The sequence below is a fragment of the Mesorhizobium sp. M0802 genome (genome assembly GCF_040320115.1).
Classification (GTDB): Bacteria; Pseudomonadota; Alphaproteobacteria; order Rhizobiales; family Rhizobiaceae; genus Mesorhizobium.
Genome location: NZ_JAMYOY010000016.1, coordinates 1 through 57671, shown reverse-complemented (window position 1 = coordinate 57671; position 57671 = coordinate 1). Strand labels below are relative to the sequence as shown.

The 57671-nt window shown below is 60.7% G+C and carries 43 protein-coding genes and 1 pseudogene (1 of these 44 running past the window's edge); 25 read left to right on the top strand and 19 right to left on the bottom strand.

Translation table 11 applies throughout. From position 1 onward, the window contains the following. The 4 genes in view from rfbC to NKI10_RS21425 are tightly spaced (at most 25 nt apart) and all read left to right on the top strand, a layout consistent with a single transcriptional unit that may run on beyond the window. On the top strand, positions 1–214 hold the 3' end of the coding sequence (gene rfbC, locus NKI10_RS21440) for a dTDP-4-dehydrorhamnose 3,5-epimerase (protein ID WP_023684599.1). It extends 338 nt beyond the left edge of the window; the window shows 214 of its 552 coding nt (coding positions 339–552); its start codon lies beyond the left edge, outside the window; it ends in the stop codon at positions 212–214. Positions 215–239: 25 nt separating this feature from the next. Then, positions 240–1316 (top strand): dTDP-glucose 4,6-dehydratase, encoded by a 1077-nt coding sequence (rfbB, locus tag NKI10_RS21435; protein WP_352861829.1) that lies wholly within the window; start codon positions 240–242, stop codon positions 1314–1316. Next, entirely contained in the window at positions 1313–2290 is a 978-nt protein-coding gene (rfbD, locus tag NKI10_RS21430) for a dTDP-4-dehydrorhamnose reductase (protein WP_023705503.1), read from the top strand. The genes rfbB and rfbD overlap by 4 nt, the downstream gene beginning before the upstream one ends. Next, the gene (locus tag NKI10_RS21425) at positions 2287–7524 is read left to right on the top strand and encodes a glycoside hydrolase family 99-like domain-containing protein (protein WP_352537954.1); all 5238 of its coding nucleotides are present in this window, start codon (positions 2287–2289) and stop codon (positions 7522–7524) included. Before rfbD ends, NKI10_RS21425 begins: the two co-directional genes overlap by 4 nt. Positions 7525–7610: 86 nt before the next feature. Here NKI10_RS21425 and NKI10_RS21420 read toward each other — a convergent pair whose 3' ends face one another. From NKI10_RS21420 to NKI10_RS21375, 10 genes are all read right to left on the bottom strand, one after another. After that, the gene (locus NKI10_RS21420) at positions 7611–8345 is read right to left on the bottom strand and encodes a class I SAM-dependent methyltransferase (RefSeq protein WP_050587696.1); all 735 of its coding nucleotides are present in this window, start codon (positions 8343–8345) and stop codon (positions 7611–7613) included. Between the two features lie 263 nt (positions 8346–8608). Continuing rightward, complete coding sequence (locus tag NKI10_RS21415) at positions 8609–9397, bottom strand: sulfotransferase (RefSeq protein ID WP_156932393.1); 789 nt, start codon at positions 9395–9397, stop codon at positions 8609–8611. Positions 9398–9465: 68 nt separating this feature from the next. After that, the gene (locus NKI10_RS21410) at positions 9466–10323 is read right to left on the bottom strand and encodes a class I SAM-dependent methyltransferase (protein WP_352861826.1); all 858 of its coding nucleotides are present in this window, start codon (positions 10321–10323) and stop codon (positions 9466–9468) included. Between the two features lie 249 nt (positions 10324–10572). Next, complete coding sequence (locus tag NKI10_RS21405; protein WP_352861824.1) at positions 10573–12102, bottom strand: glucosyltransferase domain-containing protein; 1530 nt, start codon at positions 12100–12102, stop codon at positions 10573–10575. A 345-nt stretch (positions 12103–12447) separates the two neighbouring features. Further along, positions 12448–13398 carry a WxcM-like domain-containing protein gene (locus tag NKI10_RS21400; protein ID WP_352861823.1) on the bottom strand — a complete coding sequence of 317 codons (951 nt, stop codon included), beginning with the start codon at positions 13396–13398 and terminating at the stop codon, positions 12448–12450. Continuing rightward, positions 13395–14333 (bottom strand): glycosyltransferase family 2 protein, encoded by a 939-nt coding sequence (locus tag NKI10_RS21395; RefSeq protein ID WP_198020342.1) that lies wholly within the window; start codon positions 14331–14333, stop codon positions 13395–13397. The genes NKI10_RS21400 and NKI10_RS21395 overlap by 4 nt, the downstream gene beginning before the upstream one ends. Next, positions 14330–15460 (bottom strand): DegT/DnrJ/EryC1/StrS family aminotransferase, encoded by a 1131-nt coding sequence (locus tag NKI10_RS21390; protein WP_352861821.1) that lies wholly within the window; start codon positions 15458–15460, stop codon positions 14330–14332. The genes NKI10_RS21395 and NKI10_RS21390 overlap by 4 nt, the downstream gene beginning before the upstream one ends. A gap of 272 nt (positions 15461–15732) precedes the next feature. Continuing rightward, complete coding sequence (locus NKI10_RS21385) at positions 15733–16473, bottom strand: ABC transporter ATP-binding protein (RefSeq protein ID WP_352861819.1); 741 nt, start codon at positions 16471–16473, stop codon at positions 15733–15735. Between the two features lie 7 nt (positions 16474–16480). After that, positions 16481–17272: an ABC transporter permease gene (locus NKI10_RS21380; RefSeq protein WP_023705490.1), complete on the bottom strand. Its 792-nt coding sequence runs from the start codon at positions 17270–17272 to the stop codon at positions 16481–16483. 838 nt (positions 17273–18110) lie between these two features. Beyond that, a complete protein-coding gene (locus tag NKI10_RS21375; protein ID WP_352861817.1) occupies positions 18111–19034 on the bottom strand; it encodes a class I SAM-dependent methyltransferase in 924 nt (307 codons plus the stop codon). A 150-nt stretch (positions 19035–19184) separates the two neighbouring features. Between NKI10_RS21375 and NKI10_RS21370 the strand changes: the two genes are divergently transcribed. Together NKI10_RS21370 and NKI10_RS21365 are read left to right on the top strand one after the other, a co-directional pair. Continuing rightward, positions 19185–19943 (top strand): TylF/MycF/NovP-related O-methyltransferase, encoded by a 759-nt coding sequence (locus tag NKI10_RS21370; protein ID WP_023708419.1) that lies wholly within the window; start codon positions 19185–19187, stop codon positions 19941–19943. 14 nt (positions 19944–19957) lie between these two features. Beyond that, on the top strand, positions 19958–22636 hold the full coding sequence (locus NKI10_RS21365) for a class I SAM-dependent methyltransferase (protein ID WP_352861815.1): 2679 nt from the start codon (positions 19958–19960) through the stop codon (positions 22634–22636). 182 nt (positions 22637–22818) lie between these two features. Here NKI10_RS21365 and NKI10_RS21360 read toward each other — a convergent pair whose 3' ends face one another. The 3 genes from NKI10_RS21360 to NKI10_RS21350 are packed head-to-tail and all read right to left on the bottom strand — an operon-like array spanning position 22819 to position 23680. Beyond that, positions 22819–23148, bottom strand: coding sequence for a hypothetical protein (locus NKI10_RS21360; protein WP_245261128.1), 330 nt, complete (start codon positions 23146–23148; stop codon positions 22819–22821). Positions 23149–23204: 56 nt separating this feature from the next. Beyond that, positions 23205–23432: a hypothetical protein gene (locus NKI10_RS21355; RefSeq protein WP_352861813.1), complete on the bottom strand. Its 228-nt coding sequence runs from the start codon at positions 23430–23432 to the stop codon at positions 23205–23207. Continuing rightward, a complete protein-coding gene (locus tag NKI10_RS21350; RefSeq protein WP_352861811.1) occupies positions 23429–23680 on the bottom strand; it encodes a hypothetical protein in 252 nt (83 codons plus the stop codon). The genes NKI10_RS21355 and NKI10_RS21350 overlap by 4 nt, the downstream gene beginning before the upstream one ends. A 261-nt stretch (positions 23681–23941) precedes the next feature. Between NKI10_RS21350 and NKI10_RS21345 the strand changes: the two genes are divergently transcribed. The 5 genes from NKI10_RS21345 (at position 23942) to NKI10_RS21325 (ending at position 28842) form a co-directional block, all read left to right on the top strand. After that, positions 23942–24106, top strand: coding sequence for a hypothetical protein (locus tag NKI10_RS21345; RefSeq protein WP_023705484.1), 165 nt, complete (start codon positions 23942–23944; stop codon positions 24104–24106). 170 nt (positions 24107–24276) lie between these two features. Beyond that, the gene (locus NKI10_RS21340) at positions 24277–25032 is read left to right on the top strand and encodes a hypothetical protein (RefSeq protein WP_352861806.1); all 756 of its coding nucleotides are present in this window, start codon (positions 24277–24279) and stop codon (positions 25030–25032) included. A 193-nt stretch (positions 25033–25225) separates the two neighbouring features. Beyond that, positions 25226–27214 (top strand): SDR family NAD(P)-dependent oxidoreductase, encoded by a 1989-nt coding sequence (locus NKI10_RS21335; protein WP_352861795.1) that lies wholly within the window; start codon positions 25226–25228, stop codon positions 27212–27214. 138 nt (positions 27215–27352) lie between these two features. Beyond that, entirely contained in the window at positions 27353–28285 is a 933-nt protein-coding gene (locus NKI10_RS21330; RefSeq protein WP_023833065.1) for a glycosyltransferase family 2 protein, read from the top strand. Positions 28286–28302: 17 nt separating this feature from the next. Further along, the gene (locus NKI10_RS21325; protein ID WP_023742693.1) at positions 28303–28842 is read left to right on the top strand and encodes a sugar transferase; all 540 of its coding nucleotides are present in this window, start codon (positions 28303–28305) and stop codon (positions 28840–28842) included. Here the strand turns inward: NKI10_RS21325 and NKI10_RS21320 are convergent. Further along, positions 28830–29765 carry an NAD-dependent epimerase/dehydratase family protein gene (locus NKI10_RS21320; RefSeq protein WP_352861794.1) on the bottom strand — a complete coding sequence of 312 codons (936 nt, stop codon included), beginning with the start codon at positions 29763–29765 and terminating at the stop codon, positions 28830–28832. The two genes, NKI10_RS21325 and NKI10_RS21320, sit on opposite strands and share 13 nt — an antisense overlap. Continuing rightward, a complete protein-coding gene (locus NKI10_RS21315; protein WP_031246419.1) occupies positions 29762–31054 on the bottom strand; it encodes an O-antigen ligase family protein in 1293 nt (430 codons plus the stop codon). Before NKI10_RS21315 ends, NKI10_RS21320 begins: the two co-directional genes overlap by 4 nt. A 414-nt stretch (positions 31055–31468) precedes the next feature. Between NKI10_RS21315 and cysD the strand changes: the two genes are divergently transcribed. Genes cysD through cysQ form a run of 3 tightly spaced genes read left to right on the top strand, consistent with a single transcriptional unit; the run spans position 31469 to position 35113 of the window. Continuing rightward, a complete protein-coding gene (gene cysD / locus NKI10_RS21310) occupies positions 31469–32374 on the top strand; it encodes a sulfate adenylyltransferase subunit CysD (protein WP_023670717.1) in 906 nt (301 codons plus the stop codon). A gap of 2 nt (positions 32375–32376) precedes the next feature. Next, positions 32377–34314 (top strand): sulfate adenylyltransferase subunit CysN, encoded by a 1938-nt coding sequence (gene cysN / locus NKI10_RS21305; RefSeq protein WP_352861793.1) that lies wholly within the window; start codon positions 32377–32379, stop codon positions 34312–34314. 10 nt (positions 34315–34324) lie between these two features. Then, positions 34325–35113 (top strand): 3'(2'),5'-bisphosphate nucleotidase CysQ, encoded by a 789-nt coding sequence (gene cysQ, locus NKI10_RS21300; protein WP_352861927.1) that lies wholly within the window; start codon positions 34325–34327, stop codon positions 35111–35113. Position 35114: 1 nt separating this feature from the next. Here the strand turns inward: cysQ and NKI10_RS21295 are convergent, their stop codons facing one another. From NKI10_RS21295 to NKI10_RS21280, 4 genes are all read right to left on the bottom strand, one after another. Further along, entirely contained in the window at positions 35115–36257 is a 1143-nt protein-coding gene (locus NKI10_RS21295; protein WP_023698144.1) for a DegT/DnrJ/EryC1/StrS family aminotransferase, read from the bottom strand. Positions 36258–36554: 297 nt separating this feature from the next. Beyond that, the gene (locus NKI10_RS21290; protein ID WP_023708422.1) at positions 36555–37478 is read right to left on the bottom strand and encodes a carbohydrate kinase family protein; all 924 of its coding nucleotides are present in this window, start codon (positions 37476–37478) and stop codon (positions 36555–36557) included. After that, entirely contained in the window at positions 37475–37921 is a 447-nt protein-coding gene (locus NKI10_RS21285) for an RbsD/FucU family protein (RefSeq protein WP_023709843.1), read from the bottom strand. Before NKI10_RS21285 ends, NKI10_RS21290 begins: the two co-directional genes overlap by 4 nt. Beyond that, the gene (locus NKI10_RS21280; RefSeq protein WP_023709842.1) at positions 37922–39148 is read right to left on the bottom strand and encodes an ROK family transcriptional regulator; all 1227 of its coding nucleotides are present in this window, start codon (positions 39146–39148) and stop codon (positions 37922–37924) included. Between the two features lie 264 nt (positions 39149–39412). Between NKI10_RS21280 and NKI10_RS21275 the strand changes: the two genes are divergently transcribed. From NKI10_RS21275 to NKI10_RS21225, 11 genes and pseudogenes are all read left to right on the top strand, one after another. After that, complete coding sequence (locus NKI10_RS21275; RefSeq protein WP_502897563.1) at positions 39413–40390, top strand: sugar ABC transporter substrate-binding protein; 978 nt, start codon at positions 39413–39415, stop codon at positions 40388–40390. A 150-nt stretch (positions 40391–40540) separates the two neighbouring features. After that, positions 40541–41602, top strand: a complete 1062-nt coding sequence (locus NKI10_RS21270) for an ABC transporter permease (protein WP_023670725.1) — start codon at positions 40541–40543, stop codon at positions 41600–41602. Beyond that, a complete protein-coding gene (locus tag NKI10_RS21265) occupies positions 41599–42381 on the top strand; it encodes an ATP-binding cassette domain-containing protein (protein ID WP_023670726.1) in 783 nt (260 codons plus the stop codon). The genes NKI10_RS21270 and NKI10_RS21265 overlap by 4 nt, the downstream gene beginning before the upstream one ends. A 140-nt stretch (positions 42382–42521) precedes the next feature. Then, the gene (locus NKI10_RS21260; RefSeq protein WP_352861791.1) at positions 42522–44984 is read left to right on the top strand and encodes a glycogen/starch/alpha-glucan phosphorylase; all 2463 of its coding nucleotides are present in this window, start codon (positions 42522–42524) and stop codon (positions 44982–44984) included. Positions 44985–45055: 71 nt separating this feature from the next. After that, positions 45056–47269 carry a 1,4-alpha-glucan branching protein GlgB gene (gene glgB, locus NKI10_RS21255; protein ID WP_023819224.1) on the top strand — a complete coding sequence of 738 codons (2214 nt, stop codon included), beginning with the start codon at positions 45056–45058 and terminating at the stop codon, positions 47267–47269. An 83-nt stretch (positions 47270–47352) separates the two neighbouring features. Further along, positions 47353–48618, top strand: coding sequence for a glucose-1-phosphate adenylyltransferase (glgC, locus tag NKI10_RS21250; RefSeq protein WP_023715696.1), 1266 nt, complete (start codon positions 47353–47355; stop codon positions 48616–48618). A 19-nt stretch (positions 48619–48637) separates the two neighbouring features. Further along, complete coding sequence (glgA, locus tag NKI10_RS21245; protein ID WP_023819223.1) at positions 48638–50083, top strand: glycogen synthase GlgA; 1446 nt, start codon at positions 48638–48640, stop codon at positions 50081–50083. A gap of 3 nt (positions 50084–50086) precedes the next feature. Beyond that, the gene (locus NKI10_RS21240; RefSeq protein ID WP_023752773.1) at positions 50087–51715 is read left to right on the top strand and encodes an alpha-D-glucose phosphate-specific phosphoglucomutase; all 1629 of its coding nucleotides are present in this window, start codon (positions 50087–50089) and stop codon (positions 51713–51715) included. A gap of 157 nt (positions 51716–51872) precedes the next feature. Further along, the gene (glgX, locus tag NKI10_RS21235) at positions 51873–53873 is read left to right on the top strand and encodes a glycogen debranching protein GlgX (protein WP_023821044.1); all 2001 of its coding nucleotides are present in this window, start codon (positions 51873–51875) and stop codon (positions 53871–53873) included. Beyond that, a complete protein-coding gene (gene bglA / locus NKI10_RS21230) occupies positions 53873–55522 on the top strand; it encodes a beta-galactosidase BglA (RefSeq protein ID WP_023702236.1) in 1650 nt (549 codons plus the stop codon). The genes glgX and bglA overlap by 1 nt, the downstream gene beginning before the upstream one ends. A 422-nt stretch (positions 55523–55944) precedes the next feature. Continuing rightward, positions 55945–57312, top strand: a pseudogene (locus NKI10_RS21225) (peptide ABC transporter substrate-binding protein); the annotation flags it as partial. Positions 57313–57671 lie beyond the last annotated feature (359 nt).

Genomic DNA, 57671 nt, shown 5'->3' with positions numbered 1-57671 from the left:
GCCGAAGGGTTTCGCGCACGGCTTCGTCACGCTCGTGCCGGACACCGAGGTTGTGTATAAGGTCACCGACACCTATTCGCCGGCGCACGACCGATCGATCCGTTTCGACGACCCCGACATCGGCATCGATTGGCCATCGCCCACCGGCGGCTTCGAGCTCTCGGCCAAGGACCTCAAGGCGCCGCCGCTCGCCACGGCCGAGGTGTTCGCATGACGCGCGACGATGTGAGGAGAGCGCCATGAATTTTCTGGTGACAGGCGGTGCCGGCTTCATCGGCTCGGCGGTGTGCCGGCATTTGTGCGCCAATCCGGCCTACCATGTGATCAATCTCGACAAGCTTACCTATGCCGGCAATCTCGCCTCGCTGCGCACCATCGAGAATGCGCACAACTACAAATTTGCGCAGGCCGACATCTGTGACGAGCGGGCGGTTCTCGACATCCTCCACCGCGACGAGATCGACGTCGTCATGAACCTCGCCGCCGAAAGCCATGTCGACCGCTCGATCGACGGACCGGGCGCCTTCATCGAGACCAACATCGTCGGCACCTACCGGGTGCTGAATTCGGCGCTTGAATATTGGCGTGGCCTTGGCGACGACAGGAAAGCCCGCTTCCGCTTCCACCATGTGTCGACCGACGAGGTGTTCGGCGATCTGCCTTTCGACGGCGGCATGTTCGTCGAGGAAACGCCTTACGCGCCGTCCTCGCCCTATTCTGCCTCCAAGGCGGCGTCGGACCATCTGGTGCGGGCCTGGCACGAGACCTACGGCCTGCCAGTCGTGCTCTCCAATTGCTCGAACAATTACGGGCCCTATCACTTCCCCGAAAAGCTGATCCCGCTGGTCATCCTCAACGCGCTCGACGAAAAGCCGCTGCCGGTCTACGGCGCCGGCGCCAATGTGCGCGACTGGCTGTTCGTCGAGGACCATGCGCGCGCGCTGGAGCTTGTCGCGACCAAGGGAATGCCGGGCGAAAGCTACAATGTCGGCGGCAATTCGGAGCGGACGAATTTGAGCGTCGTCGAGACGATCTGCGACCTGCTTGACATCAGGCGGCCTCGAAAAGGCGGCAAAAGCCATCGTGATCTGATCAATTTCGTCACCGACCGCCCCGGCCACGACCGCCGCTACGCGATCGACGCATCCAAAATCAGCCGTGACCTCGGCTGGACGCCTGCCGAGAGTTTCGACAGCGGCCTGGCAAGGACGGTCGACTGGTTCCTCGACAACAAATGGTGGTGGGGCCCGATCCGCGAACAGCGCTATGCCGGCGAGCGGCTGGGCCAGGTCCAAGACAGGAAGGGCGCGGCGTGAGGCTTGTCGTCACCGGACGCGAGGGCCAGGTCGCCACCAGTTTGCTGGAGGCGGGGCAAGGGCTGGCGGGCGTGGAGGTGGTCGCCGTGGGACGGCCGCAGCTCGATCTGGCGCGGCCCGACACGGTGTTCGAGGCGCTTGCGGCGGCGAGGCCCGATGTCATAGTCTCGGCCGCCGCTTACACCGTGGTGGACCAGGCCGAGGACGAGCCCGAACTGGCTTTTGCGGTGAACGCCGCGGGCGCCGGCAAGGTGGCCGAAGCGGCAGCGCGGCTTGGTGTCCCGGTCATTCATCTTTCGACCGACTATGTCTTCGACGGCACCAAGACCGGTGCTTATGATGAGGCGGACGCGACCGCGCCGCTCGGCGTCTACGGCGCGTCCAAGCTTGCGGGCGAACAGGCGGTGGCTGCAGCCAGCCCGCGCCACGTGATACTGCGCACCGGTTGGGTTTACAGCCCGTTCGGCAAGAATTTCGTCAAGACCATGCTCAGGCTGGCTAGCGACCGTGACGAGATCGCGGTGGTGGGCGACCAGTGGGGAAACCCGACTTCCGCGCTCGATATCGCCGACGCTATCCTCCGTGCAGCAGCGATCCTGCGTGGCCACACAGGCTTTGCGTCCTTCGGCATCTACCATCTGGCGGGAACCGGCGAGACTAACTGGAGTGGCTTTGCCCGCCACATCCTGGACACAAGCCGGGCGTTGGGTGGCCCGCGTGCGCAGGTGCGCGACATCGCGACCAGCGACTATCCTACCAAGGCGGGGCGCCCCGCCAATTCGCGGCTTTCGAGCGCGAAATTCGCAGCCACGTTCGGATGGACGGCGCCGGAGTGGCAATTATCCACAAATGCCTTGGTCGGCCGCCTTTTGGCGGGGGAGACAACGAGCGCGATCGAGGGGCATCGCCATGGACCTGTTGCCGGACCGCCTCGAAGCGATTTGGCGCCAATCAAGGACAGCCTCCAACGATGAATGAGCCAGCAACTTCGCGGAAAGGCAGCGATCCGAAAGCGGATACGGAGCCGACGAATATCCGCGGCCGGTCACTTCGCCGACTCTACGACAAACATGACGGCAAGGTGTCTGACAAGTGGTCGATTTACTTGAGTGAGTATGATCGATTTTTTTCGAGATATCGAAACAAACCGGTTCGGATCCTCGAAATTGGAATCCAGAACGGCGGCTCGCTTGAGATATGGGGAAAGTATTTTACAAAAGCGGAAATTATTCTGGGCTGTGATATCAACCAGAACTGCGGTCTCCTGCGTTTCGACGACGGGAAAATCGACGTTGTCATAGGTGATGCTAACGCCGAAGACGTTAAGCGCAGTATTGTCGATCGATCCGAGGCTTTCGACATCATCATAGACGACGGTTCGCACAGATCTTCCGACGTCATACGGACATTCACAGGCTATTTTCCTCATCTTTCAGATGGTGGGATATTCGTTGTCGAAGATCTGCATACCAGCTACTGGCAGGACTTCGAAGGTGGCCTCTATGATCCGCTTTCCTCGATGTCGTTCTTCAAGCGATTGCTTGATTTGATCAATCACGAGCACTGGGGACTGGACCATAGTCGAACGGATGCACTCGCGGCATTCGCGAATCGGTACGGGGTCGTATTCGATGATCCTTCGCTTGCGTCGATTCATTCCGTAGAGTTCCTGAACTCTCTTTGTATCGTAACCAAACGGCCGTCCCAGGAGAACGTCCTCGGGCGCCGCTACGTAGCAGGAGAGGTCGCGGCGGTTGAACAGAGCATCCTTCGTCTTGATGGCACGGCGCTGAACGCTGCCAGCCAGGCTGGAAATCCCTGGTCGTTGCGGTCGATGACGATGGAAGAGGAGATCACGAGCAAACGGGAACTGGGCGACCATCGCGAAGCGCAAATGCAGGCGCTCCTCGAGGAGGTCGCCAAGGCGCGCAGAGAGATCGAGAGCCGCTCCGACGAGATCGCAGGCGCAAGAGCCCAGCTCGCTGAAAGGTTAGAAGAGATCAACGCCTTGCAAGCGGAACTGTCGACGGCGCATGCGGCCGCCAGCACGCTCCTTGCCGATCGCGACAATGCTCGCTTCGAGGAAGTCCGGTTGCACGGTGTTCTCGATGCAGTCTACGCCAGCACCTCATGGCGACTGACCAGGCCATTGCGCGGAATTGCGAGCCGCGTCCGCGCGATCGGCAAGGCACCTATGACCGCTCGCCGCGTCTTGGCTCGCGGCGCGTACATTTGCTGGCACAAACTGCCGCTGTCTGTCGACGTTAAACGGAAGTTGAAAAGCGCGGTGTTTTCGACCTTTCCTTCGCTGTTTGGCGTTACGAATGCCTATCGCGCCTGGCGAAGCCTGGAGGCGCCCGACGCACCGATGGGCTACGTCGGGACGGCCTTGTACCGGCCGGCCAGTTCTGGCCCGGCCGTTGCACCCGAACCCGTCTACGTGCCGCGTCTCGAAGCTCCGCCGCTGCACCAAAAGCCGGTGCGCGTCATTGCGTTCTACCTGCCGCAGTTCCACCCGACGCCCGAAAACGATGAATGGTGGGGGCAAGGCTTCACCGAATGGACCAATGTCAGGCCCGCCCAACCGCAATTTTTTGGCCACCACCAGCCGCATGAACCGGATGCCCTCGGCTACTATGATCTGCGCGACACCGCCGTGCAGTACCGCCAGATCAACCTGGCAAAGCTCTATGGCGTGGAAGGCTTCTGCTTCTATTTTTATTGGTTCGGCGGCAAGAGGCTGTTGGAAAAGCCGCTCGAAAACTGGCTTGGGGACAAGAGCCTCGACATGCCGTTCTGCCTTTGCTGGGCCAACGAAAACTGGTCGCGCCGCTGGGACGGGCTGGACCAAGAGATCCTGATCGCCCAGGATCACTCTCCCCAGGATGATCTCGCTTTCATCGCCGAGGTCGCGCCTTATCTTCGCGACCCTCGTTACATCCGGATCGACGGCAAGCCGCTTCTGCTTGTCTATCGCCCAAGCCTGCTTCCGGCGGCAGCCGAGACGGCGCAACGCTGGCGGACATGGTGCCGGGAGAACGGCATAGGCGAGATTTTCCTCGCTTACACCCAGTCCTTCGAAGCCGTGTCTCCTGACCGTTACGGGTTCGATGCCGCTGTGGAATTTCCGCCAAACAATTCGGCGCCGCCAAATGTCACGCACACCGTTGCGCCGCTGCACGACGATTTTGCCACCACTGTCTATGACTGGTCTGTTTTTCCGCAGCGCAGCGAGAACTATCCACCCCGCAAATACAAGCTCTTCCGCTCGGTTTGTCCCGGCTGGGACAACACGGCGCGCCGCAAGCGCGGCGGCACCGTGTTCATCAACAACACCCCCGCGCTCTACCGAGGGTGGCTGGGCAACGCCATCGAGGACACGCTGGCCCATGTCAAGGAGCCATCCGAGCGGCTGGTCTTCGTCAACGCCTGGAACGAATGGGCGGAAGGCGCTCATCTGGAGCCCGATACCGTAAACGGCTACGCCTACCTGCAAGCGACCCGCGACGCTCTGGAGGCGGCGAGCGGGAAATGCAAACCCCGGATCGCAATCGTTTCCCACGACGCCCATCCGCATGGCGCACAATTGCTGGCGCTCAATTTGGCCAAGGGGTTCACACAGCTTGGTTTCGCGCCGGATCTCGTCGTGCTGGGTGATGGGCCGCTGCTCGGCCGTTTCGCCGACACAGCGACAGTGCATAGGATCAATGTGCCAGAGGGAGATGCCGCCGATGTGTTGTGTCGCCTGACCGCCATCAGGAACGCAGGCGCGGAAGTGGCGGTCGTGAACACCACCGTATCCGGCATGCTCGTCCCGCTGCTGAAACAGGCGGGGTTCCGCACGGTGTGCCTCGTCCACGAGCTGCCCGGGATATTAAAGTCCTACGGCCTTGCTGATGCCGCCGAGGCGATTGCCGAGGGCGCCGATACAGTCGTTTTCCCAGCAGAGATCGTGAAAGCCGGATTTGAAGAATTTGTTGGCCGGCCGGTCAGCCAGTCAGTCGTCAGACCGCAAGGCCTCTATTTGCGCATGCCGTACCACGCAGGGGACCGTCAACGGGTCCGCGAGGCGGTCCGCGCCAAATTGCAACTATCGACAAACACCAGCATCATCTTGTGCGCGGGCTACGCCGATCATCGGAAGGGCCTCGATCTTTTCGTTGACGTTTGCCTCACTCTGATGAGGTCCAATCCGGATGTGGTTGCGGTCTGGGTCGGCCACGTCGATCGCGCCTTTCACGCCAAACAGATGCAACGCGTGAGGGAAGCAGGGCTCGAGGATCGCTTCGTCTTTGTGGGCTTGGTAGAGAACCCGCAGGAATATTATTTCGCGGCGGATATTTACGCCCTGACTTCGCGTGAAGATCCGTTCCCGTCGGTGGTACTTGAGGCGCTTGATGCCACGGTCCCGGTCGTTGCCTTCGAAGGCGCAGGCGGCTTCCAGGACTTGCTGAAGCGTGATTGCGGAAGTCTTGTGCCTGCATTCGACACTGACGCCATGGCCAAGGCCATCAACGGTCTACTCGATGATCCGGACAATGCTCGAAATCTGGCAGGCGTGGGCCGTGATATTGTCCGCCAGGAATTCAGCTTCAGCCACTACCTGCACGACTTGCTGATTTACGCAGAAAGGCCATCGCCGCGGGTGTCGGTCATCGTGCCGAACTACAATTACGCCCGATATCTGGGTGCGCGCCTGAGCTCGATCGCCGATCAGACGATGCGGCCCTATGAGTTGATCGTGCTTGACGATGCTTCGACGGACGAAAGCGTCGAGGTCATCCAGCAATTTCTGGCCGATTGCGACATTTCGTGCAGGTTGGTCGTGAATGCGCAGAATTCGGGCTCGGTCTTCCGTCAATGGATGCGTGGGGTCGAAATGGCGCGGGGCGATTACGTTTGGATCGCCGAAGCCGACGACCTCGCCGATCCCGGCTTTCTGGCCGAGCTTATGCCAGCCTTCGAGCGCGACGAAGTCGTAATGAGCTACTGCCAGTCGCGCCAGATAGACGGCGCCGGCCGCGTCTTGTCCGAACACTATCTCGACTATGTGGCCGATATTGACCGGTCTCGCTGGACGAAACCCTATGTCGTGGATGGCCGCCAGGAGATCGCCGAGGCACTTTACCTCAAGAACACCATTCCAAACGTCAGCGGCGTTCTGTTTCGAAGGGAGGCGCTGCGCGAGGCTCTCAGCCAGCACCTTGATGAAATCGCTTCCTACAGGAATGCCGGCGACTGGGTCGCGTATCTGCGATTGCTGGAGAAGGGCGATATCGCGTTCCATCCGCACGCGCTCAACGCGCATCGCCGGCATCAATCAAGCGTGACCATCGGGAGTTTCAACGCCAGCCATCTGCAAGAGATCGCGCGCGTGCAATCCGAAACGATTGCCCGCTTCCATCTGGGAGCGGCAGCGCAAGAATCAGCAAGCGCATATGCCCAACGACTCTACGAGCAATTTGGCCTCGCGACAGGCGACAAGCCACGGTTCGAGTGGCATCAGGTTTCTGGGGAAACTCGGGCCAAGGCCGAAGAAACAAACAGCGCCGATATGATCAATTCTGAATCGAAGAGAAAGCTCGGCGAGTCAGTGGCGATCGTCGGCGCCGCTTGGGTCGAAAGCCCATACTATGACGATGCCGAGCCCTGGACCCATCTGTTTTGGGACGAGGACAAGAACTTTCGTCGTCTCTTCAACAAACTGGACCTGACGTCAGTTCTCGAATTGTCGTGCGGACATGGTCGGCACGCCGAACGAGTTGCTCAGATGACGGATCGCCTGACGCTGATGGACATTCACGAGGCCAACCTGGATTTCTGCCGAGACAGGCTGCGGGCGTATCCGTTTGTCCGATATCTCAAGGGGGACGGGGCCACCTTTGAGCCGGTGGAACAAGGAAGTGTGACCGCTATCTATTGTTATGACTCCATGGTGCATTTCAGCCCGGATATCGTTGAGAGCTATCTCAGGGATGCAGCACGAATACTGCGGCCCGGCGGAATGGGGCTTTTTCACCACTCTAACTATCCAGCGCCAATGAACCGGCACTACGGTCGGAATCCACTGGCGCGAAACCACATGACCAGGAAACTGTTCGAGACCTACGCCAAAAGTGCGGGGCTTGTCGTTCGCGAAAGCAATATCATTCACTGGGGCGGCGTGGACGAACTGGATTGCGTTACGCTCGTGGAGCGGCCGGACTAGACACCGTGAATGTCCAAATAGAATTTTTGAAACCTCACTCAGAAGAGCTGAAATTTATCGCCGCTGACGAGGTTCGCACCTCTAGATTAGAACGTGCGTGGCTTTCTCAGTATGTATACCTCCGTCATAGGGCCAAGGACCGCAATGCTATTGGACTGCATTCTCCGCACTTCAACGTCGAATCCGGTGTGTCGCTGGATCAGCAGGGGAAAATCGTAGCCATACCGCCAAGTGACCAATGATCCGCTCGGATCTTGCGGGTTGCCATGGTATTCGGGTTCGCCCACAATCCGGATGCCATCCTTCGATCGGAAGGCTACTTGTTCTGAGGCCGCCCATTCCGGGTATGTCGGTGTTGTGAAAATGCACACGCCACCGAAATCCAGAGTTCGGAAAATCTCCCTGAGGGCGGCAAATGGGTGGAATAGGTGCTCCATTACATCAAGATGGATGACTAGGTCGAAAGTTCGGTCAGGAAAGGTTTGAGCCTCCAGGTCCTCATTCCTGATGTGCTCAACCATCGAACCGAAAGGTTTGCTCGGATAATAGCCTGAAAACACCTTTTGCTTTGAATTGTACCAAAGCCATAGCGAAAGGCCGCGCCCTCCCGGCGCCGATTCGTGCACGCGGAGCGTCTTGAAAGCTTCTCTTGGGAAGAGCGAGAATACGACATCAGCTGCGGCCCGCTCGCGCGTCACGCAATCGTTCAGCGGGCAATTGACGGCGACAAGGGAGTCTCGGCAGCTGTAATAGTCGTCTGGGGATGTGAACGTCTTCCGCTCGGTGCAGATCGGGCAAGTCGCCTGAAACTCTATCGCCATTGATGTCCTCCGCTCAGCCTCAAACTTAGCCGAACTCTGTAGCCGTCACAAACCTACAGCCGCATTTCCTTCACGTGCGTCGGTCGGAAAGGCAAATCCATGCATCGAATTTCGCGCCGGAGCCATAGTGGACCAAGTTTGGAACTGATATGGCCAAACGCGGTCGGTTTACCCACGTATCGACTAGTCTAGATCAATGGGGTAACGCAGCGGGTGCGGTGCAGTCGAGGCCTTGACCGCCGAGGCCGTTGAGAAGGCGTCCCCTAGCTCGAGTGCTTTGTGTCAAAAACGTTCTGCAGGGTGACGCGGTCAAAGTTAACGCCAAGGAAGTCAAATAGTGGCCTAAGGCGATCAGGGTCATAGCGGTAGTCATCATAATGGACGTGAAAAATGTCTCGCGTCGACGATTCTGCTATGTCGCGAAGCAACTGATCGGCTTTAGTCAAATCCTCCTTTGAAACATCATGACCTGCCTTTTTGTTGCTGGCGATAGTGGCCTCCAGACCCCGCGTGTTGATAAGAAAGGCACAGCGAGGAAAGAAGCGCCGCATGAATTCCAGCTCGAACGCCAGTTCACCAGCAGTCAAGTGATAGCGAATTTCCTTGAAGCCTGTGACGCGAATATCTGGCGGCGGCTTCAAGATATTCCGAATGAAACTGGCGGCAAGATCGTGCCCGAATCGATCAAGATCCATGCCGGCGGCGCCAAACCATGGACTGGTGGGCTTTTCGCTATCGGCTGAGAACAGGTCCTGCGCAATCTTCACCGCCTCCCAGGACTTGATAAGACCGTGAAGAGCGCCCGCATTTTCACCTCTGATAAGCACACCCGGGATGGTGTTCACTATCCCCTGAAGCAGAGTTGAGCCTGATCGCCCATAGGTCACGATAAAGAGAAAATCAAAATTCATTAGCACCTCATAAGGAGCCATTAGCGCCGGCACCGGAACCGAGTACCGCTCGCCATTGCCGAAATCGTCCCCACACGGCGAATGGCAGCCGATCAAATCATAGTAGAAGCGATTACCGGAGAATCTCGGTCCGGCAGACAATTAATCCACTATCTCTCTCTCGTGCAGGTGGTTGATAAACCGCGATTTATCGTCACCTTAGCCCGCCGCTAACCGGAAGGCTGCATCAGCACCGACACTTGGAATGGATCGAGTATGGATCGGTCATGTCCTACAAGTGTCCAGCCATTCCCCCTCAAAAAATCGATTTCGCAAGAGATGTCACCATACGTTTCGCCTTCGACACCACCATGAGGAAGATAGGCAAATCCGTTAAGGTGGTGATTCGACTCCATCTCCGCAGCGATGGAGGTCTTTCGAATCCCATCGATGAACGGCCAGAATTCGATGGGCCGAATGGTGGCGACGAGCAGTCCGCCGGGCTTGATATGGTTTCGAAGCGCCGCAAGGCAGGTTTTGGCGGTTGCCGGCGCGAGATGAGTGAAGACCGAGAAGGCGAAAATCAAATCGAATCGTTGATCATTGACGGGTAGACCAGAAGGCATCCGCTCCGATTGAGCGAACTTGCCATGCATCCTCGCCTCTCGACATAGGTCCAGAGATTTATCCCACGCGTCAACACCCCATATGTGCGACGGGTCGCTATAGTAGTACATCATGCGCAAGATACGCCCGTAGCCACATCCGAAATCGAGGATGTCAGACCCTGCCAGCGGCTTTTTCACATGCCGAGTGTAGTTGTTTTCAAGTTGACGGGCAAAAGATGCTGTCTGCCGATACAGGTCGAGACCAGATGCTCCGGTCCAAGTCTTCTGCACGTCGTCGCTGGCCATTGCTGGCAGGAGACGCGACAAACCAGGATAGTGCTTGTTCGGCAAGGAAATCATAAAGAGGCCGAAGTCGTCCAGGCTCATTCGGCGTAGAAAAACGAGTGCCTCTTCAACCGTGCATCCGTTGGCCGCCGAGCTTTCCGCCGCATTCAAGTGTGGGACGGCAGTGGAAAACATGCGGCCTCGCGCTGTTCGTGAGGTCTCTCCGTTTGCGTGACCGTGTAGCACGCGTCGAATTGCAGTCAGCCAATCAACGACCAAAGGAATCACCGCTGAAAACTGAATCGAAGGGTCCCCGATCCACCGTTTCAAGAGCTGGCGACGTACGGGTCAAACCTGGACTAGTCGGGCGCATGTCAAGTCCGCAGCGACAAGTGCCAAACCACACTACAGGACTTTCGCGAGCAGGACCAATTGCGGCGCCCTTCAACGCTTGGCCATCCTTGTGAGGTCTTGCTGATGTGCGTAGCTAGGCGTCTGGCCGAGCCTTATCAGTGCGATGTCGTCCTTGATTTCTACACTGCCGGGAGCGGGCCACACCGGCATGGTTGAAAGACGGACGATTGTTTGGTCGACTTGATCCAGGGTCGGGCCTGTCAAATTAGAATAGCCCAGAAGTTCCATATAGGAAGCGATACGCCAAGGATTGCCACCGTCCCATTCGAAGAAGGAATAACCGACTGTCGAGCCTGGCGGCCTGGGATAGGTTGTCACAAATGGCTGGGCACCGAACACGCTTAAGGCGTAGCTGCGTTTTGCGTCGAAACCGGGCGTGGCCGACAACCTCTCGTAGAGGGCTCCCGCCAGAAGAGTATCGTGCTTGTCGACCAGATAGCTGGACGCCAGACGATAGTTCTGGATGACCTGGATCTGGAAGAGCGCCACCGCCAGCAAAATAGCCGAGGCGACACGAATCCTGTAATTCCCGCTCGTAACCGCCACATAAGAAAACAGCCACACCGCGATCGGAACCCCAACGAGACTTCTGACAGGCATGCTGCCCGCCGCGAGCAAATGAAGACAGAAGGGAACAAGCAACGAAACGAAGGCGGGTGCCGTCAACATCAGTCTTGTGCGGGGCGATTCCTCGAAAAGTACCCAGCCGCCCAGGATCAGCAAGAGAGGAATTGCCCACAACGCAACGCCATAGGTGCCCCGGTCCAGAGCGTAAGCCCCGCTCATCGCCTCCAATACGCGTCCAATGACCACAATCGGATGTTCAAACAGAAAACCCGGCTGGGAAAGCGAATCGAAATAGGCGTTACTGCCGGAGACGAACAATCTAAAAACGGCGTTGCCGGTGACGTAGAACAATATGGCGCCGGTCAGCAGAACACCGATCCGAAACAGGACTTTAGGCAGCGATTTTCCCGTGCCAGCCCTTGTCTGTAGAATTGAGATCGCGATGCCCAATACCAGAATTGCCGGCGCGAAACTCTGATAGATCGAGATCGCGAAGCCGCCTGCGGCTACTGCACCCAGGAAGGATGGGCTGAGTACAGAAACGTCACTCCTGACGATCAGCCAAAGCGCGAGCGCGGTGGCGAACAGACCAATCCCGACAGCGGCGATGTTCGAATAAAACTCGACGATGAAGAACCAGGTCGGGAAACCGCAGAAGATTGCAAAACATGCATACTCCGCGATGGAAAGCTCGCGCTTGTCGATGGCGTCCATGACGAGGAGATAGGCGGCTACGCAACCGGCACCAAAGACGGCCGGTGTCAGCAGCGGCATCACTGGGTGGGGGATGAGAAATCTCTCGATCAGATACGCGCCCCATCGCCCCTGAATGATCCAGATTGACGCATCAGTTCTGAACGCGGCGAGTTCTTCGTCGACGGAGAGCGAAAAGGAAGCCAGCTCAGAGAAATACATCGCGACAAAAATCGCGAAGAGATTGATTGCCTGCCGGATTGTGTTTGGGCGCGTCAGCATGATCTGCGGAGTATCCATCGAGAAATCAAGAAGTTGAGGATGGTCGTCGTGGCGAGGGTTACGAAGAATGCTACCGCCGTGTTTTGCAAGATTCTTTCGAGGACCTGAAGACTAACCAATCCGACTACGAACACGATTGCGATCGAGGCGCCGATTGCCAGTCTGTCAGCGAAGCCCGTACGGCCTCCGGGAAAGACACGATCTGGATAGAATACCATCGCAAAAACGAGGCCTGCCAGCCAGGCAAGCCCGTAGGAGAAACTTGAAGGGAACACTGTTAGGCCGGCGAAATATATGAGCGTGGTCAGCGCGGTGTTTAGGCCGCCGGCGACAAGAAAGCGGATAGCGTCTGCGCCCACACGATCAGCGGCCATCCTGCCCGACCGCATTGAGGAAATCTGAATAGTCCCGGATGTAATCGTCTGCATCATATTGGTGCGAGGCCATCACCAGCAGGGCCGTTTCTGGCTGAAATTTGTACTGAATCCCCCAAATTCCTGGCGGCAAATAGAGGCCGATCGAAGGTTCGGTCAATGACACCTCTTTCCTGTCACGTCCGTCATCCACGACGACCGAAAGGCGACCATGGGTTGCAATAAGGAACTGATGGCACTCGCGATGCGCATGCTCGCCTCTGACCTTGTCTGACGGCACGCCGTAGACCAGGAATGAGCGGACCGGCTTGAAGGGCAGATTCAAACCGAACTCTAGTGGAGCGAGCTCGCCGCGCAGGTCGCCAAAATGCGGTAGCCGCCAGAGTTCGCACCCGCCAATGCCAAGCGGCATTTTCTCGCCAGCTGTGCCGGGAAAGGTTTGGGTCACGATCGGCTCCACTCGCGGGCCGGTCTGGTACCCGATGATCGTGGCGGGATTCCCGACGACAACGGCATTGGCAGGGACGTTCTTGGTCACCACGGCGCCGGCGCCGACCATCGCCTGACGACCGATGGTTATGCCTGGGAGAATCGTCGCGTTGGCGCCGATTGATGCGCCATCCTCGACGGTCGTCAGCAGAAACGTTTCGGGATATTCCTTCGAACGAGGGAATCGATCATTGGTGAAAGTCGCATTCGGGCCGACGAATATGCGATTGCCCAGGCGAAGGCCGTCCCACAATTGAACACCGCACTTTATGGTCACCTCATCGCCGATGATCACGTCGTTCTCGATGAAAACATGATTGCAAATGTTGCAATTCGAGCCGATCACGGCGCCGGGAAGGACGTGGGCGAACGCCCAGATCCGTGTTCCATCGCCGACATGCGAACTTTCGCAAATGCCGCGCTCATGCACGAAAAATGGCTTGTCGGTCATTTGGCTGTTCCGTCAACGACGCGGCTGATGATTCTGAGAGGGCGTGACTTGGTGTTTTCAACTGCCCGCCAGAGATAGCAGCCAAGAATGCCCTGAACCAGGAGACTGGCCGAACCGAAGCCCGTGATCAGCAACACCAGCGTCGTGTAACCGGCGGGATCGATATTGCCAAGCAAGCGGGCAATCACGGTAACGGTGGCAAATATCAGGCTCAAGACGCAGCCCGCGAAGCCCACCCAGAGTGTGAGCATGATCGGAAAGTCAGAGAACGAAAAGACGCTGTCCATCATGTATCGGAACCGCCGTGCCATGCCCCAGGAGCTTGTTCCGTGCTCTCGTTCGCGCCGGCGATAGGGCACGAATTGCCGCCTGAAGCCCACCCAGAACAGCTGCACGACAAGCGAGCTGTTCGGCTCTTCGATCGACAGGATCGCTTCCAGCACCGGGCGATTGCAAGCGAAGATATCCACCCCGCCGCTCGGCATGCTGGGCAGGACCAGCCTGCGGTAGGCGGCCCAGAAAGCCCTCGAGAGAAATTTAGTCAGAGGCGGATCGCTACGTCCAGCTCGCTGCCCAAACACCACGTCCGCCTCATCCTTCTCCAGTTTCGAAAAGAATTCGAGGATCAGTTCCGGCGGCTCCTGCAGGTCGGCCGCCATGGCCGCAACGTGATTGCCCGATGCGTGTTCGAGGCCGGTGCGGATGGCGGTAAAAGAACCAAAATTCCGGCTATGGAAGATGATCTTGTAATCGTAGCCCGTGCTCTTCATTTCCTTGATCAGCAGAGGGCCGGATTCGTCAGGCGACCCGTCGACAACGAAGACGAACTCGATGTCGCCCTGATATCTGCAATGGAAATCGGCGACCGCCTGCAGAAGGGAAGGGATGTTCGCCTGATTTCGATAGATCGGGAAAACGATCGAGCGCGTTGTCACATTGCCTCCCATTCGCGGAGGGCCAGGCACACCTGCTCTATTTCGTCACTCGTCATGTCGGGATAGCAGGGGACGGAACAGAGGCGGCCGACGCTGTCCCTTGAAATGGCGAGATTTTCCATTCCTTTCATCGGCAGGTCCGCCCAGCCGACCTGGTCGCAATCCAGCACGGGATAGTGAATGTCGGTATCGACGCGGTGTTCTTTCATGTACGCTCTGAATGTATCTCGATCGTCGCAGAGCACGACGGCGAGGTGCGCGACAGCGCCGTCGCCACCCTCCAGGAATTGCAATCGATGCCCGGCGACCGATTTGTATCGGTCGAGAATGGCACGTCGCTGCCTGTTGCGGATATCCACATCGCCCAGCAAAACGTCCAGTATCGCCGCTTGAACCTCATCCATACGAGAGTTGCGGCCGTTGGGCACGCCGACATGATATTTTGAACTCCAGCCATATTGTTGCAGCTGCCGCACGTGTGCGGCGGCTGCCCCGTCGGAGGTGAGAACGGCGCCGCCGTCACCCATGGCCCCGAGATTCTTGGTTGGATAGAAGCTGAAAGTGGAGATATCGCCCAGCGAACCCGCAACGTCGCTTCCGATCCTTGCCCCGTGCGCCTGCGCGCAATCCTCCACGATTGGAATGTGCGAGAGACCAGCCTCGGCAAGTCCCGCCCTGATAGCCCGGACATCGACGACGCCGCCATAAAGGTGGGTAACGACGATTGCAGCAGTGTCTGCGTTGGCTGCTTTCAGCACCGACTGAAGGTGTACGAGCTGGCTGGTCGGTTCGATGTCGACGTAGTGCGGAATGAGGTCGTTGTGCCAGCAGGCACAGCTGGCATAGCCCCCGGCATTGGCCGGAAGGACAACTTCGCGCCCGCGCGCGCCGCCGCGCTTGAGGACCGCGGCCAATGCAAATTCGAGTGCGTCAGTACCGTTGGCCACGAGGACGCATTCCGAAACACCAATAAATCTGGAAAAATTTGCCGCAAATCGTTTGCCGACCGCGCCATCGAGCCACCATCCCGAACGCAACGTGCTCGCTACTTCACGCTCGATTTCGACTTGATAGCGCTGATACAGGCGCTTCAGGTCGTTCATCGGGACGGAGTTTTGTGTTGTCATGGTCAACTCAACTGCTCAAGCATGCTTCATTTAAGAATGTTCGCACGGCGGAACGTTTGGCAAGCTCAGTTGCCGCAGGCATGGTAAATCCAGAAGTCCGCTTGCGAGCGTGAAGGGGCGCCGAAAGAAGAGGCACAACTATTGGGATTCTGACGCCGCTGCAACCGGCTTCGCATCGGTAGCGCAGGATGCGCGCCATGTTCAACAGGGCCCACGAACAGCCCCGTCTTGGCGCAAGAAAGGCAGGCCAGCGTGATGGCCGTCGAGAGTGTCTAACGCTTGGCTGTCGTTGCAGCTCTCTTTACCGGCTCTGTCGTGAGCGATTCTATCCGCCCGCTCCTGAGCGTCAATTTCTTCGTACACACACTTTGGATAAGAGCCTCGCTGTGGCTCGCGAGGACGATGATGCCGGCCTTTTCCGCCAGTTCGTCCATGCGCCTTTTGGCCTTGTCCTGAAAAGCGGCGTCGCCGGCGCCGATCCACTCGTCCATCAACAGAATCTCGGGATCAAGCGCGGTCGCTGCCGAAAAGGCCAGTCGCGCGGCCATGCCCTGGCTGTAGGCCTTGAACGGCAAATCGATGAAGTCCCCCAATTCGCTGAAGGCAATGATGTCCTCCATTTTCTCTTCGATCTCGGCTTCCGTCCATCCGCTGATCAATCCACGCAGGACGATATTTCTGCGCCCGGTTGCCTCGCGGCGAAAGCCTATGTTGATGTTGAAAAGAGCGTCGACTTTGCCTTCTATCGCGACGCTTCCCCCGGATGGCTCGTAGATCCCGTAGAGCACCTTGAGAAGGGTGGTCTTGCCGGCTCCGTTCGGGCCAACCAAGCCTAACCGGTCGCCCGCCTTGAGTTCGAAACTGACGCCGTCGAGCGCCTGCACAAACTGCTTTCTACCCGAGCCTTCGATTCTGCCGCCAGGCCAGCCCACGCGCCGGTCCGGCGCGGAAAGCGTCAGCTTCTCGTGCAGCTTGTAAACAAGGCTAACGTTGTCCAGCTTGATAGAAACCATCGAAAACTCAGATGATGAAGACGACTTGCTTGCGATAACGACCAAGCAGTAGCAATGCAATCATCCATGTAGCCAATGACACGATGATCGTTACCGTGAAAGCATGGGTGGGAAACTCTCCAGTCATGATCGGCAAACGGACGATCTCCAGAAAATAGGTGAACGGATTCCATTCGTAGGCGTATGTTTGGACGGGGTCTTGACCGTTGTACACCCAGAAAACAGGCGTGAAGAACATGCCGACCCGTAGCAAATTACCAACAATGAACTGGCTGTCGGGAAAGAAAGCTCCAAGAAACGCGAAGACGGTGATAAGAGCAGGCGTGGCGAACAAGATCAGGAGCAATCCTGCCAGTGACCACAGCCATGGAGTGCCGATCGGGGAGCCGCTCAAGACGAGAATGAACACGCAACCCGCGATCGCATAGCCTGCTCTGATGACAGACTGCAATGCCAATCGCATCACATACACGAACAAAGGCAGCGTCGTGCCTTCGATGAAGCTCTCTTCGCGTTGAAAGAGCGCCACGCTCGTGGACATTACTTCCATCAGATAGAACCATACCAGAAGGCCTATCGCGACATACGCGGAATAACCGGCGGCATCCTTGCCGACAGGCTGGAACACGAAAACGAACGTGCCCACGAAAGCGACGTAGTTGACCAGAAGCCAAAGCGGGCCGAGCGTCGTGCGCCTGTGCTGATCGCCGATGTCCTCATGGGCAAGGGCGATCCAGACCCTGTGCAACTTCATAGCCTTGCTGATGTCGTCGACGGCGCCGTTAAATACTGCAATCATCGCTGATGGTATCGCATTTTCTGTTTCTGGGCTTCATGGCTTTCCCATGGCTGTAATGGAGCCGCCAAGGATCTCTTCACACTGATTGCGACACACATATGGCAACGCGCTGCGTCGTAGTGAAGCTGCCATCGATTCGCAAAGCGAACATTCGGGATATGCAGTACGATCTCCCGTTCATTGCCAACCAGGCGGAGTTCGCCGCCGATCCAAAGTACATCACGATGTCGGGTCCGCGGTCGCTCATCCGACGAGAGTCGCAGACTGCGGGGGCAAATCGACGAACTGGTTGATGACACATGCTTGAGGCCCACCGTTGCAGAAAGCCAGGCGCTGGTCAGCGCGCTGCGCGTCCCTATCAGGCATTCGCAATCCGTTTGACCTGCCGGACGGCAGGGGAAAAGTGCCACTCGGTCTGTCCAATGTCGAGGCTGAGGACTGGCAGACCTGCCGGTTTCCGAGGATGACGAAGGGCCCAGGGCCTACACCGAGATCGTTCGCGAATAGGGCTAAGGGTTGGTCGCGTGCAATAATGGATGACAGGCGCGATGCTGTTCGCGTCATGCGGCCGGCGTTTCCTGGTTGCCGCTCCACAAGTGTGCAGGGCTCGACGGCATCCACACCAGCAGCGGCGGTTATACCTGACATGTCGGGCGCACGGGGGGCTGGGGGTACGGGCGGAAAGGTTGCTTGTAACCTGTGCTGACTTTTCCGGCTTGGCGCTCCATCGTACACAGTGGGATGGATCGGAGCGGTACGTGCGGCGTTTCAATAATTTCGTCCATAGACACCCCGGCAAGTTGCTTCATCGTCGGCTCCAACAGCGCTCATCGCGACTTTAACGTGCGAAGCGACGTTTGATGCGATCGACCACCGCTCGTACTGGGGCGGATGCGCGCCAGGTCGTGCTGGACGTCATGGCGGCGACACGGGCTTCCGCGTCGCGGCTCGCCTTTTGCATGCGCTCAATCTCCTTGACCAGCTGCGAATTGTCCGAGCGCAGGCCCTCCAATTCGGCATGGATTTTGGGCGAGTGCACCTTGGCTATGTGAGACCATAGCTGCCGTTGCGATAGGTCCAGGAAAGTCTTGCGGTCCAATGCGTGAGGCTGGAGCCGATCCCGGACTGCAGACGCGAGCCTGCCGAGGCCAAGTACGGCCACGGTGTCAGGAAGGAATACCGTCTCGTGCGTGATGCCGAGATGGTCGAGAAAGCGCTCCGCATTGAGAATCGCGTCCGCGATCAGGTTGGCGTCGTGGAAGGCAACGACACAGTCCTGCTCCATGAGCGGCAAAACGCCGACAAAGTCCGAAAAACAGGCCGTGTCCGTGTGCTCTCCGTCGATCAGAGCGAGCGTAGCCCTGGGATCGACCGCCTCGGGACTTACGTCGGAGACGTCGCTGTCAATCGTGGTAAGTTTGGCCATTGCGGCGGGAGGAATCCAATCCGACAGCACGGCGATCATTCGGGCCGCTGAGTTTTCAGGGTAGTGAAAAACCTGTGAACGTTCGTCAGGCTGCGCCGTGGGCCGCGCATCAACCGATATCGCTGCCTCGCAGGCCGGATCAATCAGGTGCGGGAAGAGGCTTCCGCCGATATGCGAGCCGACCTCAAGGTACACATAGTGGCCGAATACCGATCGAGCGAAGTTCTGGACACGAAGGAAACTCTTGCGGTCACTGAGGGTGCTCTCGGTCTTGACCTGGAAAACGGCAATATCCAGCGTCTCGATCATGCCCATCGCTTGTTCGGCGGTTGGCATTGGGGTGGCTCCTTGGGCAATTGGTTGCGACTTGCTTGCGCGGCACTTTGGAAAGGCCGTCGCGAATTGATGGTCGTTCCGTTGCACTTTGGCCGGATATCCGCAACAGCTTATTTCGATATGGAATCGTGATGTACTGAAAGGTCGATTGTGAACCGCCTCTATACAGATCTCCTGATCAAGATCATTGCCAATACCATCTACGGCTCCGGTTCGCAGGTGATTGATCCGACGAAAGTCGGAGAGGCGACGCCCTTCAATCGCGAGGATCGCCTCCTGGGTCGCGATTGGCCGGCGATTGCTCATTCTATGGCGGGTGTGAAACGTTTGGCGAATGTGCGTGACCTCGTCCAGCGAGCCATTGATGAGAACGTGCCTGGGGATTTCATTGAGACTGGCGTCTGGCGTGGTGGCTGCTGCATCCTCATGAGGGGAGTGCTGGCCGCCAATGAGGTCAAGGACAGGAAGGTTTACGTAGCCGACTCATTCGACGGTTTGCCACCGCCAGACGCCGAGAATTTTCCAGCTGACCGGGGAGGCAGGCTGCACGAATATCGCCAGTTGGCGATTGATCAGGCACAGGTTGAATCCAACTTTGCCGCCTACGACCTTTTGGATGACCAGGTGATCTTCGTCAAAGGCCTATTCGGTGAGACCTTGCCCAGCCTGAGGGCCGGTCCATTCGCCCTGATCCGGCTGGACGGCGATATGTATGAGTCGACGACGGACAGCCTTGAAGCGCTTTATCCGAGGCTGTCGCCCGGCGGTTTCGCGATCATAGATGACCTTGCGGTTCCGCCATGCCGGCAGGCAGTCGAGGATTACCGCGCTCGTAACCGCATCAAAGCGGAAATCCATGAGATAGACTGGACCGGCGGTTGGTGGCAGAAGCCTATTGCCGGCAACTGACCCACGGAAGCGCTATGAAACAGAACTACGTGTCCGTCGTTGTTGTCGCTTACGACATCGCCCGAGAACTGCCCCGAACCTTGCTTTCGCTCGCATCGCGCTATCAGCAACGCGTGACGACGGACGACTACGAGGTCATTGTCGTCGACAACGGATCATCACCTGCGGTTGGTGGGAGCCTGGTCGCGGAATATGGGCCGAACTTTCGCCTGCTGCGCATCGATGACGCGTCACCCTCGCCTGCGGCTGCCGTCAACCTCGGGATAAAGGAGGCGAGGGGAGACAAGATCGGCGTGATGATCGACGGCGCACGGATGGCGACGCCCGGGTTGGTGCATTTCGCTCGCATCGGGTTGGACATGGCTCCGACAGCAGTCGTGGCCGCGCCTGGCTGGTATCTTGGAAGCGACATCCAGGGGAACGCGTCCGAGAATGGCTATACCCGGGCCATCGAGGATTCGCTTTTGCGATCGATCAGATGGCCAGAAGATGGGTATCGATTGTTCGAGATCGGGACGATGGATGAGTCGTCGGTCGATCCGTGGTTCTCGCCGATAGCCGAAGCGAATGTCCTCTTCATGAGCCGGAAGGGTTGGCAGGCGATCGGCGGCATGGATGAGCGCTTCAGCTGTCCGGGGGGCGGCCTGGTCAACCTCGATACGCTCGAACGTGCGATGACGCTGTCGCAAGCACAGCTCATCCTCACTCTGGGAGAGGCTACATTTCACCAACTGCATGGCGGGGTGTCCACCAACGCAAGCGTCGACCAGCAGCGCAAGAACTGGATCGTCTGGAAGGCTGAAAGGGATGCGTTGAGGGGGGCAGGCGAGTTTACCCTTCACACCCCCTCGGCATTCGTGGGTTCGCTGCCTTCATCGCTTCTGCCGCACCTTGCCCGGGCGACAATTGCAAACCCATTCAGGGTCGCTCCAGCCACCGCCGCAGGCTTCAGGGCGCATTTGAGGCCGCCAGAAGAACGCGTGCCGGCGAACCAGACAGCGGCGACGCTGGTCGAGTTGGCCAAGGGTCAGTTTCAGTTGGGGCACTATCAGACGGCGGCAGACATCCTTCGCATGGCAAGCACGCATGCACCCGCCGAGCTTGCTGCGTCGCGACTTCTTTCTTCTGCCGGCATTCTTGCCCGACACGATCCAGTTCGAAACGCCGCCTATTTTACTGGGATCGGTGATGCGTACTTTGCCATCGGCGACAACGAAAGGGCTGAAGTCCAATACCGCAAAGCATTGGACCTCAACCCGGATACTGTGGGGGCCCATGTCGGCCTGGCCAGCACACGGATGGCCGGGCCTTTCTATTACGACTGGCTGGAGCGTCTTTACTCGGAGCTGGAACCCACTGTCGTGGTAGAGATAGGCGTCTGTGACGGCGTATCGCTCTCCAAGATCAAGCCTCCGGCTCTTGCAATCGGGATCGATCCCAATCCACGCGCCACGATGGCACTCAGCGCAGAAACGCACATTTTTCCAGAGACGAGTGACACCTTTTTTGATCGCGGCGGAGCGGATGCATTGCTAGCCGGCCGCCCGTTGGGTGTAGGGTTCATTGACGGTCTTCACACGTTCGACCAGGCATTGCGCGATTTTGCGAACCTCGAACACTACTGCGACCCTGGCTCGGTTTTGCTCGTGCACGACACTGTTCCCCTGGACGACACGACGCAAAAGGTTCCGCCGACAACGCAATTCCACACCGGCGATGTCTGGAAAATGGTTCCGGCGCTCAAGGCGCTTCGCCCTGATCTCGACGTGTTTACCATTGCAACGCCTTGGACCGGGCTCACCGTGGTATCCGGCTTTGGCAAGCTTAGATACGATCCTTCGTGGATTGTCCAAGCGGGAGAACGTTTTGCAAACATAGAATACACCGAGATCGCGGCAAATCTTGGGGAAGCGCTTTGCCTGGTTGCAAACGAATGGGAGCCGGTGTTTGCGCGGCTCAGGACCAACCTCGTCCATAAAAGGAGGAGACAGCCACAATCAGAGCAACTGGCGGTGGCAAAGTCCGACGCCAAGGAGGCTACGATGGGCGGGTTCTTGCATCAGTACTTTTTGAACAACAGCGGCAAAGAGATCTACAAATGGCTGCACTATTTCGACGTTTACGAACGTCACTTCGAAAGGTTCAGAAATCGAAGGCCGGTCGTCGTTGAAGTCGGCGTCTATAAGGGAGGATCACTCGAGATGTGGCGAGCCTATTTCGGCGAGGGCGCGCGAATTGTTGGAATCGATATCGATCCTGCATGCAAGGCGCACGAGTCCGGAGGCGTGGAGGTCTTCGTTGGAAGCCAGGATGACGCTCAACTCCTCGATCGGATCGTCGAGAAGTATGGTTCCATCGACATCGTCATCGATGACGGCAGTCACATGATGGATCATGTCATCGCGACATTTGAGCATCTCTACCATCATGTGCAGCCGAACGGCGTTTACTTGGTCGAGGACACGCATACGAGCTATTGGGAGGACTATGGTGGCGGGCTCCGCAGGCCCGGGTCGTTCATGGAATTTGCCAAGGGAAAGCTCGACGAAATCAACGCTCATCACGCGCGCGGCGCAATGCCGGCGAACGCCTTCACCCATGCAACAGACTCGATCTGTGTCTATGACAGTATTGTCGTCTTTGAAAAACGGCCGCAGGGCAAACGTCAGTCTCTCATGACAGGACAGGGGTAGGTCGAGTTCCGGCCATGCTGGTGTTCCCTCGGTTCTCACGTCGCCACGTCAATTTATCGATTCTGGCTTCGCGTTTTCCAGGGTCACTTCCCGAGAGCGCAAGGTTAGAACTTCTCATACCACCGCCGAAGCCGCCAGTCCTCTGCTGATCGCCCAGATGAAGCGTTCGCGCGCGACCAAATTCAATCTCTCCTGCGAGCCCAAAGAAGGATTTTTCGGATGAACAGAGGGATCATGCGGTTGTAGAATCGCTTTATCTCGGTCACAAAATTTGCCAGGACTGAAACTTCTTTGTCAATTGCGCGCAGCATGGTTTGGCTGGTTTCAGCGATGGCAGCGCGCGAATTGGATTCGCCGAGCATGATCTGGCGACTTTTGGCAATTTCAAGTTCGATCGACCCGACCTGCTCGCCCAGTTTCGTTAAAGAGGCGGCATTACCCTTCAGAATTTCGGTATTTGATTGCAACATCATCAGAAGCGCAGTTGGCTCTGGCGAATCTGGGCCATCCATGCAGCTCCTTTACAATGTGAAACCATCGCCTGCGCTGATGCTAGATACCAATCTCTTCAATCCAAGAGGCGGTCGCGAGGAATCGCGTCAAAGTTCGGTGCCTCGTCGGTTTGCATGGCCTGACTATAGATTCGAAGATGTTCCTCTACGAAATGCGCATCTCCCGCCACCCTTCGAAAATACGCAGAAACCGCTGCGGCATGGCCTGCATCGAATCTGGAGATCGCATCCATTAGATTCTCGACTGTCATGGGTTTGGCCAAAACACCGACGCCAAGATTCATTCGGCGCCACGCCTGCATGTTTGCGGTGTTGAGCAACCCCGCAAAGCCGCGTGCGTCGCAGACGACAATCCCACTGCCGCCGCCTCGATTGCCATGCGGGCGGTCGCAAACACGATATCATAGCCAAGCAAATCCTGTTCGAGCTGATGCGAAAATCGGCCTGTGGCAGGCCCCAGTTCATCTAGCTCGATGCCATTTTTGGCGCAGGCCTGACGAACCGCCGCTTGGTGATCGAAGTTCTTCGTCAACAACAGCCCTCTTGCGGGCCGCGCAGGCAGTTGCGGGCGTTGTTTGAAGCGATTGAGATCAACCGCATTGTAGACGAGGCTTAGTTGGTCAGCGGGAATCCCCCTCGAAAGGCACTTAAGCCTACACGCTTCGTCTACGGCTATCCAATGGCGTATTTGAGGATGAAGAATAGGTGCTTCGACCTCATAGAAGGTACTTGTGGCATGAAAATACGGCAGGCACGTCCGGAAACCTGTCAGACAGCGTGTCAGGTGTTGGGCATGGACTACATCGGGCTTTTCGACGATTTCGGCAATCCGGTCTACAACATGATGCCCCCGCTGGCGCATTCTAAATGCCATATCGCCAAGAGTTGGGGCCAGCAGCATGGTATGATGCCCGCCACTGCGGAGCCCGTCAGCAAGCAATTCAACAACCGCTTCTGACCCGCTATTGCGGGATAGGGACAGATTGGTGATAAGAACCCGCAACGGCGTTCCTTGCTTGTTTCGCAACGCGCTTGCAAACGAGCGACAGGCACAAGAGCTATTGGAAGCGTCTTAGTTTGAAGCCGTTTTCCAAACAAGCTCTGCAAAATCTCGGAGGGAGCCATTGATTGTCTGAAAAGCTGGAAAATGTCTTGGTTCTCGCCCATCCGGGACATGAACTCAGGGTTTACCATTGGCTCGAGTGCGCACAACCCAGAGTCTACCTTCTGACAGACGGATCGGGCGGTCGCCAAACGGCGCGTACGCAGTACTCGCGCCACCTTGTGAAAGCTGCGGGCGCGACGCCGGGCGCAGTATTCGGCGATATTCCCGATGCCGTCTGGTACGAAGCTCTGCTGGCTGGAGAAACTGACTTCTTTGTTGATGTGCTGACGAAAATCGCCACCGATTTGGCAGGCGCGAAAAACGTTCAATTCGTGTCGGACGCGGTCGATGGCTACAACCCGATACATGACCTAGCCTATGCCTATGGACAGGCTCTCGCCGGAGCGCTGAAAAGGACAGCGAAAGTGGCACAGCACCTTTGCTCCGCAGCGGTTCCAAACGTGGCGGGACCTATTGGACTGGAAATTCAACTCGACCACGCTGCCCGAGCGAGAAAAATGGCCGCCGTCGAGAGCTATTCCCCGCTCGCCGATGAGGCCAATAGAATAGTCGAACGGGACCCCCAATGTTTCGACAGGGAACGTCTCATTTCCCAGCATTTTGATTGGGAGGGCTCATGGGCACCAGAATGGGAAGTGATTGGCAAAGAGCGGGTCGCCGCTGGCATCTACCGCAGATGCATTACTTATAAGGACAATGTACAGCCTATTGCCAAGCGCCTGAAGTTTGAAGGTACTCGCATCTTGCACGCGGGATGATCTAGCCGGAAGCAGCGCCTTAACCACACGCACATCCAAAAAACCGCTGGCGATGCCCTCAACTCCGCGCTATGCGATACAGGGCGGCGGGCGGAGGATTTGGCACATTAAGACACGTGGTCGGTGACGGATGACAGTCAATCTGGCGCCACTTTATGCATAAGTCCTTGCGCCTGGAGTTCAGTACTACCCAATGACATCCTATGTAGAGGTCGTGTCCGGACTTCGGCCGAAGATGCGGCGCGCCATTATAATGATCCAGGATCTGGTCATGGTCCTGGTCGCGGTGGCGCTGAGTCTGGGGCTTTCTCAGTCGAGACTTTCATTCGACGCGCTCTCCACGGCCGGCCTGGCGTGCTGGGCAAGTATTGTTTTTCTCAGCCATATGCTGTTTCGCTATTGCGGCCTCTACAACACCGTGTGGCGTTTCGCCTCCACGCCGGACTTCTTCAACATCCTGAAGAGCTGCGCCATCCTGACCGTCACGCTCTATGTCGTCTCGCTGGCGGTTCGATCGTTTCAGCCGGTGACCGGCCTCAACGAGCGCCAGTTCATCGTCTTTTTCCTCGTCTCCTTCACCATCATATCGGCGCCTCGGCTCTATTACCGGTTCCTGCGCGACGGGGCGAGCTGGCGAATCCTGAGCCGCAACGCAAACAATGCGGCGATCAAACAAGCGCTGTTCGTCGGCAGGCTTGGCGAAGCAGACGTCATCATCCGCTTCACACGCACGGCCGAGCCGGCCGAATATTCCATCGCCGGCATCATGGCCATCGAGAACGGCGCGCCTTTGGGCACGCAGATCCACGGCGTTCCGGTGGTGGCCGTGCGCCCCCGCCTGGTCGAGGTCCTCGAAGAATATGCAAGAGGCACCAAAAGCCTCGACATGCTGATTTTCGGCAAAGGCGCCGAGCGCGAGATCGAAGAATTTTCGGAACTGGTCCGTGTCGCCCGTCACAGTGGTATCGCCGTCGTCCAATTCTCCGGCGTTTCGGAGCTCGGCCAAGGCGGAAAGCTGGTACTCGACGCTGTCGAGATGGAAACCATCCTGCGCCGCTCCACAGTTGCTTCCGATATTGAGCGGATCGGCGGCTTTATCGGTGGCAAGCGCGTCCTGGTCACCGGCGGCGCCGGCTCAATCGGTCGCATCCTGGTCAAGCGGTCGCTGGAACTTGGCGCCGAGGCGGTTCTGGTCGCCGATATCTCGGAGTTCGGTATTTTCCAGCTCGACCAGCAGGTTGACGAAAAGGACCATGTCCGGCTCAAGAGCCGCATCGTCGATGTCACAGACCGGCGCCAGATCACCCGCGTCGTCAGCGATTTCAAGCCCGACATCATCTTCCATGCCGCCGCGCTCAAACATGTGCCGCTGCTCGAGGAAAATTGGGAATCGGCGATCCAGACCAACGTTCTGGGCACCCTCGTCTGCGCCGAGGTTGCCGCCAAATGCGGGGTGCCGCAGTTCCTGTTGATTTCCAGCGATAAGGCGGTCGATCCGACCTCGGTGCTCGGTATGACGAAACGCGCCGCCGAGCAGATCGTCTCTTCGCTGCACGAAACGCACGCCACCGGGCCCAGCGGCCGTCGCTCCGGCACCAAGTTCATCGCCGTGCGGTTCGGCAACGTCTTCGGCTCCAATGGCTCGGTCGCCACCATCTTCCAGGCGCAGATCGAGGCCGGCGGTCCGGTCACCATCACCGATCGCCGCATGACCCGCTACTTCATGACGGTGGCCGAAGCCGTCGACCTCGTCATCATGTCGGCGGCCGACGCCGAGCGGCGCCAGGGCAAGGACGACTACGCCATCTACATGCTCGACATGGGCAAGCCGGTGCCGATCCTCGAAGTCGCTGAAACCATGATCCGCATGGCCGGCAAAAGCCCCTACACCGACATTCCGATCCGTTTCACCGGGATCAGGCCGGGCGAGAAGCTTCACGAGGTGCTGCATGGCGGCAATGAGGAGATCGTCGCGCTGGATATCCCCAAGATCTTCGGCCTCAGGACCGATGTCGTGGGATGGCCCAAGGTCCAGGCGGCGCTGACATTGCTGCAGGCGGCCATGCGCGATCAGGACAAGGCCTCGGCGCTCGCCGTCATGGCCGGCCTCTATCAGGCGGAAGAGCCGCCAAGCGACGCACGCCGGGAAACCGTTGCGAAAACAGTCGGGCAAGCTGGTTAGAGCAATTCCAGGAAAAGTGTGGAGCGGTTTTCCGTCCGGGATTGCGTCAAAACAAAGAGCCTGTCCTGATCGACCGGGATTGGCTATTGAAACCGATCCGATGGCCGTTCCCAGGCGTTTGCAGATGATTTTGAACCAGTGAGCAGACAAGATCAGCGCGTGGCCGTGCTGCTGGGCACGAAAGATGGCGCGGCTTTCCTTGACGAGCAGCTCGCGTCGCTGGCTGCGCAATCGCATCCTGTTGTCGACCTCTGGGTTTCCGACGACGGTTCGACAGACGGCACTTCGGCCATTATCGGCGCCTGGCAGAGCCGCTGGTCCAAGGGCCGGTTGACCCTGTCGAATGGTCCTCGCCAAGGCTTTGCCGCCAATTTCCGCGCGATGATCATCGATCCGCGCATCGAGGCCGACTACTACGCCTTCTGCGACCAGGACGACATCTGGGAGCCGGACAGGCTGGAGAGCGCCATTGCCTGGATGCAAGGGCACGACGCCGGAACGCCGCTGCTGTTTTGCTCCAGAACCGCGACCATGTCCGAAACCGGAGCAGCGCAAGGGTATTCGCCGCTGTTCCAGCATCCACCCGCATTTCGCAATGCGCTTGTGCAAAGCATTGCCGGCGGCAACACGATGATGATCAACCGCGCCGCGCGAAAGTTGCTGGCAAAGGCATCGGGAAGGACCGAGTTCGTCAGCCATGACTGGTGGACCTATCTGATCGTCACGGCTGCCGGCGGCATTGTCCGCTATGACCCGCGACCGCTGGTGCGCTACCGCCAGCATGAGGCAAACTTGGTCGGCGCCAACGTGTCGTGGAAGGCGAGGCTGTCGCGGCTGGGGCGCCTGTTCAGGGGCGAGTTCGCCGTCTGGACCGATCACAATCTGAGCGGCCTGGCGGTCAATCGCGACATCCTCTCGAGGGATGCCGCCGCCTGTCTCGGCCTGTTCATCAGGGCACGAAAGGGCGGTATTCTGCGACGCCTGCGCCTTCTCAGGAAAAGCGGCGTCTACCGGCAGACGCTGGCTGGGACGCTTGGGCTCTATCTGGCCTTCATCTGGCGGCGGATCTAGAGCATGCAGACACGGCCATGAGGGAACCCAAGCGAGCTTTCGACCTGGCGGTGGCGGCGCTGCTGCTGCCACTGGCCTCGCCTTTCGTCCTGCTTGCCATGCTGGCAATCAGGACGACGTCGCCTGGACCGGCACTCTTCTCTCAAACCCGTGTCGGCCAGCACGGGGTGCCGTTTGCCTGCCACAAGCTGCGCACGATGGTTGTGGGAACGCCGTCTCTGCCCTCGCATCAGGCGCCGGCAATGTCCGTCACTGCCGTCGGCAAGGTGCTGCGGAAATTCAAGATCGACGAGCTGCCGCAGCTCTGGAACGTGCTCAAGGGCGAGATGAGCCTGGTTGGGCCGCGTCCATGCCTGCCCACGCAAACCGAATTGATCGAACGCCGCAGGCAATTGGGTGTGCTTGCCGCACTTCCGGGCATTACCGGGCTGGCACAGATGAAAGGCATCGACATGTCGGATCCGAAACTCTGCGCCGAAACGGATGCCGAATATCTCAGGGGAGCCTCGATCGGACTCGACGTCAAAATCCTGCTTGGCACAATCTACCGGACCTGACGGGCCTGTCGTGCAAGTTCCTCAATCCGGCCGAGCGTGTCGGTTTCCGGCATCCAGCCTTCCGAGATCAGCAGTGACGGGTCGCAAATCTGTGTCGCCATGGAAGCGTCGTACGCTGCTTTTCTGCCAAGCAGTGTGGCGAACAGCCTGAATGGCCAGGCCGGCACAGGAACGAGCCGGGTCGGAACGTCGTATCCGTGCCTGAATGCAGTCAAGATTTCGAACATCGCAACGGGGGAAGCATCGCCCAGGACATAGGTCGGGCGCGGTGGCGCGGGACGAGTCAAAAGATGCGCCACGGCGCCAGCCACCGCGTCGCGCGATATCAGCGAACGAACTGCGGTGAAAGCGCCTGAGGGCAATGGTAAGGCAATGGCGGCAGCCCGCATCATTCCACGCAGGTTTCCCTTCATGCCTTCGCCATAGACCGGCGGCAGGCGCAGCGCGGTGGCATCGGAGGGCCTGGACGCATAGGCTTCCAGTGTCTTGATCTCGCCTTCGCGTTTCGAGCGCCCGTAGGCGCATTGCGGGGCAGGGAGCGTCGCCTCGCTGATCGTTCCGCTGAAACCGGGACCGGCTACTGCCCGGATCGACGACAGATAGATGAAGCGCCCGCTTGTCCGCGAGGCGGCCGCGCGCGCCAGCTGCGCGGTCAGTGTCGCGTTGGCTGCCATGAAGTCGGCTTCGCTCGCCTTGCGGTCATTATTGAGCGCCGCACAGTGGACGACATGGGTGATATCTCGCATCAGCGCCTGGTATGCCTGAGCCGGTGCGTCGAAGTCCGGCAACAAAACCGCATCGCTCACGGGATCGAGCCGTTCCGGGTGGCGCGATGCCATGCGCACCCCGAACCCGGCTTCGCGCAGCTGGTTGACGACCTGCCTGCCGATGAAACCCGTCGCGCCTGTGACCAGCACTTTCACGGCCGGCTTGCCTGGGGGGCCGGGGCCGGTGCCTGTTGTTCCGGCAGCATTTGTTGCCGGCCCGATGCAAGATATGTCCCGGACACCAGGAACACCATCAGTGTGGCATCGAGGATGTCGTGGCCGACCAGGATGCCGGTCAGGCCGCCGATGAGGTAGGTGATCGCAGTGACGACAATCATCGTGGCGCCGAACCGCTCGATCGCGTCCGTGCTGGTGCGCAGCACGATGGCCGCGTTTCTCGCGGCAACGAAGAACACAGCCGCGAGCGTTACGGCTCCAAGCAGCCCGGCCTCCACCAATGCAGTCAGGAAGCCATTGTGAAAATGGCTGAAGCCCGTGGACGGCATGTGGAACTGATTGTGGAATCCATCCTTTATCAGCTCACGGCTTGCAGCAATGCCGTGACCGAAAATCGGCATGTCGTGGAAGGCGCTCAGCCCAATCTGCCAAAGTGCGGCGCGCAAGCCGAGCGCGGTCGTGTGGTCGCCCTTCGTGGCGAGCGCATCCCAGTCGCTGAACAGGAAGGCCGCGCGCTCGGAAATGATGGGGAGACCGATGACAGCGATGACGATGCCGGTCGCCCCCGCAATCAGCAAAAGCCGAATGGCGTTTCTGTTGTTGAGCTTGCGACGGTTGATCAGCAGGATCGCGATGCCGGCCACCAGCATCGCCAGCCAGATGATCCGCGATCCCGAATAGACAATGGCGACCGCGCCGGCCAGTGTCGCGCAGGCCAGCAACGCCCTGTTCTTTTCGACACCCGATAAGGCGCCTGCCAGGCACATCATCATGCTGAGGCAGGCGACGGTCGCGAACACGATCGGATTGCCGGCGCCGCCTTCGGCCCGTATGCCCAGCCCGTGATATTGCACGACCGCCAGCAGCACGGCGCCAAAACAGGCGGCGGCGCTCGCCAGCACGACGATGCGCGTCAGCGTGGTTTTCTCGGTGATGCTCCAGGTCGCATATGAGACTGGGAAAAACAGGAAGGTGATCAGCCCTGCCAGATGCGGCGCATCCCTGGCGATCGAATTGTTGACGATGGAGGCGAACACGCTGGCTGCGCAATAGGCATAGATGGCCACCGTCATCGCGGTCATCGGCCGGTCAATGTTGAAACGCCGTCTTTTCAACGCAAGCAGAAGCACCGACCACAGGCCGCCACCATTGAACAAAAAGCTGACCGCCGATCCCAGCACCGGCGGGAAAAAGAAGCACAGAATGGAGAAGCTGATGTTGATCCGTGACGGCGAAACGTGCTGCTTGATGGCGGAAATCGGGGTCAATGCTCTGGTTCACAATGCGCTGGGTCGCTTGGCGACGGACGATGTTTGGCGGCGGCATTTGCGGCATGCCGCCCGGCGCAGGTTCAGGAGCCGGTATAGCGGCTGGGTGCGGTTTTCGAAAGTGCGACGAGGTCGGGCCGGCGTTTCTTTCGGTCCAGGCAAGATTTTTCCCGGCCTTTGAATGCTATCGCTCCGTCGGGCAGGAATTTTCGGATTCTAGGCTTTTCATGGAAAATTCGTTGCCGATCGGTGTGGCCGCCGGCCTTTCCAGCGTTGTTATATCAGGTGGCGATCTGCTAGAACGCCGGCACGAACCGATAGTGTCCAGCAGTGAAGCTTGAACCGGGCGGCTGAAAAGGACGCCCGATCCATCTGATGCAAGGTCTGGATTGCACGAGAGAACGCTCACAGTCCATGAACATCGCGCTTACGCACCTGCAGCGGCTCGAGGCCGAGTCCATCCACATCTTCCGTGAGGTTGCCGCCTCCTTCTCCAAGCCGGTGATGCTCTATTCCGTCGGCAAGGATTCCTCCGTGCTGATGCATCTGGCGATGAAGGCCTTCTATCCGGCCAAGCCGCCTTTCCCCTTCCTGCATGTCGACACCACCTGGAAGTTCCGCGAGATGATCGCCTTTCGCGACCAGATGGCGCAGAAGCTCGGCTTCGACCTGCTGGTCCACGTCAATGAAGACGGCGTGCGCGACGGTATCAACCCCTTTGACCATGGCTCGAACACCCACACCCATGTCATGAAGACGGTGGCGTTGCGCCAGGCGCTCGACAAATACGGCTTTGACGCTGCCTTCGGCGGGGCTCGGCGCGACGAGGAGAAGTCGCGCGCCAAGGAGCGCATCTTTTCCTTCCGCAACGCCCAGCATGTCTGGGACCCGAAGAACCAGCGGCCGGAGATGTGGAAGATCTTCAACACCCGCATCGCGCCGGGCGAATCGATCCGCGTGTTTCCGCTGTCGAACTGGACCGAGCTCGATATCTGGCAGTACATTCTGCAGGAAAACATCCCGATCGTGCCGCTCTATTTCGCCAAGGAGCGGCCGGTGGTCGAACGCGACGGCATGCTGATCATGAAGGATGACGATCGCATGCAATTGCGCCCCGGTGAGACGATGGAGAACCGTCTGGTGCGTTTCCGCACGCTCGGCTGTTATCCGCTGACCGGCGCCATCGAATCCGACGCCGACACGCTCGAAGCCATCGTCGGCGAGATGCTGACGGCGCGCACCTCCGAGCGCCAGGGCCGCCTCATCGACCGCGATGAAGCCGGCTCGATGGAAAAGAAGAAGCGCGAGGGATATTTCTGAGCATGCGCCATATCCTGGCCAAGAGCCTCGCTCCCAGCGACGGCGTGCGTGAATACATGGCGGCGCAGGAGAAGAAGTCGCTGCTGCGCTTCCTCACCTGCGGCTCGGTCGACGACGGCAAGTCGACGCTGATCGGCCGTCTTCTGTCCGACACAAAGCAGATCTTCGAGGACCAGCTCGCCGCACTCGAGCGCGATTCCCGCAAGCACGGCACCACTGGCGACGACATCGACTTCGCGCTTCTGGTCGACGGCCTCGAGGCCGAGCGCGAGCAAGGCATCACCATCGACGTCGCCTACCGCTTCTTCGCCACGCCCAAGCGCAAGTTCATCGTCGCCGACACCCCCGGCCATGAACAGTACACCCGCAACATGGCGACCGGCGCATCGACTGCCGATCTCGCCATCGTGCTGATCGATGCGCGCCAGGGTGTGCTGCGCCAGACCCGGCGCCACTCGATCATCGCTTCGCTGCTCGGCATCCGCCATATCGTGCTTGCCGTCAACAAGATCGACCTCGTCGATTTCGACCAGGCGGTGTTCGACCGTATCGTCGAGGATTACCGGCAGTTCTCGCACGAGCTCGGCTTCCAGACGATCGTGCCGATCCCGATGTCGGCCCGCTATGGCGACAATGTCACCAGCCGCTCCGGCAAGACGGCGTGGTATTCCGGCCCGTCGCTGATCGAGCATCTCGAAACCATATCGGTCGACGAGGCCGCGGTCGAACTGCCGTTCCGGTTTCCGGTGCAGTATGTCAACCGGCCCAATCTCGACTTCCGCGGCTTTGCCGGCACCATCGCGTCCGGCTCCGTCGCGCAGGGCGACGAGGTGGTGGTCGCCAAATCCGGCAAGGCCTCGCGGGTCAAGCGCATCGTCGCGCAAGGCGGCGATCTTGCCCAGGCGGTGGCCGGCCAGGCCATCACCCTTGTGCTCGATGACGAGGTCGAGGTCTCCAGAGGCAACATGCTGGTGTCGCCGGCGGCACGGCCGCAGGTTGCCGACCAGTTCGCCGCCAACATCGTCTGGTTCGACGAGGCAGCGCTGCTGCCGGGACGCTCCTATATACTGCGCACCGAGACCGACCAGACCAGCGCCACCGTCACCGACCTGAAATACCGCGTCAACGTCAACGACTTCGCTCGCGAGGCGGCGAAGTCGCTCGAGATGAACGAAGTCGGCATCTGCAATATCTCGACCCGGGCGCCGATCGCCTTCGACACCTTCGCCGACAACCGCGATACTGGCGCCTTCATCCTGATCGACCGCATCACCAATGCCACGGTCGGCGCCGGCATGATCCTGCATTCCTTGCGCCGCGCCGAAAACATCCATTGGCAGTCGCTCGATGTCGGCAAGCGCGGCCGCTCCGACCTCAAGAGCCAGCGCCCCGCCGTATTCTGGTTCACCGGTCTTTCCGGCTCGGGCAAGTCGACCATCGCCAATCTGCTTGAGAAGAAGCTGTTCGCTTCGGGGCGTCACACCTACATTCTCGACGGCGACAATGTCCGCCACGGCCTCAACCGCGATCTCGGCTTCACCGACGCCGATCGGGTCGAAAACATCCGCCGTGTCGCCGAAGTGGCAAAGCTGATGGCCGATGCCGGGCTGATCGTCATCGTCTCCTTCATTTCCCCCTTCAGCGCCGAGCGGCGCATGGCCAGGGAGTTGATGGCCGACGGCGAGTTCGTCGAAGTGTTCGTCGATACGCCGTTCGAGGAATGCGCCCGACGCGACCCGAAAGGCCTTTACGCACGGGCGCTGAATGGCGAGATCAAGAACTTCACCGGCGTCGATTCCCCGTATGAAGCTCCCGAAAATCCCGAAATCCATCTCAAGACACTCGGCAAGACGGCCGAGGAGATGGTAGAGGCTCTGGAACACTGGCTGAATGAGCGCGACATTGCCGAAGACCAATATGACAGCGGCGGCGGCATCTGACGACGAAGTGATGCTCGACGTGCTCGAGCGCCTGGCGCTCGAAGCCGGACGCGAGGTGATGCGGGTCTTCAAGGCCGGCTGCGCGGTCGACAGCAAGTCGGACTCCTCGCCGGTCACGGAAGCCGACCGCGAGAGCGAGACGATCATCCTCGCCGGCCTGCGTGCGGCCTATCCCGATATTCCCTGCGTGGCCGAGGAAGAGGTCGCCGAAGGCATTGTGCCGCCCGATCTGGATGGCGCCTTCTTCCTGATCGATCCGCTCGATGGAACGAAGGAATTCGTCAACCGCCGGACCGATTTCACCGTCAACATCGCGCTTGTCCGGCACGGCGTGCCGGAGATCGGCGTCGTCTTCGCACCGTGCAGCGGGCGGTTCTTCTCTGGACGGCCGGGCTGGGCCGAAGCAATCGAGGTCGATGACGACTTCCGTATCGTCGGCCGCCGGCGGATTTCGGTTAGGAGGGCGGTCACGCCGTTGGCGGTCGTTGCCAGCCGCTCGCACAACACCCCGGAAACCGAAGCCTTCATCAAGGATCTCGGCGCCGCCGAGATCGTCTCGGTCGGCTCATCGCTGAAATTCTGCCTGCTCGCCGCAGCCGAAGCCGACATCTATCCGCGCTTCGGCCGCACCATGGAATGGGACACGGCGGCCGGCGACGCCGTACTGCGCGCCGCCGGCGGCATGACGCGCACGCTGGACGGCGAGCCGCTCACCTATGGCAAGCGCAAACAGAGCGACGACGAGGATTTCGCCAACCCGCATTTTATTGCGAGCGGGAAGGCGGCGGACGCGGCGTAACTTACGCCGCCGCTACATGCGCCGAGTTCGAGCCAATGTAGTTGCGGATCGTCTCGATGATGCGGTCCTGGTCGGCTTCGCTGAGATAGGGATGCATCGGCAGGCACAGGATGCGCTTCGGCAGTTCCTCCGAAACCGCAAGCCCGGTCGGCGTGCGCGGATAGTCGCGATAGGCGACCTGCTCGTGCAGCGGCTTCACATAATAGATCACCGAAGGGATGCCCTTTTCGCCGAGATGCGCCCTCAACCCGTCGCGCTTCGGCGTCTCGATGGCGTATTGCGCCCAGGCCGAGCGGCCACCGCCCAGATTGCGTGACGCCTTGACGATGTCGCCGAGACCTTCGGCGTAGCGCTTGGCCACCACCTGGCGGGCGACCATCTCGTCTTCGAGGATGGCGAGTTTCTCGATCAGGATCGCCGCCTGGATCGTGTCGAGGCGTGAATTGATGCCGACGCGGACATTGTCATACTGCGTCTCGCCCTTACCGTGGAACGCAAACGAGCGCAGCTGGTCGGCCAGCGCGTCGTCATTGGTGAACATCGCGCCGCCATCGCCGTAGCAGCCCAGCGGCTTGGCCGGATAAAAGCTGGTCGAGCCGACATGGCCGAAGGCGCCGCACATTGTGCCGTCGGCCGAACCGCCGATCGACTGCGCCGCATCCTCGATCACCAGCAGCCCTTCGCGCTTGGCAATCGCCATGATCGCCTCGTAGTCGGCGGCAAGCCCGAACAGGTCGACGGGAATAATCGCCTTCGGCTTCAGCCGGCCTTCCTTCTTGATCATGGCGATCGCCGCCTCGAGGCTGGCGATGTCGATGTTGTAGGTCTCGGCGTCCACATCGACGAAAACCGGTTCGGCCTTGGCAAGCGCCACCACTTCCGCCGTCGCGGCAAAGGTGAAGCTCGGCACGAACACCGCGTCGCCGGGGCCGATACCGGCGGCAAACAGCGGCAACAGCAGCGCGTCGGTGCCGTTGGCGCAGGCCACGACATGCTTGGTGCCGATATAGGCTGCGAGCTTGTTTTCGAATTCGGTGACTTGCGGCCCTAGGATATAGCGGCCTTCCTCGACGACATTGTCGATCGCGGCCTTCAGCCGGTCGCGGATACGTTCGCGCTGCGCGCCAAGATCGATGAACTGCATGTCGGCCTCAAAACGGTGTGGTGCGGGCTGCCCCGGGGACAATGACACGCACAGAAACAACAACTTAACCGGGCCGCTGGTACCAGAGTTGGGCCGGTCTAGAAAGCCGGACCGGCCGCGGGACGGGTTGTCTAGGTGTCGCAGCCTGTTACTTCAGGCTTTCCCTGCATTGCCGCAAGATGCCGGAAATCCGGGCTTCGCCGCCTATTAATCCGGCTAATTCAGTGCGTCTTTCCGGCTCGCGGAAACATAAAGTGATCGGCTGCTTGCAGCGGCTGGCGGCGGACTAAGCGTGGATCAGGCGATTTCGTGCCGCCAGGGCGGGTTGGCGCCGGCCCGCGACACGGTCACCGCCGCCGCTTTGGCGCCGAGGGCCAGCGCCTGACGGATGGCGTCCTCCGAAAGGCCGCCGATCCCGGCCTTGGTGAGCAGGCCTTGCTCGTGCAGCGAGGCCAGAATGCCGGCATTGAAAGTGTCGCCGGCGCCGACCGTGTCGACCACCTCCACCTTATGCGGCATCACCGTGACCTTGTGATCCCTGCTGTAGCCGACTGCGCCTTCGCTGCCATGGGTGACGACGATCAGCTTGGGGCCCCGATCGAGCCAATTGCGGATGACGTCCTCATGCGAGCCGGCCTCGCCGAACCAGTGCAGATCCTCATCCGATAGCTTCACGATGTCGGCCATCGCCATCATCGAGCGGATGCGCCGGAGGTGCTTGGCTTTGTCGGGGATGAAGTTCGGCCGGATGTTGGGGTCGAGCATCATGACGCGGCGTTGGTGCTCGCGTTTCATGAATTCTTCGTAGGCAGCACCCGCCGGATCCGAAATCAGGCTGATGGCGCCAAACAGCATGGCTTCGATCTCGGCGCCCAGTTTCGGCAGATCCTCTGTCGTCAGCATGCGCCCGGCGGTGTTTTCGTCGTAGAAAGTGTAGGTCGCCTGGCCGTTGGTGAGCCGCACGAAGGCGAGCGTGGTCGGGCGAGGGGAGGTGTGCGCATAGGTGGAGCTGACCTTGCTTGCGCCGAGCGCCTCGCGGAACTGGCCGCCGAACAGATCCGACGACAGGCCGGAAAAGAAGCCGGCGGGCGCGCCGAGGCGGCCAAGCGCGATCGCCGTGTTGAACACCGCGCCGCCGACATAGGGCGCAAAGGCCGGCTCGCCTTGTGTCGTGGTGCGCGGCAGCATGTCGATCAGGGCTTCGCCGCAGCAGAGGATCATGATTTCTTGTTCTCCGGCGGATAGATCACGCCCTTGCGGATGATGATGTTGGCATAGAGCCGGGGTTCGCTGGTGGCGACGATCGCATATGCCGACCGGACGCGTGCATAGAAGTCGGCGCCCGCCAGCGCAACCACCTTGCGGCCCGGCGCGCGCCTGGTGCAGATCGTTTCGATTTCATGGTGGACCGGATCGGCGACCGAGGGATCGCCTTTTACCGAGGCACGAAACAGCGCTTCCGGCACGAAGTCGTCCACCGGCAGAACGCTCAAAATGGCTTCAAGCACCGGTATGAGGTGAAGACCGTCGGCGCGGATCAGCCGGTTTGCCTGTTCTTCCGCCGGATAGTTGCCGTCGACAAGCGCGATCTCGTCGCCATGGCCCATGGCGCGCAATGTCGCCAGAAGCTCCGGACCGAGCAGCGACGGAATACCGATCAGCATTCAGGTGCTCCGGGAAATGGTGGTCGAACCGATGAGGAAGCGTTCGGACAGCGGCAGGCTGGCGCCGCCCAGCGCGCGGGCATGGATGCCGACGGTGCCTTCGCGCACCACCGGAAGCTTCAGCCCTTCGCCATCGATCGTACCGATCGCCTGCCTGATCGCATCGACGAGCCGGCGCCGGACAGCCAGCGGCATCCAGCCGTCGATCACCGCGGCCTCGAAATCGATCACCGAGGACGCCGATACGATGGCATAGGCCAGCGCCTGAGCGGCATTGGCGATCCAGTCGTCGAGCTCGTGACCGATCTCGCCCCAATCCTCAGGCGACGTCCACAGATGCGAAGCCTCGACGCCGCGTGCGTTAAGCGCCTTTTCCAGCATGGCGATCGAGGCGACGTCGATGAGCTGCGTCGGCTTGCCGTCCGGCCCCGGCACCGGCATCGAACCCAGCGCCCCGGCATTTCCGGTTGGCCCGCCGAACAGCCGGCCGTTGAGCACGATGCCGCCGCCGGCAAAGGCGCCGATATAGAAATAGACGAAGTCGCGCGCCCCGCCGGTCTGGCCGAACACCAGTTCGGCGCCGCAGGCGGAGGTGGCGTCATTCTGCAGATAGACCGGGAATTCGCACTGCGCCTGGATGTCGGCACGGATGTCGCGATGGCGCCATTCGTCCATGATGTCGCGCGGCGCGCCGGCGGTGTCGGCCCAGTTCCACAGTTCGAACGGCATGGCGATGCCGAGCCCGGCAATGCGCTTGTCCTGCGCAGGTGTCAGTTCGGCGCGCATCGTCTTCATGCCTTCGGTGACGAACTCAACCGTCTCGCGCGGCGCCGGATAGCGGTAGGAGTGCTGCAGCATGGAACGCACAGTTCCGAGGAAATCGATCAGCACCAGTTCGGCGCTGCGGCGGCCGATCTTGAGGCCGATGAAGAAGGCGCCTTCGGGGTTCAGCGCCATCGGGATGGAGGGCTGGCCGATCTTGCCGCGCAACGGCGCTTGGCGCAGCAGCAGGCTGTCTTCCTCCAGTTCGCGCATGATGACCGAGACGGTCTGCGCTGAAAGCCCGGTCATGCGCGCAATGTCTGATTTGGCCAGGCTGCCATGCTGGCGAACCAGCGACAGCACCAGCCGCTCATTGTGGTCGCGCATGCCGCTCTGGTTGGTGCCACGGTGGAGACGGCTGGCGGCCGCCTCGGGCGAACCGTGCCTTGCAATGCCGGTCTCCACCCTTGTTCCTTCCCTTGGTTTATTCTTACTGCTTTTGCGGCAGAATGAGTGAACCACGCAAAGCTGTCAATAATAAATAAGAGTGATTTAATTATTGACAGGCGGCTCCCGCTGGTGTCATTTGAGGGCGCGTCCACACTGGGAGAACTTCAGTGGATGCGCTCGAGATGCCGGTTGGCGGCATCCGCATGGTTCCATGGGAGGAAGATCGTGACCAAAGCATTATTGAAGTCCACCGTGTTCGCCGCGGCGGGCCTCGGCCTGATGGCGTTTGCTTCGACAGCATCGGCCGCCGGCGTCGGCGCCTGCCTGATCACCAAGACCGACACCAACCCCTTCTTCGTCAAGATGAAGGAGGGCGCGACCGCCAAGGCCAAGGAACTTGGCGTCGAGCTCAAGACCTATGCCGGCAAGATCGACGGCGACAGCGAGAGCCAGGTGGCGGCGATCGAAAGCTGCATCGCCGACGGCGCCAAGGGCATCCTGATCACCGCCTCCGACACCAAGGGCATCGTGCCGACGGTGAAGAAGGCGCGTGACGCCGGCCTGCTGGTGATCGCGCTCGATACCCCGCTGGACCCGATCGATGCCGCCGACGCGACCTTCGCGACGGACAATCTGGAAGCCGGCAAGCTGATCGGCGCCTGGGCAGCCGCGACCCTCGGCGACAAGGCCAAGGACGCCAAGATCGGCTTCCTCGACCTGACCCCCTCACAGCCGACCGTGGATGTGCTGCGCGACCAGGGCTTCATGATGGGCTTCGGCATCGACGTGAAGGATCCCAACAAGATCGGCGATGAGGACGATGCCCGCATCGTCGGCCACGACGTCACCAACGGCAATGAAGAAGGCGGCCGCAAGGCGATGGAAAACCTTCTGCAGAAGGACAACTCCATCACCGTCATCCACACCATCAACGAGCCCGCCGCTGTCGGCGCCTACCAGGCGCTCAAGGCGGTCGGTCTCGAAAGCCAGGTGCTGATCGTCTCGGTCGATGGCGGCTGCCCCGGCGTGAAGTCGGTGACCGAAGGCGTCATTGGCGCCACCTCGCAGCAATACCCGCTGCAGATGGCGGCACTCGGCATCGAGGCGATCGCCGCCTTCGCCAAGGACGGCGCCAAGCCGAAGCCGACCGAAGGCAAGAACTTCTTCGACACCGGCGTCAACCTTGTCACCGACAAGCCGGCCAATGGCGTGAAGTCGATCGACACCAAGGAAGGCCTCGCCAAGTGCTGGGGCTGATGGCTGCCTGACAGCCAGCGGCAAGCTGACGGCCGGGGGCTTGATCCCCGGCCGCTTCGGGTGGACGATGCGTCACGCGAATAATCCCGGCAGCAGACCGGACAGGCGCGAGCGGGTATCGGCATGGAGCTGAAGCCCAGGGGAGGAAACATGGCTCAAGCACAGGAATTCGAGAAGGTTCTCTCGAGCAGCGACACAAGCGTTGCCGCCTTTGACGAGCACAAATCGGCCGTCAAGCGCATCCAGCATTTCCTGCACTCCACGCCGGCGGCGGTGCCGCTGATTGTGCTGGTCTTGTCGATCGTAATTTTCGGCATCGCCATTGGCGGGCGTTTCTTCTCATCCTATACGCTGACGCTGATCCTGCAGCAGATCGCCATCGTCGGCATCCTCGGTGCCGCGCAGACACTGGTCATCCTGACCGCCGGCATCGACCTGTCGATCGGCGTGATCATGGTGATTTCGGCCGTGATCATGGGCAATTGCGCGGTCAGCTACGGCATGCCGGCCGTGCTCGCAGTGCCCATCGGGCTTGCCGCCGGCGCAGCCTGCGGCCTGCTTAACGGTTTGCTGGTCGCCTACATGAAGCTGCCGCCGTTCATCGTCACGCTCGGCACCTGGAACATCGTCATGGCGACCAACTTCATCTATTCGGCCAACGAGACGATCCGCGATACCGACGTCGACGCCCAGGCGCCGCTGCTGCATCTCTTTGCCCTGAGTTTCAAGATCGGCACGGCGGTGCTGACACTGGGCGTCATCGCCACGGTCGTGCTCGTTTTGATCCTCTGGTACGTGCTCAATCACACCGCCTGGGGCCGCCACGTCTACGCCGTTGGTGATGATCAGGAGGCGGCGAAGCTGTCTGGCATCCAGACCAAGAAGGTGTTGATGACGGTCTACACCCTTGCCGGGTTGATCGCAGCTTTCGCTGCCTGGGTTTCCATCGGCCGCAACGGCTCGATCTCACCGTCAGCCGCCGTCACCGACTACAACCTGCAGGCGATAACTGCGACGGTGATCGGCGGCATTTCACTGTTCGGCGGGCGCGGCTCAATTCTGGGCACGCTTTTCGGCGCGATGATCGTCGGTGTCGTCTCGATGGGCCTCAACATGCTGGGCGCCGATCCGCAATGGAAGGTGCTGCTCACCGGTGTGCTGATCATCGGCGCCGTGGCGATCGACCAATGGATCAGAAAGGTTTCGGCATGACCGTGGAACCCATCCTCACCGCGCGCGGCCTGATCAAGCGCTATGGCCGTGTCACCGCCCTCGACAATGCCGACTTCGACCTCTACCCCGGCGAAATCCTGGCCGTCATCGGAGACAATGGCGCCGGCAAATCATCGCTGATCAAGGCGATTTCCGGCGCCGCCGTGCCCGACGAAGGCGAGATCCGTCTTGAAGGCAAGGCTGTCGCTTTTAAATCGCCCATGGAGGCGCGCGAGGCGGGCATCGAGACGGTCTACCAAAACCTGGCTTTGTCGCCGGCCCTGTCGATCGCCGACAACATGTTCCTCGGCCGCGAGATCCGCAAACCCGGCTTCCTCGGCGACTGGCTTCGCATGCTGGACCGGCCGGCAATGGAAAAGCGCGCCCGCGACAAGCTGACCGAGCTTGGCCTGATGACCATCCAGAACATCAGCCAGGCGGTGGAAACGCTGTCGGGCGGCCAGCGTCAGGGCGTGGCGGTGGCGCGCGCCGCCGCTTTCGGCAGCCGCGTGGTGATCATGGACGAGCCGACCGCGGCACTCGGCGTCAAGGAGAGCCGCCGCGTGCTGGAACTGATCCTCGATGTCAAGAAAAGAGGCCTGCCGATCGTGCTGATCTCGCACAACATGCCGCATGTCTTCGAAGTGGCCGACCGTATCCATATCCATCGGCTGGGACGTCGCCTCTGCGTCATCGATCCCAAGCAATATACCATGTCCGACGCCGTCGCCTTCATGACGGGAGCGAAGGTTCCGCCGGAGGCTGCACTCGCTGCCTGATCCGCTCGACGGATAAATTGCCGCAGGGGAACTGGCGGCATGCTGGTCTAAATCGATTGAACGTATGTTGCGATGCACTAGGATAGGCTGGGACTGAGAGCGAAAGCCGGTATGATCGCAGCACGATCACGAGAGGCAGTATGACGCGAACAATGACAGCCAAAGCCCCCGATCTCGAAATACCCGATCCCAAGACGCTGGCCGACGAAGTCTTGCTGGCTCTCAAATACCGGGTCGGCAAAGGCACCTCCGTTGCCACGCAATATGATTGGCTGACAGCCTCGATCAAGGTCGTGCGCGACCGCATCGTCGATCATTGGATGCAGGCGACGCAGGAGGCCTACGCCCAGCAGGAAAAGCGCGTCTATTACCTGTCGCTCGAATTCCTCATCGGCCGGCTTATGCGCGATGCCTTCTCCAATCTCGGCCTGATGGACAATATGCGAGAAGCGCTCAAGTCGCTGGGCGTCGACCTCGACCTCATCGCCGGGCTCGAACCGGATGCAGCGCTCGGCAATGGCGGTCTTGGCCGGCTCGCCGCCTGCTTCATGGAAAGCATGGCGACCGTCGACATTCCCGCGCATGGCTACGGCATTCGCTACGCCAACGGCATGTTCCGCCAGGAGATCCATGATGGCTGGCAGGTCGAACTGCCCGAAACCTGGCTCGACCACGGCAACCCTTGGGAGTTCGAGCGGCGGGAGCGTGCCTTCGAGGTCGGCTTCGGCGGCTCGGTGGAATCGATCACCTCCAAGGATGGCCGGCTGGAACGTCACGTCTGGAAGCCGACCGAGCATGTCCAGGCCGTCGCCTACGACACCCCGGTGGTTGGCTGGCGCGCCAACCGCGTCAACACGCTGCGGCTTTGGTCCGGCATGCCGGTCGATCCGATCCTGCTCGACAAGTTCAACGCCGGCGACCACATCGGCGCGCTGGCCGAAAGCAACAAGGCCGATGCCTTGTCGCGCGTGCTTTACCCCGCCGATTCCCACAAGGCCGGCCAGGAACTGCGGCTGCGGCAGGAATATTTCTTCTCCACCGCGTCGCTGCAGGACATCGTCCAGCGCCATCTCAGCCAGTATGGCGATCTGGCCTCGCTGCCCGACAAGGCGGCGATCCATCTCAATGACACCCATCCGGCGATCGCCGTGCCGGAGCTGATGCGCCTGCTGATGGACGTCCATGGCATGGATTTCGACCAGGCCTGGGACATCACCAAGCGCACCTTCGGCTACACCAACCACACGCTGCTGCCAGAAGCGCTGGAAAGCTGGCCGGTGCCGCTGTTCGAACGGCTTTTGCCGCGCCATATGCAGATCGTCTACGCCATCAATGCGCAGGTTTTGCTTGAGGCCCGCGCCACCAACCAGTTTTCCAATGAGCAGATCAGCCGCATCTCCCTGATCCAGGAAAATGGCGACCGCCGCGTGCGCATGGGTAACCTGGCCTTTGTCGGCTCGCACTCGATCAATGGCGTGTCGGCGTTGCACACCGAGCTGATGAAGGAGACGGTGTTTGCCGATCTCCACAAGCTCTATCCCGATCGCATCAACAACAAGACCAACGGAATCACGCCACGCCGCTGGCTGATCCAGTGCAATCCAGGCCTCACCGCGCTCGCCCGCGCGGCGATCGGGGACCGTTTCCTCGACGACATCGACGCCATCAAGGGGCTCGAAGCCTTTGCCGGTGACGCCGCCTTCCGCGACAAGTTCGCCGCCGTCAAGCGCTCCAACAAGGTCAAGCTCGCCAATCTGGTCGCCGACCGGCTCGGCATCAAGCTCGACCCGTCGGCGCTGTTCGACATCCAGGTCAAGCGCATCCACGAATACAAGCGCCAGCTGCTCAACATCCTGGAAGCGATCGCGCTCTACGACCAGATCCGCTCGCATCCCGAACAGGACTGGATGCCGCGCGTCAAATTCTTCGGCGGCAAAGCGGCGCCCAGCTACCACAATGCCAAGCTGATCATCAAACTGGCCAACGACGTCGCCAAGGTCATCAACAGCGACCCGTCGGTGCGCGGGCTGCTGAAAGTGGTGTTCGTGCCGAACTACAATGTCAGCCTGGCCGAGGTGATGATGCCGGCCGCCGACCTGTCCGAGCAGATTTCGACTGCCGGCATGGAGGCGTCGGGCACCGGCAACATGAAGTTCGCGCTGAACGGCGCCTTGACCATCGGCACGCTCGACGGCGCCAATGTCGAGATCAAGGAATGCGTCGGCGACGACAACATCTTCATCTTCGGCCTGAGCACGGCGGAAGTCGCCGAGCGGCGCAGCAATGCCTACAACCCGCGCGCCGTGATCGAGGGCTCCCCTGAATTGGCGCAGGCTGTTGCCGCAGTATCGTCGGGCGTGTTCTCGCCCGACCAGCCGGATCGCTACCGCGAGCTGGTCGACGGTCTCTACAACAGCGATTGGTTCATGGTGGCGGCGGATTTCGACGCCTATGCCGCCGCCCAGCGCGATGTCGACGCCGTCTGGCGCAACAGCCCCGATTGGTACGCGCGCGCTATCCGCAACGTTGCCCGCGTCGGCTGGTTCTCTTCCGATCGCACGATCCGCCAATATGCGAAAGAAATCTGGAACGTGCCCGCCTGATATGATTGCATGAGGCCACGAGCAAAGGGTCTTGTGCACAAGAACTGGTTCCCAGGGAGGGACACCGCCTGATGAAGAAACCGCGCGCGACCGCGACGACGAGCGAGTCGGACGGGCTGGCGTCAGCCGGCGATGTCGCCGCAATTGTTGCAGGCACGCATGGCGATCCTTTTGCAATCCTGGGCGTGCATGAAGCCGGCAAGGGTCTGGTTGCCCGCTGCTTCGTCCCCAATGCCGAGTTCGTCACCGCATACACGCTGGCCGGCAAGAACGCCGGCGAACTCACGCGGCGCGACGACGCCGGTTTCTTCGAAGGCAGACTGTCGATCAAGAAGCGTCAGCCGCTGCGCTATCACGCCAAAAATGCCGGCGGCGACTGGTGGCTGACCGATCCCTATTCCTTCGGCCCGGTGCTCGGCCCGATGGACGACTACTATATCGCGCAAGGGTCGCACCTCAGGCTGTTCGACAAGCTCGGCGCCCATCTCCTCGACCATGAAGGCGCGTCGGGCGTCAATTTCGCCGTCTGGGCGCCCAATGCAAGGCGCGTCTCCGTGGTCGGCGACTTCAACGAATGGGACGGCCGCCGCCATACGATGCGCGACCGCCGCGACACCGGCATCTGGGAGCTGTTCATTCCCGATATCGGCGCCGGCCACCCCTATAAATACGAGATCATTGCCCCCGACGGCGTGCGCCTGCCGCTCAAGGCCGATCCGTTCGCCTTCAAGTCTGAACTGCGCCCGGCCACAGCATCGGTGACGGCGGTGCCGCCGGCGCATGAATGGGGCGACGAGGCGCATCGCAATTACTGGCGAAAGGCCGATCCGCGGCGCGAAGCCATATCGATCTACGAGGTCCATGCCGGTTCGTGGCAGCAGCACGATGATGGCAGCTTCCTGTCATGGGACGAACTCGCCAACCAGCTCATCCCCTATGCTGTCGAGACCGGCTTCACCCACATCGAGTTCCTGCCGATCTCCGAACATCCCTATGACCCGTCATGGGGTTATCAGACAACCGGACTTTATGCCCCCTCGGCGCGCTTCGGCGACCCCGACGGCTTCGCCCGTTTCGTCGACGGTGCGCACCGCGCCGGCGTCGGCGTCATCCTCGACTGGGTGCCGGCGCATTTCCCGGTCGACGCGCATGGCCTGGCCAATTTCGACGGCACAGCACTTTATGAGCATGCCGACCCGCGCAAGGGTTTTCATCCCGACTGGAACACCGCGATCTACAATTTCGGCCGCCGCGAGGTGGTGTCGTTCCTGGTCAACAATGCGCTGTTCTGGGCCGAGAAATACCATGTCGACGGTTTGCGCGTGGATGCAGTGGCCTCGATGCTCTACCTCGATTATTCGCGCAAGGCCGGCGAGTGGATCCCCAACGAGAAGGGCGGCCGCGAAAACCTCGAAGCAGTCTCCTTCCTGCAGAAGATGAACAAGGAGGTCTACGGCCACCATCCCGGCGTGATGACCATCGCCGAGGAATCGACTTCATGGCCGAAGGTCTCGGCGCCGGTGCATGAAGGCGGGCTGGGCTTCGGCTTCAAATGGAACATGGGCTTTATGCACGACACGCTGGAGTATTTCGCCAAGGAGCCGATCTTCCGCAAACATCACCACAACGACCTGACCTTCGGCCTGACCTACGCCTTCTCCGAGAATTTCGTGCTGCCGCTGTCCCATGACGAGGTCGTGCACGGCAAGGGCACGCTGCTCGGCAAGATGGCCGGCGACGACTGGCAGAAGTTCGCGACTTTGCGCGCCTTCTATGCCTTCATGTGGGGCTATCCCGGCAAGAAGCTGTTGTTCATGGGCCAGGAATTCGCCCAGCGCCGCGAGTGGAGCGAGGCGCGCGCGCTCGACTGGAACCTGCTCGACTTCCACCCGCATCGCGGCGTCTGGCAGACGGTGCGCGACCTCAACTATCTCTATCGCTCGCGCCCGGCGCTGCATGCACGCGACTGCGAGCCGGACGGCTTCTCCTGGCTGATCGTCGACGACAAGGAAAACTCGGTCTTCGCCTGGCTGCGCAGCGCGCCCGGCGGCAACCCGATCGCCGTCATTTCCAACTTCACGCCAGTGCCGCGCGACAATTATCGCGTGCCATTGCCCAAGGTCGGCAAATGGCGCGAAATCATCAACACCGACGCTTCGGACTACGGTGGTTCGGGCAAGGGCAATGGCGGTGTGGTCGAAGCCAGGGCGGAAGGAGGAGGCATTTCGGCAACGATGCTTTTGCCGCCGCTGTCGACGATCATGCTTGAACTCGTTGCGGACTAGGTCCGTCAACTCGTTACGGATTAGGTCCGTCGACTCGTTGCGGACCGGGCGATGCTCCAGACTGGTAATTTGGGAGGGTAAAAATGGCAGACTTGAAGAGAACCCAGCCGCTGGCGCGCGATGCCATGGCCTATGTGCTGGCCGGCGGCCGCGGCAGCCGGCTCAAGGAATTGACCGACCGCCGCGCCAAGCCGGCTGTCTATTTCGGCGGCAAGACGCGCATCATCGATTTCGCGCTGTCCAATGCGCTGAATTCCGGCATTCGTCGCCTCGGTGTCGCCACCCAGTACAAGGCGCATTCGCTGATCCGCCACCTGCAGCGCGGCTGGAACTTCCTGCGCCCGGAGCGAAACGAAAGTTTCGACATCCTGCCGGCCTCGCAGCGTGTCTCGGAAACGCAGTGGTATGAAGGCACCGCCGACGCCGTCTACCAGAACATCGACATCATCGAGGCCTATGGCCCTGAATACATGGTGATCCTGGCCGGCGACCATATCTACAAGATGGACTACGAGCTGATGCTGCGCCAGCACGTCGATGCCAATGCCGACGTCACTGTCGGTTGCCTGGAAGTGCCGCGCTTGGAAGCGACCGGCTTCGGTGTCATGCATGTCGATGGCAAGGACAACATCATCGCGTTCGTCGAAAAGCCCGCCGACCCGCCCGGCATTCCCGACAAGCCGGAATTCGCGCTGGCCTCCATGGGCATTTATGTCTTCAAGACCAAGTTCCTGATGGAACAACTGCGCCGCGATGCGGCCGAGCCGGGTTCGAGCCGCGACTTCGGCAAGGACATCATCCCCTACATCGTCCAGCACGGTAAGGCGATCGCGCATCGCTTCGCCAAGTCCTGCGTGCGCTCGACGGCCGAGAACGAAGCCTATTGGCGCGATGTCGGCACGGTCGACGCCTACTGGGAAGCCAATATCGACCTGACCGACATCACTCCCGAACTCGACCTCTACGACCGCGACTGGCCGATCTGGACCTATGCCGAATTGAAGCCGCCGGCAAAGTTCGTGCATGACGAGGATGGCCGGCGCGGTTCGGCCGTCTCCTCGCTGGTCTCAGGCGATTGCATCGTCTCGGGTGCTTCGCTGAAGCGCAGCCTGATCTTCACCGGCGCGCGCATCAACTCCTATTCGACGCTGGAAGAGGTCGTCATGCTGCCCGACGTTCATGTCGGCCGGAACGCAAAGTTGAAGCGCGTCGTCATCGACCACGGTGTAAGGATACCGGAAGGGCTGGTGGTTGGTGAAGACCCTGTTCTCGACGCCAAGCGTTTCCGGGTTTCGGAAAAGGGCATCTGCCTGGTCACGCAGGACATGATCGACAAGCTGAAGCTGTAAGACGGGGTACCATAAACGCATGCAGGTTCTGTCGGTCACGCCCGAGATATTCCCGCTGATCAAGACCGGCGGACTTGCCGACGTGACCGGCGCATTGCCGATCGCGCTGGCCGCCAGGGGCGTGACCATGCGCACGCTCATCCCCGGCTTTCCCCAGGTGATGGACGCCTTCAAGAAAAAGAAGGCTGTCTACCAATACCCGCTGCTGCAGGGCGGCAAGGCTTCGGTCCATGCCGTCAAGATCGCCGGGCTCGACCTGTTCGTGCTCGACGCGCCGCATCTCTACGATCGTCCCGGCGGCCCTTACGGCAATGCGGCCGGCGCCGATTGGCCCGACAATTGGCGGCGTTTTGCTGCGCTGAGCCAGGTCGGTGGCGATATCGCCGGCGGCGCCATTTCCGGCTACCAGCCGGATCTCGTCCACGCCCATGACTGGCAGTCGGCGATGACGCTGGCCTATATGCGCTACGGCAAGGCGGTCGGCGTGCCGTCGCTGATCACGGTTCACAACCTTGCCTTCCAGGGTCAGTTCGGCGCCGGCATTTTTGGCGAGCTCGGCTTGCCGGCCGCGGCGATGGCGCTCGACGGCGTAGAATACTATGGCGGCGTCGGCTTCCTCAAGGCCGGCCTGCAGGCGGCCTGGGCGATCACCACGGTGAGCCCCACCTATGCCCAGGAAATCCGCTCGCCGGAATTCGGCATGGGCCTCGACGGCCTGATCAACATGCGCTCTTCCGACCTCTACGGCATCGTCAACGGCATCGACACCGACATCTGGAACCCGGAGACCGACAAGCATCTGGTGTCGGCCTACTCCGCCGCGACGCTCAAGGCTCGGCTTCCCAACCGGGCGGTTGTCGAGGACCGCTTCAGCCTCGAGCGCGACGACAGTCCGATCGTCTGCGTCGTCAGCCGGCTGACCTGGCAGAAGGGCATGGACATACTGGCGGCTGTGGTCGACGGCGTCGTCGCCACCGGCGCGCGGCTGGCGATCCTCGGCTCAGGCGACGCCGGCCTGGAAGGCGCGCTGCTGGCTGCCACCGCCCGCCATCGCGGCCGTGTCGGCGTCGTCGTCGGCTATGACGAGGGGCTTTCCCACACCATGCAGGGCGGCTGCGACGCCATCGTCATCCCGTCGCGCTTCGAGCCTTGCGGGCTGACCCAGCTTTACGGCCTACGCTATGGCTGCGTGCCGGTCGTCGCCCGCACCGGCGGCCTTGCCGACACCATCATCGACGCCAATGAAGCAGCGATCTCGGCCGGTGTCGCCACCGGCTTCCAGTTCGCGCCCAATAGTGGCGGCGCCATGCTGCACGCCATCCGCCGGCTGGTCGATGCGCATTCGAGCCCGGCCGTCTGGGAACAGATCCAGCGCCAGGGCATGAAGGCCGATGTCTCCTGGGACAAGAGCGCCGACAAATACGTTGAACTCTACCGCCTGCTGCTTTCGAAAAGGGTTGCCTGAAGCATGATCCGGACCGTCGCCACCAAACCCTATCTCGACCAGAAACCCGGCACGTCCGGCCTGCGCAAGAAGGTGCCTGTCTTTCAGCAGGAGCACTATGCCGAGAACTTCATCCAGTCGATCTTCGACGCGCTGGAGGGCTTTGAGGGCAAGACGCTGGTGATCGGCGGCGACGGCCGCTTCTACAACCGCGAGGTCATCCAGAAGGCCATCGCCATGGCGGCGGCCAACGGCTTCGGCAAGGTGATGGTCGGGCAGGGCGGCATATTGTCGACGCCGGCGGCGTCGCATGTCATCCGCAAATACAAGACCTTCGGCGGCATCATCCTGTCGGCCAGTCACAATCCGGGCGGCCCGCACGAGGATTTCGGCATCAAGTACAATGCCGGCAATGGCGGCCCGGCGCCGGAAAAGCTGACCGACGCGATCTTCGAAAAGACCAAGACGATTTCGAGCTTCAAGACCGCCGACATCGACCAGATCGACATCGACAAGATCGGCACGGTGACCGCCGGCGGCATGGCGGTCGAGATTATCGACCCGGTCACCGACTATGCCGAATTGATGGAGAGCCTGTTCGACTTCGACGCCATCCGCGCCAATTTCAAATACGGCTTCCGCATGCGCTTCGACGCCATGCATGCGGTCACCGGCCCGTATGCCAAGGAAATCCTCGAGCGCCGGCTCGGCGCGGAGAATGGCACCTGCCGCAACTACAAGCCGCTGCCGGATTTTGGCGGCCATCACCCGGATCCGAACCTGGTCCACGCCAAGCATCTCTATGACGAGATGATGGGACCGGATGCGCCCGATTTCGGCGCCGCTTCCGACGGCGACGGTGACCGCAATCTCATCATCGGCAAGGGCATTTTCGTCACCCCGTCGGATTCGGTGGCCATGCTTGCCGCCAATGCGCAATTGGCGCCGGGCTACAAGGACGGCCTCAAAGGCATCGCCCGCTCGATGCCGACCAGCGGCGCTGCCGACCGCGTCGCCGAACAGCTCGGCATCGGCATCTACGAAACGCCGACCGGTTGGAAGTTCTTCGGCAATCTGCTCGATGCCGGCATGGCAACGATCTGCGGCGAGGAAAGCGCCGGCACCGGCTCGAACCATGTCCGTGAAAAGGACGGGCTGTGGGCGGTGCTGTTGTGGCTGAACATCCTGGCCGTGCGCGGCGAAAGCTGCAAGGACGTCGTCACCGAACATTGGGCGACCTACGGCCGCAATTACTATTCACGTCATGACTATGAGGAGGTCGAAACCGAGCGCGCCAACGCCCTGGTCGACGAGTTGCGCGCCAAGCTGACCTCGCTGCCCGGCACCAGCGTGCGCGGCCTGAAGATCGCCAATGCCGACGACTTCGCCTATCACGATCCGGTCGACGGTTCGGTGAGCAAGAACCAGGGCATCCGCATCCTGTTCGAAGGCGGCTCGCGTGTCGTGTTTCGTTTGTCCGGCACCGGCACGTCGGGTGCTACGCTGCGCGTATACATCGAGCGCTACGAGCCGGACAGAGCGCGGCATGATCTCGACACGCAAGAGGCGCTCGCCGACCTGATCGCGGCTGCCGATGATATCGCCGGGATCAAGAGCCACACCGGGCGCAACAAGCCGAGCGTGATTACTTGAGGGTGGTGACGTCTTTACCCTCGCCCTTGTGGGGAGGGTCGATCCGCGCAGCGGATCGGGTTGGGGGTGCTCGTAAAGCGCTTTCCCCGCGCCGACCCCCACCCCGCTCACTTCGTTCGCGACCCTCCCCACAAGGGGGAGGGTGGAGGATGCGCCGATGACCCAGCTCGGCGCAACGGTCACTCCCGAAGGCATCCGCTTCGCCGCCTGGTCGTCGTCCGCGCGGCGCCTGTGGGTGTCGATCTTCGACGACACCGGCGCCCGTGAAATCGACCGGCTCGAACTTCAGCCGGAAGGCGAGAGCGTCCATGCGCTGTTCGTCGCCGGCCTTGCCGCGGGTACGCGCTACGGCTTTCGCGCCGACGGCGAATATGCGCCGGAGCGCGGGCTGTGGTTCGATCCCGACAAGCTGCTCACTGATCCCTACGCTGTCGAGATAGACCGGCCCTACCAGCATCATTGGCGGCTTGCCGCCCGGCGCAACGAAGGCACCGATACCGCGCCGCTGATGCCGAAGACCGTCGCCCGCGCGCTACCCAAGCCGCTGCCGGCCAAGGCGCCTTTGTTCCAGCCGGGCGGTCTGATCTACGAACTCAATGTCCGTTCCTTCACCAGACTGCATCCGGACGTGCCCCAAGCGCAGCGCGGCACCATTGCGGCACTTGCGCATCCGGCCATCCTCGAACACCTCAGAAAGATCGGCGTCTCCGCCGTTGAGCTGATGCCCGTGACGGCATGGATCGATGAGCGCCATCTACCGCCGCTCGGCCTCAGCAACGCATGGGGCTACAACCCAGTCACCTTCATGGCGCTCGATCCGCGGCTGGCGCCGGGCGGCCTCGCCGAATTGCGCGATACGGCGGGGGTGCTGCGCAAGGCTGGCATTGGCACCATCCTCGATCTCGTCTTCAATCATACCGGCGAAAGTGACCGGCTCGGGCCGACGCTGTCGCTGCGCGGCCTCGACAATCAAGCCTACTACCGCAGCGAGCCGGACGGCAGGTTGGCCAACGATACCGGCACCGGCAATACCATTGCCTGCGATCATCCGGTCGTTCGCGACATGGTACTCGACACGCTACGCCATTTCGTCCGCCATGCCGGCGTCGACGGTTTCCGCTTCGACCTGACGCCGGTCCTCGGCCGCGTCGCTGGCGTATTCGATCCGGCGGCCCCGTTGCTCGAGACCATCGCTGGCGATCCTCTGCTTGCCGATAGGGTGCTGATCGCCGAGCCGTGGGACATCGGCCCGAATGGCTATCAGCTCGGCAATTTCCGGCCGCCTTACCTCGAATGGAACGACCGCTACCGCGACGACGTCAGGCGCTTCTGGCGCGGCGATGCCGGCGCGGTCGGTGCGCTGGCGACAAGGCTCGCCGGCTCCTCCGATGTGTTCGGCAGGGAGGGCCAATCCGCCAGCCGCACGGTCAACTTCATCGCCGCACACGATGGCATGACGCTGACCGATATCGTCGCCTATGAAGCCAAGCACAACCAGGCCAATGGCGAGAAGAACCGCGACGGCCACAATGAGAACCTGTCCTGGAACAACGGCGTCGAGGGCGAAACCTCGGACAAGGCGATTGCCGAGGCCCGTTCCCATGATCGCTTCGCGCTGCTCGCCACTCTGTTTGCCTCGCGCGGCACCATCATGCTGACGGCGGGCGATGAATTCGGCCGCACGCAAGGGGGCAACAACAACGCCTATGCGCAGGACAACGCCATCACCTGGCTCGACTGGGCCGGGCGCGACGTCGGGCTGGAAGCCCATGTGTCGGCGCTCGCAGCTCTGCGCGGCGCGGTGCCGGCGCTTTCCGATACGCGCTTCCTGACCGGAGAGCCGCCGGACGGTTCTGATGTGCCCGACGTCGCGTGGCTGACCGAGACCGGCGCGCCGCTCGGCGAAGCCGACTGGAACGATGGCTCGCGCCATCGCCTCGTCATGCTGCTCGGCGATGGCGGGGAAGGCCGCCTGGCTGTGATCGTCAATGGCGATCGCCGCCAATGCGTCTTCACGCTGCCCGCGCGGCAAGGGTTTGAATGGCAGCCGGGTGTTGAAGCGCAAGCGGTCGACCTCGCGTGGCCGCTGCCCGGCCGCAGTGTCAGTTTCATGATCGAGCGCCGGACCGCAAAGGCCCGCGCCAGGAAGGGTCCGTGATGGCCGACGACAATGCCCAGCCGGGACCCGAACAGAGCGCCGACTGGTGGCGCGGCTGCGTCATCTACCAGATCTATCCTCGCTCCTTCCAGGACACCACCGGCGACGGCAGCGGCGACCTCTCAGGCATCACCTCACGGCTGGCGCACGTCGCCTCGCTCGGCGTCGACGCCGTCTGGCTGTCGCCCTTCTTCAAATCGCCAATGGCCGATATGGGCTACGACGTCTCCGACTATCAGGCGGTCGATCCGATGTTCGGCACGCTCGACGACTTTGACGCGCTGGTTGCCGAGGCGCACAGGCTCGGCCTGAAGGTGATCATCGATCAGGTGTTGTCGCACTCCTCCGACAAGCACGAATGGTTTGTAGAGAGCCGTGCCAGCAAGGATAATCCCAAGGCTGACTGGTATGTCTGGGCCGACACCAGGCCGGACGGCAACGCGCCCAACAACTGGCTGTCGGTCTTCGGCGGCCCGGCCTGGGAGTGGGACGCGACCCGCCGGCAATACTACATGCACAATTTCCTCGCCTCGCAGCCGGACCTCAACTTCCACAATCCTGAGGTTCAAGACGCGTTGTTGCAGACGGTGCGGTTCTGGCTCGAGCGCGGCGTCGACGGCTTCCGCCTGGATACGGTCAACTACTATGTCCACGACCGCTGGCTGCGCAGCAATCCGCCGCTGGCGTCGAGCGTCGCCGGCACCAATGGCGAAACCAACACCTATCTCTTCCAGGAGCATCTGTTCGACAAGACGCAACCGGAAAACCTCGGTTTCCTCAGGCGCTTCCGCGCTTTACTCGACGAATATGACGGCCGCGCCAGTGTCGGCGAGGTCGGCGACGAAGGCCGTTCGCTGCAGACGCTGGCCGCCTACACATCCGGCGGCGACAAGCTCAACATGTGCTACACCTTCGACCTGCTCGGTCAGCAATTCTCAGCCGCCCATGTGCGCGGCTGCGTCGAGGCCTTCGAGGCAGCTGTCGCCGACGGCTGGGTCTGCTGGGCGTTCTCCAACCACGATGTCGTGCGCCATGTCAGCCGCTGGACGCGGCCGGGCGGCGATCCAGATGCGGTGGCGACATTCGCTATCGCTTTGCTCTCCTGCCTGCGGGGCTCGATCTGTCTCTACCAAGGCGAAGAGCTTGGGCTGGAGGAGGCGGAACTGACCTTCGAGGATCTGCGCGATCCCGTCGGCATCCGTTTCTGGCCGGGGGTCAAGGGCAGGGACGGCTGCCGCACACCGATGGTGTGGGAGGCGGGCGCCGACAATGCCGGTTTTTCTTCGGGAAAACCCTGGCTGCCGGTGCCGGAAAGCCACCGCGCTCGGGCGGTCGATATCCAGAACGCCGACGACAAGTCCGTGCTCGCCGGCTACCGGACGATGCTCGCCTTGCGCAAGGCGCATCTGGCGCTGGTCAAGGGCCCGATCCGCTTTCTCGATACCGACGGCGATGTCCTTGCCTTCATCCGGCAGGGCGAGGACGAGATATTGCTCTGCGTCTTCAATTTCGCCGACAAGCCGGCCGACTGGCGGCTGCCGCCGGATCTCCAGCTTGTCGAGGCGATCGCTCTGGGTGGCGGTGCCGTCCTGCAGGAGGAGGGGCTGTTGCTGCCGGCCCTGGGCTGGTTTGTCGGCAAGGTAGGCTGATCTTTCAGGGACGCCGTCCGGCTTCAAAAAAGATCGTGTCCGCATGCAACCGTGCCGAGTGATCCGCGCAACGTCACCGGCGCCACATTTTTCATTTTCGGGCTTCTTCGGTACTTTCGTCGAGCTTGGCCACGAACGGCATTCCTGGAATTTTTCCAGATGGTTGCGCTAATGACAACTGCTGAGGGCAAAACCCAAAATTACAGGACAACCACAAGCTGCACCCAATTGGATCTTGTAATATAGATTAGCTATGGCTGGTTTAAGGTGAGGATGCTCACTTAGCGTCAAGCAAGACTCGGTTGAAATAATATTTCCGTCTGTCTAGTCTCCTGCCACCAGCTGCCGGAACGGGAACCGGCGGCGCGCTCGAAGGGGCCAGAAATCGGTTCCGGGGCGTCAACACTCGTAAGGCGCAGCCGATGGGCAGCGCCACAGGGAGAGACTTCATGCTGAAAAATATGCTGAAGGCGACGCTTGTCGCCGCGACCATGACCTTTGCCGCAGGCACGTTCCTGACGCCGGCCCTTGCCGAGACCGTCTATAACAGAGGCAGCGCCGCCGAAGCGGAGACGGTCGATCCGCACAAGACCTCGACCGTCTACGAAGCCGATATCATACGCGACCTGTTCCAGGGACTGGTCATGCACGATCAGAAGACGAACCTCATCCCGGGCGCCGCCGAAAGCTGGACGGTATCTGATGACGGCACCGTCTACACCTTCAAGCTGCGCAAGGACGGCTTGTGGTCGGATGGCAGCCCGGTGACGGCGGACGACTTCGTCTATTCCTTCCGTAGGCTGGAGGATCCGGCGACCGCCGCCGAATACGCTTCCATGCTCTATCCCGTGAAGAACGCCGAGGAAGTCAACACCAAGAAAGGCAAGCCCGAGGACATGGGCGTCAAGGCGATCGACGCCAACACCCTGGAAGTGACGCTGAAGGCGCCGACGCCATACTTCCTGGAGATGCTGACCCACCAGGCTACCTACCCGGTCAACAAGGCCTCGATCGACAAGCTCGGCGCCGACTGGATCAAGGCGGGCAATCTCGTTTCGAACGGCGCCTATACATTGGCCGAGTGGATTCCCAACGACCACATGAAGCTGGTCAAGAATCCGAAATTCTGGGATGCCGCGACCGTCAAGATGGACGTCGTCAACTACATCCCGACCGAAGACCGCTCTTCGGCGATGAAGCGCTTCGAGGCCGGCGAACTCGACAGCTACGGCGACCTGCCGACCGAACAGCTCGCTGACCTCAAGACCAAGTTCGGCGATCAGGTCCGCGTCGGACCGTATCTCGGCACCTATTATTACGCGATCAAGACCGACAAGGCGCCCTGGGACAATGTCGAGCTGCGCAACGCCATCTCGATGGCTATCGACCGCGACTTCCTGGCCGAAAAGGTCTGGCAGAATTCCATGCTGCCTGGCTATTCGATGGTGCCTCCGGGCATCGCCGGCTACACGCCGGCAATGGCCAAATACGCCGACATGCCGCAGATCGACCGCGAGGACGCCGCCAAGAAGATCCTTGAGAAACTCGGCTATACGCCCGAGCATCCGCTGAAGATGGAGATCCGCTACAACACCTCGGAAAACCACAAGAACACCGCGGTTGCCATCCAGGAACAGTTGAAGCCGCTTGGCGTCGAGATCACGCTGCTCAACACCGATACCAAGACCCACTATTCCTTCCTCGAGCAGAAGGGCAACTACGACGTGGCGCGTGCCGCCTGGATCGCCGACTACAAGGATCCCGAGACCTTCCTCGGCATCACCCGCAAGGCCAGCGGCAACAACTATTCGAACTACGTCAGCCCGGCATATGAGGCGGCCATGGACAAGGCCGCGGCTGCCGGCGGCAAGCCGGAAGAGCGCATGAAGGACCTCACTGAGGCCGAGCGCATCCTTGTCGATGACGTCGGCAACATTCCGCTTCTCTACTACAGCTTCCACGATATCGTCTCCTCGAAGCTGCATGGCTTCGATGACAATGTGATGGACATCCATCCGTCCCGCTTCGTCTCCAAGGACTGATAATCATCCTTGACTGGACCGGCGCCCCCCCCGTTGGGGGCGGGGGGGGGGGGGGGGAAGCCCCCGGCGGGGAAGAGGGGGGGGGTTTTTGGGCCACCCCGGGGGGT

What these genes read in the sequence shown, in the direction of transcription:
- rfbB (WP_352861829.1), top strand. Translation starts at nt 240, where the DNA reads ATGAATTTTCTGGTGACAGGCGGTGCCGGCTTCATCGGCTCGGCGGTG.
- NKI10_RS21425 (WP_352537954.1), top strand. Translation starts at nt 2,287, where the DNA reads ATGAATGAGCCAGCAACTTCGCGGAAAGGCAGCGATCCGAAAGCGGAT.
- NKI10_RS21420 (WP_050587696.1), bottom strand. Translation starts at nt 8,345, where the DNA reads ATGGCGATAGAGTTTCAGGCGACTTGCCCGATCTGCACCGAGCGGAAG.
- NKI10_RS21410 (WP_352861826.1), bottom strand. Translation starts at nt 10,323, where the DNA reads ATGTTTTCCACTGCCGTCCCACACTTGAATGCGGCGGAAAGCTCGGCG.
- NKI10_RS21405 (WP_352861824.1), bottom strand. Translation starts at nt 12,102, where the DNA reads ATGGATACTCCGCAGATCATGCTGACGCGCCCAAACACAATCCGGCAG.
- NKI10_RS21400 (WP_352861823.1), bottom strand. Translation starts at nt 13,398, where the DNA reads ATGACCGACAAGCCATTTTTCGTGCATGAGCGCGGCATTTGCGAAAGT.
- NKI10_RS21390 (WP_352861821.1), bottom strand. Translation starts at nt 15,460, where the DNA reads ATGACAACACAAAACTCCGTCCCGATGAACGACCTGAAGCGCCTGTAT.
- NKI10_RS21385 (WP_352861819.1), bottom strand. Translation starts at nt 16,473, where the DNA reads ATGGTTTCTATCAAGCTGGACAACGTTAGCCTTGTTTACAAGCTGCAC.
- NKI10_RS21380 (WP_023705490.1), bottom strand. Translation starts at nt 17,272, where the DNA reads ATGATTGCAGTATTTAACGGCGCCGTCGACGACATCAGCAAGGCTATG.
- NKI10_RS21375 (WP_352861817.1), bottom strand. Translation starts at nt 19,034, where the DNA reads ATGCCAACCGCCGAACAAGCGATGGGCATGATCGAGACGCTGGATATT.
- NKI10_RS21365 (WP_352861815.1), top strand. Translation starts at nt 19,958, where the DNA reads ATGAAACAGAACTACGTGTCCGTCGTTGTTGTCGCTTACGACATCGCC.
- NKI10_RS21360 (WP_245261128.1), bottom strand. Translation starts at nt 23,148, where the DNA reads ATGGATGGCCCAGATTCGCCAGAGCCAACTGCGCTTCTGATGATGTTG.
- NKI10_RS21355 (WP_352861813.1), bottom strand. Translation starts at nt 23,432, where the DNA reads ATGAATCTTGGCGTCGGTGTTTTGGCCAAACCCATGACAGTCGAGAAT.
- NKI10_RS21345 (WP_023705484.1), top strand. Translation starts at nt 23,942, where the DNA reads ATGGACTACATCGGGCTTTTCGACGATTTCGGCAATCCGGTCTACAAC.
- NKI10_RS21335 (WP_352861795.1), top strand. Translation starts at nt 25,226, where the DNA reads ATGACATCCTATGTAGAGGTCGTGTCCGGACTTCGGCCGAAGATGCGG.
- NKI10_RS21325 (WP_023742693.1), top strand. Translation starts at nt 28,303, where the DNA reads ATGAGGGAACCCAAGCGAGCTTTCGACCTGGCGGTGGCGGCGCTGCTG.
- cysD (WP_023670717.1), top strand. Translation starts at nt 31,469, where the DNA reads ATGAACATCGCGCTTACGCACCTGCAGCGGCTCGAGGCCGAGTCCATC.
- cysN (WP_352861793.1), top strand. Translation starts at nt 32,377, where the DNA reads ATGCGCCATATCCTGGCCAAGAGCCTCGCTCCCAGCGACGGCGTGCGT.
- cysQ (WP_352861927.1), top strand. Translation starts at nt 34,325, where the DNA reads ATGCTCGACGTGCTCGAGCGCCTGGCGCTCGAAGCCGGACGCGAGGTG.
- NKI10_RS21295 (WP_023698144.1), bottom strand. Translation starts at nt 36,257, where the DNA reads ATGCAGTTCATCGATCTTGGCGCGCAGCGCGAACGTATCCGCGACCGG.
- NKI10_RS21290 (WP_023708422.1), bottom strand. Translation starts at nt 37,478, where the DNA reads ATGATCCTCTGCTGCGGCGAAGCCCTGATCGACATGCTGCCGCGCACC.
- NKI10_RS21285 (WP_023709843.1), bottom strand. Translation starts at nt 37,921, where the DNA reads ATGCTGATCGGTATTCCGTCGCTGCTCGGTCCGGAGCTTCTGGCGACA.
- NKI10_RS21275 (WP_502897563.1), top strand. Translation starts at nt 39,413, where the DNA reads ATGGCGTTTGCTTCGACAGCATCGGCCGCCGGCGTCGGCGCCTGCCTG.
- NKI10_RS21270 (WP_023670725.1), top strand. Translation starts at nt 40,541, where the DNA reads ATGGCTCAAGCACAGGAATTCGAGAAGGTTCTCTCGAGCAGCGACACA.
- NKI10_RS21265 (WP_023670726.1), top strand. Translation starts at nt 41,599, where the DNA reads ATGACCGTGGAACCCATCCTCACCGCGCGCGGCCTGATCAAGCGCTAT.
- NKI10_RS21260 (WP_352861791.1), top strand. Translation starts at nt 42,522, where the DNA reads ATGACGCGAACAATGACAGCCAAAGCCCCCGATCTCGAAATACCCGAT.
- glgB (WP_023819224.1), top strand. Translation starts at nt 45,056, where the DNA reads ATGAAGAAACCGCGCGCGACCGCGACGACGAGCGAGTCGGACGGGCTG.
- glgC (WP_023715696.1), top strand. Translation starts at nt 47,353, where the DNA reads ATGGCAGACTTGAAGAGAACCCAGCCGCTGGCGCGCGATGCCATGGCC.
- glgA (WP_023819223.1), top strand. Translation starts at nt 48,638, where the DNA reads ATGCAGGTTCTGTCGGTCACGCCCGAGATATTCCCGCTGATCAAGACC.
- NKI10_RS21240 (WP_023752773.1), top strand. Translation starts at nt 50,087, where the DNA reads ATGATCCGGACCGTCGCCACCAAACCCTATCTCGACCAGAAACCCGGC.
- glgX (WP_023821044.1), top strand. Translation starts at nt 51,873, where the DNA reads ATGACCCAGCTCGGCGCAACGGTCACTCCCGAAGGCATCCGCTTCGCC.
- bglA (WP_023702236.1), top strand. Translation starts at nt 53,873, where the DNA reads ATGGCCGACGACAATGCCCAGCCGGGACCCGAACAGAGCGCCGACTGG.